General features: G+C 68.0%; 60 protein-coding genes and 1 tRNA gene. 26 read left to right on the top strand and 35 right to left on the bottom strand.

The annotated features are described in order from the left end of the window. Positions 1-54: 54 nt before the first annotated feature. A complete protein-coding gene (locus DT074_RS28125; protein ID WP_162914975.1) occupies positions 55-522 on the bottom strand; it encodes a hypothetical protein in 468 nt (155 codons plus the stop codon). Between DT074_RS28125 and DT074_RS17545 the strand changes: the two genes are divergently transcribed. After that, a complete protein-coding gene (locus DT074_RS17545; protein ID WP_162914974.1) occupies positions 475-1,311 on the top strand; it encodes a DUF2336 domain-containing protein in 837 nt (278 codons plus the stop codon). The genes DT074_RS28125 and DT074_RS17545 overlap by 48 nt on opposite strands. 141 nt (positions 1,312-1,452) lie before the next feature. Then, positions 1,453-2,934: a sensor histidine kinase gene (locus DT074_RS17540; RefSeq protein ID WP_162914973.1), complete on the top strand. Its 1,482-nt coding sequence runs from the start codon at positions 1,453-1,455 to the stop codon at positions 2,932-2,934. 5 nt (positions 2,935-2,939) lie between these two features. Here the strand turns inward: DT074_RS17540 and DT074_RS17535 are convergent, their stop codons facing one another. Genes DT074_RS17535 through DT074_RS17525 form a run of 3 tightly spaced genes read right to left on the bottom strand, consistent with a single transcriptional unit; the run spans position 2,940 to position 5,806 of the window. Next, the gene (locus DT074_RS17535) at positions 2,940-3,899 is read right to left on the bottom strand and encodes a D-2-hydroxyacid dehydrogenase family protein (RefSeq protein WP_119421158.1); all 960 of its coding nucleotides are present in this window, start codon (positions 3,897-3,899) and stop codon (positions 2,940-2,942) included. Beyond that, positions 3,899-5,080 (bottom strand): CaiB/BaiF CoA transferase family protein, encoded by a 1,182-nt coding sequence (locus DT074_RS17530; protein WP_119421157.1) that lies wholly within the window; start codon positions 5,078-5,080, stop codon positions 3,899-3,901. Before DT074_RS17530 ends, DT074_RS17535 begins: the two co-directional genes overlap by 1 nt. Positions 5,081-5,095: 15 nt before the next feature. After that, entirely contained in the window at positions 5,096-5,806 is a 711-nt protein-coding gene (locus DT074_RS17525; protein WP_162914972.1) for an alpha/beta fold hydrolase, read from the bottom strand. Between the two features lie 126 nt (positions 5,807-5,932). Between DT074_RS17525 and dprA the strand changes: the two genes are divergently transcribed. The 10 genes from dprA to DT074_RS17475 all read left to right on the top strand — a co-directional run bounded on the left by dprA (position 5,933) and on the right by DT074_RS17475 (position 18,303). Beyond that, a complete protein-coding gene (dprA, locus tag DT074_RS17520) occupies positions 5,933-7,054 on the top strand; it encodes a DNA-processing protein DprA (RefSeq protein WP_119421155.1) in 1,122 nt (373 codons plus the stop codon). Between the two features lie 87 nt (positions 7,055-7,141). Continuing rightward, complete coding sequence (gene topA, locus DT074_RS17515; RefSeq protein ID WP_119421154.1) at positions 7,142-9,892, top strand: type I DNA topoisomerase; 2,751 nt, start codon at positions 7,142-7,144, stop codon at positions 9,890-9,892. Then, on the top strand, positions 9,889-12,072 hold the full coding sequence (gene rnr, locus DT074_RS17510) for a ribonuclease R (RefSeq protein ID WP_119421153.1): 2,184 nt from the start codon (positions 9,889-9,891) through the stop codon (positions 12,070-12,072). Before topA ends, rnr begins: the two co-directional genes overlap by 4 nt. An 83-nt stretch (positions 12,073-12,155) precedes the next feature. Continuing rightward, the gene (locus DT074_RS17505) at positions 12,156-13,136 is read left to right on the top strand and encodes a magnesium transporter CorA family protein (RefSeq protein WP_119421152.1); all 981 of its coding nucleotides are present in this window, start codon (positions 12,156-12,158) and stop codon (positions 13,134-13,136) included. Then, on the top strand, positions 13,136-13,504 hold the full coding sequence (locus tag DT074_RS17500) for a DUF983 domain-containing protein (protein ID WP_119421151.1): 369 nt from the start codon (positions 13,136-13,138) through the stop codon (positions 13,502-13,504). The genes DT074_RS17505 and DT074_RS17500 overlap by 1 nt, the downstream gene beginning before the upstream one ends. Positions 13,505-13,569: 65 nt before the next feature. Then, the gene (locus tag DT074_RS17495) at positions 13,570-14,418 is read left to right on the top strand and encodes an AAA family ATPase (RefSeq protein WP_119421150.1); all 849 of its coding nucleotides are present in this window, start codon (positions 13,570-13,572) and stop codon (positions 14,416-14,418) included. Between the two features lie 34 nt (positions 14,419-14,452). Next, the gene (locus DT074_RS17490) at positions 14,453-15,631 is read left to right on the top strand and encodes a vWA domain-containing protein (RefSeq protein WP_119421149.1); all 1,179 of its coding nucleotides are present in this window, start codon (positions 14,453-14,455) and stop codon (positions 15,629-15,631) included. 103 nt (positions 15,632-15,734) lie between these two features. Then, positions 15,735-16,451, top strand: coding sequence for an HAD family hydrolase (locus DT074_RS17485; protein ID WP_119421148.1), 717 nt, complete (start codon positions 15,735-15,737; stop codon positions 16,449-16,451). Beyond that, complete coding sequence (locus tag DT074_RS17480; protein ID WP_119421147.1) at positions 16,445-17,764, top strand: ActS/PrrB/RegB family redox-sensitive histidine kinase; 1,320 nt, start codon at positions 16,445-16,447, stop codon at positions 17,762-17,764. Before DT074_RS17485 ends, DT074_RS17480 begins: the two co-directional genes overlap by 7 nt. Next, positions 17,761-18,303: an ActR/PrrA/RegA family redox response regulator transcription factor gene (locus DT074_RS17475; protein WP_119421146.1), complete on the top strand. Its 543-nt coding sequence runs from the start codon at positions 17,761-17,763 to the stop codon at positions 18,301-18,303. The genes DT074_RS17480 and DT074_RS17475 overlap by 4 nt, the downstream gene beginning before the upstream one ends. 1 nt (position 18,304) lies before the next feature. Here DT074_RS17475 and DT074_RS17470 read toward each other — a convergent pair whose 3' ends face one another. Then, positions 18,305-19,555: a hypothetical protein gene (locus tag DT074_RS17470; RefSeq protein ID WP_119421145.1), complete on the bottom strand. Its 1,251-nt coding sequence runs from the start codon at positions 19,553-19,555 to the stop codon at positions 18,305-18,307. Between the two features lie 141 nt (positions 19,556-19,696). Next, a complete protein-coding gene (locus DT074_RS17465; RefSeq protein WP_162914971.1) occupies positions 19,697-20,440 on the bottom strand; it encodes a retropepsin-like aspartic protease family protein in 744 nt (247 codons plus the stop codon). Positions 20,441-20,544: 104 nt separating this feature from the next. Here DT074_RS17465 and DT074_RS17460 point away from each other — a divergent pair, with 104 nt between their 5' ends. The 3 genes from DT074_RS17460 (at position 20,545) to rpmG (ending at position 22,159) form a co-directional block, all read left to right on the top strand. After that, a complete protein-coding gene (locus tag DT074_RS17460) occupies positions 20,545-21,249 on the top strand; it encodes an NUDIX hydrolase (protein WP_119421143.1) in 705 nt (234 codons plus the stop codon). A gap of 16 nt (positions 21,250-21,265) precedes the next feature. After that, positions 21,266-21,895, top strand: a complete 630-nt coding sequence (locus DT074_RS17455; RefSeq protein ID WP_162914970.1) for an NUDIX hydrolase — start codon at positions 21,266-21,268, stop codon at positions 21,893-21,895. Positions 21,896-21,991: 96 nt separating this feature from the next. Then, positions 21,992-22,159 (top strand): 50S ribosomal protein L33, encoded by a 168-nt coding sequence (gene rpmG / locus DT074_RS17450; protein ID WP_119421141.1) that lies wholly within the window; start codon positions 21,992-21,994, stop codon positions 22,157-22,159. A gap of 83 nt (positions 22,160-22,242) precedes the next feature. Here rpmG and DT074_RS17445 read toward each other — a convergent pair whose 3' ends face one another. The 3 genes from DT074_RS17445 to DT074_RS17435 all read right to left on the bottom strand — a co-directional run bounded on the left by DT074_RS17445 (position 22,243) and on the right by DT074_RS17435 (position 24,930). Next, the gene (locus DT074_RS17445) at positions 22,243-22,968 is read right to left on the bottom strand and encodes a PEP-CTERM sorting domain-containing protein (protein WP_119421140.1); all 726 of its coding nucleotides are present in this window, start codon (positions 22,966-22,968) and stop codon (positions 22,243-22,245) included. A gap of 118 nt (positions 22,969-23,086) precedes the next feature. Continuing rightward, positions 23,087-24,460, bottom strand: coding sequence for a PleD family two-component system response regulator (locus DT074_RS17440; protein ID WP_119421139.1), 1,374 nt, complete (start codon positions 24,458-24,460; stop codon positions 23,087-23,089). Between the two features lie 104 nt (positions 24,461-24,564). Further along, entirely contained in the window at positions 24,565-24,930 is a 366-nt protein-coding gene (locus tag DT074_RS17435) for a response regulator (protein WP_119421138.1), read from the bottom strand. Positions 24,931-25,026: 96 nt separating this feature from the next. Between DT074_RS17435 and DT074_RS17430 the strand changes: the two genes are divergently transcribed. Both DT074_RS17430 and DT074_RS17425 read left to right on the top strand, forming a co-directional pair. Next, a complete protein-coding gene (locus tag DT074_RS17430) occupies positions 25,027-25,329 on the top strand; it encodes a DUF3572 domain-containing protein (protein ID WP_119421137.1) in 303 nt (100 codons plus the stop codon). Positions 25,330-25,339: 10 nt separating this feature from the next. Continuing rightward, complete coding sequence (locus DT074_RS17425) at positions 25,340-26,011, top strand: hypothetical protein (protein WP_119421136.1); 672 nt, start codon at positions 25,340-25,342, stop codon at positions 26,009-26,011. On the opposite strand, the gene DT074_RS17420 is transcribed toward DT074_RS17425, so the two are convergent. After that, positions 26,005-27,114, bottom strand: a complete 1,110-nt coding sequence (locus DT074_RS17420; RefSeq protein WP_119421135.1) for an NAD(P)/FAD-dependent oxidoreductase — start codon at positions 27,112-27,114, stop codon at positions 26,005-26,007. The two genes, DT074_RS17425 and DT074_RS17420, sit on opposite strands and share 7 nt — an antisense overlap. A 67-nt stretch (positions 27,115-27,181) precedes the next feature. Here DT074_RS17420 and DT074_RS17415 point away from each other — a divergent pair, with 67 nt between their 5' ends. Then, positions 27,182-28,000 (top strand): aspartate dehydrogenase, encoded by an 819-nt coding sequence (locus DT074_RS17415; protein WP_119421134.1) that lies wholly within the window; start codon positions 27,182-27,184, stop codon positions 27,998-28,000. 6 nt (positions 28,001-28,006) lie between these two features. Here DT074_RS17415 and DT074_RS17410 read toward each other — a convergent pair whose 3' ends face one another. Genes DT074_RS17410 through DT074_RS17385 form a run of 6 tightly spaced genes read right to left on the bottom strand, consistent with a single transcriptional unit; the run spans position 28,007 to position 32,401 of the window. Further along, positions 28,007-28,798 carry an enoyl-CoA hydratase gene (locus tag DT074_RS17410; protein ID WP_119421133.1) on the bottom strand — a complete coding sequence of 264 codons (792 nt, stop codon included), beginning with the start codon at positions 28,796-28,798 and terminating at the stop codon, positions 28,007-28,009. 21 nt (positions 28,799-28,819) lie between these two features. Next, a complete protein-coding gene (locus DT074_RS17405; RefSeq protein WP_119421132.1) occupies positions 28,820-30,007 on the bottom strand; it encodes a CaiB/BaiF CoA transferase family protein in 1,188 nt (395 codons plus the stop codon). Continuing rightward, positions 30,004-30,894, bottom strand: coding sequence for an alpha/beta fold hydrolase (locus DT074_RS17400; RefSeq protein ID WP_119421131.1), 891 nt, complete (start codon positions 30,892-30,894; stop codon positions 30,004-30,006). Before DT074_RS17400 ends, DT074_RS17405 begins: the two co-directional genes overlap by 4 nt. A gap of 19 nt (positions 30,895-30,913) precedes the next feature. After that, the gene (locus tag DT074_RS17395) at positions 30,914-31,675 is read right to left on the bottom strand and encodes a glucose 1-dehydrogenase (RefSeq protein WP_119421130.1); all 762 of its coding nucleotides are present in this window, start codon (positions 31,673-31,675) and stop codon (positions 30,914-30,916) included. A gap of 2 nt (positions 31,676-31,677) precedes the next feature. Beyond that, entirely contained in the window at positions 31,678-31,962 is a 285-nt protein-coding gene (locus tag DT074_RS17390; RefSeq protein ID WP_119421129.1) for a putative quinol monooxygenase, read from the bottom strand. Between the two features lie 46 nt (positions 31,963-32,008). Then, on the bottom strand, positions 32,009-32,401 hold the full coding sequence (locus DT074_RS17385) for a hypothetical protein (protein ID WP_119421128.1): 393 nt from the start codon (positions 32,399-32,401) through the stop codon (positions 32,009-32,011). 120 nt (positions 32,402-32,521) lie between these two features. Here DT074_RS17385 and DT074_RS17380 point away from each other — a divergent pair, with 120 nt between their 5' ends. After that, positions 32,522-33,205, top strand: coding sequence for a DUF2848 domain-containing protein (locus tag DT074_RS17380; RefSeq protein WP_119421127.1), 684 nt, complete (start codon positions 32,522-32,524; stop codon positions 33,203-33,205). Here DT074_RS17380 and era read toward each other — a convergent pair whose 3' ends face one another. The 8 genes from era to folK all read right to left on the bottom strand — a co-directional run bounded on the left by era (position 33,206) and on the right by folK (position 40,091). After that, positions 33,206-34,111 carry a GTPase Era gene (era, locus tag DT074_RS17375; protein ID WP_119421126.1) on the bottom strand — a complete coding sequence of 302 codons (906 nt, stop codon included), beginning with the start codon at positions 34,109-34,111 and terminating at the stop codon, positions 33,206-33,208. It abuts the gene before it with no gap. Beyond that, entirely contained in the window at positions 34,108-34,797 is a 690-nt protein-coding gene (gene rnc, locus DT074_RS17370; protein WP_119421125.1) for a ribonuclease III, read from the bottom strand. Before rnc ends, era begins: the two co-directional genes overlap by 4 nt. Further along, a complete protein-coding gene (gene lepB, locus DT074_RS17365) occupies positions 34,794-35,549 on the bottom strand; it encodes a signal peptidase I (protein WP_119421124.1) in 756 nt (251 codons plus the stop codon). Before lepB ends, rnc begins: the two co-directional genes overlap by 4 nt. 95 nt (positions 35,550-35,644) lie before the next feature. Further along, positions 35,645-36,058: a holo-ACP synthase gene (gene acpS / locus DT074_RS17360; RefSeq protein ID WP_119421123.1), complete on the bottom strand. Its 414-nt coding sequence runs from the start codon at positions 36,056-36,058 to the stop codon at positions 35,645-35,647. After that, positions 36,055-36,810: a pyridoxine 5'-phosphate synthase gene (locus tag DT074_RS17355; RefSeq protein WP_119421122.1), complete on the bottom strand. Its 756-nt coding sequence runs from the start codon at positions 36,808-36,810 to the stop codon at positions 36,055-36,057. The genes acpS and DT074_RS17355 overlap by 4 nt, the downstream gene beginning before the upstream one ends. A 2-nt stretch (positions 36,811-36,812) precedes the next feature. After that, positions 36,813-38,966 carry a RelA/SpoT family protein gene (locus DT074_RS17350; RefSeq protein WP_119421121.1) on the bottom strand — a complete coding sequence of 718 codons (2,154 nt, stop codon included), beginning with the start codon at positions 38,964-38,966 and terminating at the stop codon, positions 36,813-36,815. A gap of 117 nt (positions 38,967-39,083) precedes the next feature. After that, complete coding sequence (rpoZ, locus tag DT074_RS17345; protein WP_119421120.1) at positions 39,084-39,458, bottom strand: DNA-directed RNA polymerase subunit omega; 375 nt, start codon at positions 39,456-39,458, stop codon at positions 39,084-39,086. 132 nt (positions 39,459-39,590) lie between these two features. Further along, positions 39,591-40,091, bottom strand: coding sequence for a 2-amino-4-hydroxy-6-hydroxymethyldihydropteridine diphosphokinase (gene folK / locus DT074_RS17340; protein WP_119421119.1), 501 nt, complete (start codon positions 40,089-40,091; stop codon positions 39,591-39,593). A 123-nt stretch (positions 40,092-40,214) separates the two neighbouring features. Here folK and DT074_RS17335 point away from each other — a divergent pair, with 123 nt between their 5' ends. Next, on the top strand, positions 40,215-40,937 hold the full coding sequence (locus tag DT074_RS17335; RefSeq protein WP_119421168.1) for a LabA-like NYN domain-containing protein: 723 nt from the start codon (positions 40,215-40,217) through the stop codon (positions 40,935-40,937). Further along, positions 40,934-41,569 carry a uracil-DNA glycosylase gene (locus tag DT074_RS17330; protein ID WP_368744742.1) on the top strand — a complete coding sequence of 212 codons (636 nt, stop codon included), beginning with the start codon at positions 40,934-40,936 and terminating at the stop codon, positions 41,567-41,569. The genes DT074_RS17335 and DT074_RS17330 overlap by 4 nt, the downstream gene beginning before the upstream one ends. 106 nt (positions 41,570-41,675) lie before the next feature. On the opposite strand, the gene DT074_RS17325 is transcribed toward DT074_RS17330, so the two are convergent. From DT074_RS17325 to dapA, 3 genes are read right to left on the bottom strand one after another with little or no spacing between them, the layout of a single operon-like run. After that, complete coding sequence (locus DT074_RS17325) at positions 41,676-42,338, bottom strand: sulfite oxidase-like oxidoreductase (protein WP_119421117.1); 663 nt, start codon at positions 42,336-42,338, stop codon at positions 41,676-41,678. 16 nt (positions 42,339-42,354) lie between these two features. Continuing rightward, positions 42,355-42,819 carry an SsrA-binding protein SmpB gene (gene smpB / locus DT074_RS17320; RefSeq protein WP_119421116.1) on the bottom strand — a complete coding sequence of 155 codons (465 nt, stop codon included), beginning with the start codon at positions 42,817-42,819 and terminating at the stop codon, positions 42,355-42,357. A gap of 7 nt (positions 42,820-42,826) precedes the next feature. Further along, complete coding sequence (dapA, locus tag DT074_RS17315) at positions 42,827-43,702, bottom strand: 4-hydroxy-tetrahydrodipicolinate synthase (protein WP_119421115.1); 876 nt, start codon at positions 43,700-43,702, stop codon at positions 42,827-42,829. A 145-nt stretch (positions 43,703-43,847) separates the two neighbouring features. Here dapA and DT074_RS17310 point away from each other — a divergent pair, with 145 nt between their 5' ends. Beyond that, positions 43,848-44,882, top strand: coding sequence for a MerR family transcriptional regulator (locus DT074_RS17310; RefSeq protein ID WP_119421114.1), 1,035 nt, complete (start codon positions 43,848-43,850; stop codon positions 44,880-44,882). 11 nt (positions 44,883-44,893) lie between these two features. Here DT074_RS17310 and DT074_RS17305 read toward each other — a convergent pair whose 3' ends face one another. The 6 genes from DT074_RS17305 to DT074_RS17280 are packed head-to-tail and all read right to left on the bottom strand — an operon-like array spanning position 44,894 to position 50,012. Next, on the bottom strand, positions 44,894-45,643 hold the full coding sequence (locus DT074_RS17305; RefSeq protein WP_119421113.1) for an ABC transporter permease: 750 nt from the start codon (positions 45,641-45,643) through the stop codon (positions 44,894-44,896). Further along, the gene (locus DT074_RS17300; protein ID WP_119421112.1) at positions 45,640-46,392 is read right to left on the bottom strand and encodes an ABC transporter permease; all 753 of its coding nucleotides are present in this window, start codon (positions 46,390-46,392) and stop codon (positions 45,640-45,642) included. The genes DT074_RS17305 and DT074_RS17300 overlap by 4 nt, the downstream gene beginning before the upstream one ends. Next, a complete protein-coding gene (locus DT074_RS17295) occupies positions 46,389-47,180 on the bottom strand; it encodes an ABC transporter ATP-binding protein (protein ID WP_119421111.1) in 792 nt (263 codons plus the stop codon). The genes DT074_RS17300 and DT074_RS17295 overlap by 4 nt, the downstream gene beginning before the upstream one ends. A 13-nt stretch (positions 47,181-47,193) precedes the next feature. Continuing rightward, positions 47,194-48,171, bottom strand: a complete 978-nt coding sequence (locus DT074_RS17290; RefSeq protein ID WP_119421110.1) for an ABC transporter substrate-binding protein — start codon at positions 48,169-48,171, stop codon at positions 47,194-47,196. A 33-nt stretch (positions 48,172-48,204) separates the two neighbouring features. Beyond that, a complete protein-coding gene (locus DT074_RS17285) occupies positions 48,205-49,221 on the bottom strand; it encodes a glycosyltransferase family 4 protein (RefSeq protein WP_119421109.1) in 1,017 nt (338 codons plus the stop codon). Continuing rightward, a complete protein-coding gene (locus DT074_RS17280) occupies positions 49,218-50,012 on the bottom strand; it encodes a UDP-2,3-diacylglucosamine diphosphatase (RefSeq protein WP_119421108.1) in 795 nt (264 codons plus the stop codon). The genes DT074_RS17285 and DT074_RS17280 overlap by 4 nt, the downstream gene beginning before the upstream one ends. 156 nt (positions 50,013-50,168) lie before the next feature. On the opposite strand from DT074_RS17280, the gene DT074_RS17275 reads away from it, so the two are divergent. Beyond that, positions 50,169-51,053, top strand: coding sequence for a diacylglycerol/lipid kinase family protein (locus tag DT074_RS17275; protein ID WP_119421107.1), 885 nt, complete (start codon positions 50,169-50,171; stop codon positions 51,051-51,053). Here the strand turns inward: DT074_RS17275 and DT074_RS17270 are convergent. After that, positions 51,043-52,212: an MFS transporter gene (locus DT074_RS17270; RefSeq protein ID WP_162914969.1), complete on the bottom strand. Its 1,170-nt coding sequence runs from the start codon at positions 52,210-52,212 to the stop codon at positions 51,043-51,045. The genes DT074_RS17275 and DT074_RS17270 overlap by 11 nt on opposite strands. Before the next feature lie 705 nt (positions 52,213-52,917). Here DT074_RS17270 and DT074_RS17265 point away from each other — a divergent pair. The 3 genes from DT074_RS17265 (at position 52,918) to DT074_RS17255 (ending at position 53,678) form a co-directional block, all read left to right on the top strand. Continuing rightward, a tRNA-Arg gene (locus DT074_RS17265) sits at positions 52,918-52,994 on the top strand. 37 nt (positions 52,995-53,031) lie between these two features. Next, the gene (locus DT074_RS17260) at positions 53,032-53,268 is read left to right on the top strand and encodes a hypothetical protein (protein ID WP_119421105.1); all 237 of its coding nucleotides are present in this window, start codon (positions 53,032-53,034) and stop codon (positions 53,266-53,268) included. Beyond that, positions 53,265-53,678: a PIN domain-containing protein gene (locus DT074_RS17255; RefSeq protein ID WP_119421104.1), complete on the top strand. Its 414-nt coding sequence runs from the start codon at positions 53,265-53,267 to the stop codon at positions 53,676-53,678. The genes DT074_RS17260 and DT074_RS17255 overlap by 4 nt, the downstream gene beginning before the upstream one ends. Positions 53,679-54,149: 471 nt before the next feature. On the opposite strand, the gene DT074_RS17250 is transcribed toward DT074_RS17255, so the two are convergent. Beyond that, the coding region (locus DT074_RS17250) for a type ISP restriction/modification enzyme (RefSeq protein WP_368744741.1) at positions 54,150-54,905 on the bottom strand (756 nt) is incomplete at its 5' end.

The following is a 54,905-nucleotide window of genomic DNA, read 5'->3' as shown; positions in this document are numbered from 1 at the left end:
CTTGATGAAGATTGAGAAATTGCTTTTAACTTACTGAATCATTTAATGTTTTCTTCAGCACGCCAGGGGGACAATGGCGTGCTTGCGGTCGATGCGTGAGGTGACGGCCGCCCATTCCGTTTCGCCCTGGGAGTGCGCAATGCGGATTCCGCGCGCCATGCGCCGGTGACCGATTCGGTCAGAGACCAGGCGCTCGCCCTGCTGGAACAGGCGAGACGCAGCGCCCAGGCCCAGCACGACCGTCTGCTTGACACCACGACCGATCTCTTCCTCGACGCCGAAGCGCGGCTGAGCGACGAGGAGCGGCGGCTGATGCTCGGCATCATCGACCGCCTCGTCCACGACGTGGAGCGCGAAGTGCGCGCCGGCCTCGCCGAGCGACTGAGCGCGCTGCCCAACGCGCCGCGCGAGCTGGTGTTGAAGCTCGCCGAGGACGAGGCCGATATCGCCCGCCCGTTGATCCTGAACAGCCCGGTGCTGCGCGACGACGACCTGATCGAGTTGGTGCGCCAGCGCACCCACGAGCATCGGCTCTGCGTCGCCATGCGCGCCGGCATCAGCGCCACGGTGTCGCAGGCCCTGATCGAAGCCGGCGAAGAGGACGTGATCGAGGCGCTGATCCGCAACGACGATGCGGAGCTGGCGCTGCAGGCGGTCAACTATCTGGTCGAGGAGAGCCGCCGTGTCGATCGCTTCCGCGAGCCGTTGCTGCGCCGCCGCGACCTGCCGCCGGCACTGGCCTTCCGGATGTTCTGGTGGGTCTCGGCCGCGCTGCGCCGGCACATCCTGGCACATTTCAGCATCGACGAGGGCAACCTGGACGCGATGATACAGCTGACCGTCCAGGACAGCGCGGCCAGGATCGATCGCGGCCCGACGGCGGCGGCCTCGCTCGCGCGCGGGTTGAGGGAACGCGGCGAACTCACCGACGCCAATCTCCTGCGGCTGCTGCGTTCGGGGCACATCGCCGCCTTCAGCAGCGCTTTGGCCGAGATGGCCGGCATCGACCCGGAAACCGCGGGCCGCATCGTGCATTGTCAGGGCTACGAGGCGCTGGCGGCGGCAAGCCGCGGCGCCGGGCTGGACCGGCAGACCTTCGCCGCGATCTTCATGCTGCGCGAGGAGGCCCGCACCGCCGGCCGCGCACAGTCTCCATCGCGGTTGGAGGCCGCGTTGCAGTTCCATGACGGGCTGGATCGAAAGCAAGCCCGAAATGTGTTGAGGTATTGGTCGCTGGATGCGGAATATCTGCGGGCAATTGCCAAGCTGGATAGTTCGCGGAATAATGCGGCCGGGACAGTAAAAGATTAACGGTTACGGCACCGGTCGGGGGACTGGAGAGGAGCCGGGGATCGCATGAGGGTGGAGGCCGTCACTACCGACGCGCCCCTTTGGCCGGGGGATTCCGCAACGCGTCCAAACCCGCCTGCCACGGCGGAAGCCACGGGCAGCATGGACCTTCTATCGGCCATGCTGGCCGACCCGCGTCTTTCCGCGCTGTTCGAACGGCTGCCTCCGTTCGCGCTGGTCGATGCCGCCGGCCGCGTCACCACGGCGAACAGCGCCTACCGCCTGCTCGCCGGCGACAACGTATTGCCGAACGCGCTTCCCCTGGTGGTCGAGGCGATCGGCAGCGGCCGCCGCGCGGCCCGGCGCGATGCACTCGGCATCGGATCGGATCGGCGCTTCGCCCGCATCGACGTGTTCCCGGTCAACGGCCTCGCCGCCATCGTGGTGCACGACGTCACGGCCGAGACCCTGGCTCTGGCCAAGGCGCAGCGCGAGCATCAGCGCGCCGACGACATCATCCGCGCCTCGTCCGATTGGGTGTGGGAAACCGACCGCGACGGCCGGCTGACCTATGTCTCCGACCGCATCGTCCATTCGCTCGCTTTGCCGGCCATGCTGCTGCAGGGCCGGCGGCTGGACGAGGTGGTCGATGGCCCGAACGGCTCGGTGCTGGCGACCGGGCCGCTCGCCACCTTGCAGCCGTTCCGCGATCTCGCCGTGCACGCGCGCGACGCGCGCGGCCTCGTCAGGCAGTTCGCGCTCTCGGGCGTGCCGACCTTCGACGAGACCGGCACCTTCCGCGGCTTCCGCGGCACCGGCACCGACGTGACGGAACGGGTTGCGGCCGACAGCCAGGCGCGCCGCTACCGCGGCGAGCTCGAAAAGGCGCTCGGCCAGCTGCGCCAGCGCAACGAGGAGCTCGACCACGCGCTGCAGGACGCCCAGGCGGCGACGCGGGCCAAGAGCGAATTCCTGGCGGTGATGAGCCACGAGCTGCGCACGCCGCTCAACGCGATCATCGGCTTCTCCGAGATCATGAGCCACGCGTTGTTCGGGCCGCTCAACGCCCGTTATCTGGACTACGTCAACGACATTCTGCGGTCGGGGCGGCACCTGCTGAACCTGATCAACGACATCCTCGACTTCGCCCGCATCGAGAATCGGACGCTGCGCCTGCAGACCGAGCCGGTGCCGGTGCGCGAGTTCATCGGCGATGCGCTGACCCTGGTCGAGATCAAGGCGGCCGAGAAGGGCCTGACCCTGGTGCGGCCGAGCCTGCACCTCGATGCGCGGGTCAAGGTCGACCGTACCCGCGCGTTGCAGATCATCGAGAACCTGCTCTCCAACGCGCTGAAGTTCACCCCGGCCGGCGGCACCATCGGCATCGAGATCGCCCAGCCCGAGGACGGGCGCGTCCGCATCTCGATCTGGGACACCGGCAAGGGCGTGCCGCTGGAAAAGCAGGTGGCGATCTTCGAGATGTTCGAGCAGGCGCATTCCGGGGCGCTGGCTCGCGGCCAGGAAGGTCTCGGCCTCGGCCTCACCATCGCCCGGGCGCTGGCGCGCCAGATGGGCGGCGACATCGTGCTCGAAAGCTCGACCGAGCGCGGCTCGCGCTTCTCCGTCGTATTTCCGATCGCCTGAGCCGATCAGGCCGGCGGCGGGATGGTCCGGATCGGCTGGCCGCCGATCCAGGCGAGGATGTCCTCCAACCCCTGCCCGTAATAGTTCCGGTAGTTCTCTTCCGAGACATAGCCGAGATGCGGCGTGAGAACGGTGTTCTCCAGCTTCAGCAGCGGATGGTCCTTCGGCAGTGGCTCCAGATCGAACACGTCGAGCCCGGCGCCGGCGATGCGCCCTGCGCGCAGTGCGTCGATCATCGCCGCCTCGTCGACGATCGGCCCGCGCGAGGTGTTGACCAGATAGGCATCCTTCCGCATCAGCCCGATCTCGCGGGCGCCAATCAGGCCGCGGGTGCGCGGGCTGAGCAGCAGATGCACCGACACGATGTCGGAATCGCGGAACAGCGCGTCCTTCTCCACGCGCTCGGCGCCCGCTTCGGCGGCGCGTTCGGCGGTCAGGTTCTCGCTCCAGGCGATCACCCGCATGCCGAGCGCCTTGGCCACCGGCACCATGGCGCCGCCGAGCTTGCCGAGACCGGCGAGACCGAGAATGCGCCCCTTCAGGCAGCGGCCGACGCTGAGTTGCCAGCGGCCCTCGCGCATGGCGCGGTCCTCGCGCGGCACCTGGCGCATCAGCGCGAAGATCAGCGCCCAGGCGATCTCCATCGGCGGATGCGCCATCGAATCGGTGCCGCAGACGGTGACGCCCTTGGCCGCCGCCGCCTTCAGGTCGATCGATGCATTGCGCGGGCCGGAGGTGACGAGCAGCCGGAGCTTCGGCAGCCGGTTGATGAGGCTGGCCGGGAACGGCGTCCGCTCGCGCATGATGACCACCGCGTCGTGATCCGCCAGCGCCTCCGCCACCGCCGCCTCGCCGACGATCTGACGGTTGAACACGTCGAGGCTCCAGCCGGCCGGCAGCCGGCCCCAGTCGGCGAAGCCGCGGGCGACGTTCTGATAGTCGTCGAGGATGGCGATGCGGGGCATCAGACCACTCCGTTCTGGCGCAGCCGGTCGATATCGGGCTTGCCATAGCCGAGATCGCCCAGGATCGCGTCGGTATCGGCGCCGAGCCGGGGCGGCGGCGGCGGCACCCGGGCCGGGGTGCGGCCGAGCCTGACCGGCGGCTTGGCTACCGGCGCCGGCCTGGGCAGGCCGGGGAACTCCACCGGGTGCAGATAGCCCATCGCCTTCACATGCGGATCGTCCAGCGTCTCCTGCGGCTTCAGCACCGGCGCCGCCGGGATGCGCGCCTTCTCCAGCGCCGCCAGCGCCTCGGCGCGGGTCAGGTTCCGGCACCATTCCTGGGTGCGCGCGCTGATCAGGTGGCCATGGTCGCCGCGCGCGAGATCGTCCTTGAACCGCGGATCGGTCAGCCAACTGGGCTCACCCATCAATTTCGCCCAGCGCTCGTAGAGCGGCTGGCCGACGATCTGCACCAGCATCCAGCCGTCCTTGGCCTGGAACAGGTCGTTCGGCGCCGAGGTCTGGCCGCGATTGCCGGTCGGCACGCGGTCGCGGGTCAGCACCGCCTGTTCCATCAGCAGCGCGTTGTTCAAGGTGAGCGCGGAGCCGAGCAGCTGGCCTTCGACGATCTGCCCGCCGCCGCCCTTGGCGCGGTGCATCAGCGCGGCCATCGTGCCGAAGGCGCAATGCACCGCCGTGGTGAAGTCGATGAACGGCACCGCGGCGCGATAGGGCTGGTCCTCGGTGCCGGTCATGTAGGTGCCGCCGGCCATCACCTGGCCGATGCCGTCGAAGCCGACGCGCGAGCTGTACGGCCCGCCATCGCCGAAGGCGGAAGCCGTGGTCAGGATGATGTCTGCCTTGGAGGCGGCGAGGCTGTCGTAGTCGAGGCCCATCTGCTTCAGGGTCGGCGGCGGCAGGTTCGCGACCACGACATCGGCGGTCTGCACCAGCTTGCGAACGATCTCGCGACCCTCGTCGCGCATCGGGTCGAGCGTCATCGAGCGCTTGCCGCGATTCATCTGGAAGAACATCGCGCCTTCGCCGGTCTCGGAAAGCGGCGCGACGAAACGGTCCTCGCTGCCCTCGCGTTTCTCGACCCGGATCACCTCGGCGCCGAGATCGCCGAGCAGCGCGGCGCAGTAAGGCCCCGCGATATAGCGGCCGAAATCCAGCACGCGCACACCGTCAAGCACACCCATATTCGTTCTCCTCCCTCACTCGGCCGCTTCGTCGAGCCGCGCCGCCAGCCAGTCCGGCAGATCGACCATCACCTCATGCCCGCAATCGGCTTCCAGGAACGCCCAGGCGGGATCCTCCGCCAGCGCCCGATAGCGCTGGAACGAGCTCGGAGTGTAGCGCGCCGCGATGATGTAGGTCTTCTTCGGCACCGTGCGCCACCGGCCGCTCAACTCGATGCGCTCCTCGAAGGCGAGCATCGGGTGGTTGCGGCAGGTGCGGTCGACCCAATCGGCCCGCGCGGCATCCAGCACGCCGAAGAAGCTGGCGGAAGTCGGCTTCAGCGTGCGCACGCCGTTCTGCTCCACCGCGCCGGCGCGGATGGTCGGCACCCGGGCCGGGTCCATGAGGTCGAACACCGCCTTGCCGTTCTCCGGCACGAAGGCGTCGAGATAGACCAGCGAGCTCACCCGCTCCGCCATGCGGTCGGCGACGCCGGTGATCACCATGCCGCCATAGCTGTGCCCGCAGAGGACGATGTCCTTCAGGTTCTCGAAGGTCAGGACGGCGCAGATATCCTCGATATGGGTGTTGAGGCCGATTTCGGGGCTGAGCAGGTGGGTCCGCTCGCCGATCCCGGTCAAGGTGGGCGTGAAGACCTCGTGGCCGCGCCGGCTGAGGTCGCGCGCTACGTCGCGCCAGCACCAGCCGCCGTGCCAAGCCCCGTGCACCAGTACGATCTGCGCCATGGCCGCCCCCCTCCCCGGGTCGAACACCCGGGCCGGCGAGCAAAGCTTTGCCCATATGCCGCCGTCAAGCGGCGTCGCTGCCGATCCGCAGTTGATCTTCCTGGCATTCTTTCGCATTTTTCGCGCATGCATGGAATTTCCCGCCGCCCGCTCAGCGATGCCGAACGGCTCGACTGGCTCCGGCTGATCCGGACCGAGAATGTCGGCCCGGTCACTTTCCGCCAGTTGCTGCGCCGCTTCGGCACCGCCGCGCGGGCGATCGGCGCCCTGCCCGACCTGGCCCGTCGCGGCGGTCTCGGTCGCAGCATCGCGATTCCGCCGCGGGCAGAGGCCGAGCGCGAGCTGGCGGCCACCGCCGCGGCCGGCGCACGCCTGATCGCGCTGGCGGAACCCGACTATCCGCCCGCCCTTGCCGCGCTGGACGACAGCCCGCCGCTATTGGTCACGCGCGGCGACGCGGCACTGTTCGCCCGCCGCATGGTCGGCATGGTCGGCGCCCGCAACGCCTCCGCCGCCGGCATCCGCATCGCCCGCGACCTCGCCGGCGCGCTCGGCAATGCCGGCATCGTCGTGGTCTCGGGGCTGGCACGCGGCATCGACGCGGCAGCGCATCAGGGCGCGCTGGCGACCGGCACCGTCGCCGTGGTCGCCGGCGGCGTCGACGTGGTGTTCCCGCCCGAGCACGAAGCGCTGCAGGCGCAGATCGCGGAAATCGGCGCGGTTGTAGGCGAAATGCCGATCGGGACCCGGCCGCTCGCCCGCCATTTCCCGCGCCGCAACCGGCTGATCTCCGGGCTTTCGCTCGGCGTCGTCGTCGTCGAGGCGGCGCTGAAATCGGGCTCGTTGATCACCGCCCGCTTCGCGCTCGACCAGGGCCGCGAGGTGATGGCGGTGCCGGGCTCGCCGCTCGATCCGCGCGCCCGCGGCAGCAACGACCTGATCCGCCAGGGCGCCACCCTGGTGGAAGGCATCGACGACGTGCTGCAGGCCCTCGGACCGGCGCAGAGCATGCTGGCCGCCGAAGCGGTCCCCTTCGGCTCGCCCGTCACCGACGAGGCGCCAGCCGATGCCGACCTCGCTCGGTTGCGCGCCACGATTACGGAGCGTCTCTCCCCGACGCCGGTGGAGGTCGACGAGCTGATCCGCCAGTCCGGCGGCACCCCCGGCGAGGTGCTGATGGTGCTGCTGGAGCTGGAACTGGCCGGCCGGCTGCAGCGCTATCCCGGCGGGAGGGTAGCAATTTCTTAACGCCGACCCGATTTGACAGGGGGTGGGGTTTTCCCCATGTTCCGCCGCCCGAGCGCCGTCCCTTGCCCAAGGAGGCCAATTCCGCCGATGGACGTCGTCGTCGTCGAATCCCCGGCCAAGGCCAAGACGATCAACAAGTATCTGGGCTCGAACGTCGTCGTCCTGCCCTCCTACGGGCATGTCCGCGACCTGCCGCCCAAGGACGGCTCCGTGCGTCCTGAGCAAGACTTCGAGATGACCTATGTCACCGATCCGAAGTCGAGCAAGAACCTGGCGGCGATCGCTAGTGCCTTGAAAGGCGCGAAGAATCTCTATCTGGCCACCGACCCGGACCGCGAAGGCGAGGCGATTTCCTGGCATGTCCTGCAAGCTTTGCAGGAGAAGAAGGCGATCAAGGGCATCAATGTCCAGCGCGTGGTGTTCAACGAGATCACCAAGCGGGCGGTGACCGAGGCGATGCGCAATCCGCGCGACCTCGACATGGACCTGATCAACGCCCAGCAGGCCCGCCGCGCGCTCGATTACCTGGTCGGCTTCACCCTCTCGCCGCTGCTCTGGCGCAAGCTCCCCGGCGCCAAATCGGCCGGCCGCGTGCAATCCGTCGCCCTGAGGCTGATCTGCGAGCGGGAGATCGAGATCGAGGCGTTCAAGCCGCGCGAATACTGGACCATCGAGGGCGATTTCCAGGCGCCTTCCGGCCGCTTCCCGGCCCGGCTGACCATGTTGGACGGCCGCAAGCTCGAGAAGTTCGACCTGCCCGGCGAGGCGGCGGCCCAGGCGGCGGTCGGCAAGATCCGCGCCGGCAGCTACCGGATCAGCGACGTCACCGTGCGCCCGCACCGGCGCCAGCCTTCGGCGCCGTTCATGACCTCGACCCTGCAGCAGGAGGCTGCGCGCAAGCTCGGCTTCAGCGCGACCCGCACCATGCAGCTGGCCCAGCGCCTTTATGAAGGCGTCGATATCGGCGGCGAGACCGTCGGCCTCATTACTTATATGCGGACCGACGGCGTGCAGATGGCGGCCGAGGCGATCGAGGCCGCCCGCGACCAGATCGGCAAGCAGTTCGGCCGCGACTACGTGCCGCCGCAGCCCCGCGTGTACGAAACCAAGGCAAAGAACGCGCAGGAAGCCCACGAGGCGATCCGGCCGACCGATTTCAGCCGCCGGCCGGAAGACGTCACGCAACATCTCGATGCCGCCCAGCTCCGGCTCTACGAGCTGGTCTGGAAGCGCGCCATCGCGAGCCAGATGGAAGCAGCCCAACTCGAGCGCACGACGGTCGAGATCCGCTCGTCCGACGAGCAGATCGGCTTCCGCGCCAGCGGCTCGGTCCTGCTCTTCCCCGGCTTCCTCAAGGTCTACGAGGAAGGCCGCGACGACAAGCCGGCCAATGGCAGCGCGGCCGGCGAGGACGACGAGGACGGCGCCCGGCTCCCCAAGCTCGCCGCCAAGGAGGCATTGCAGCTTCTCGACGTGAAGCCGGAGCAGCATTTCACCGAGCCGCCGCCGCGCTACACCGAGGCGACCCTGGTGAAGAAGCTGGAAGAGCTCGGCATCGGCCGCCCCTCGACCTATGCCTCCATCATCGACGTGCTGCAGGAGCGCGACTACGTCCGGCTCGACAGCAAGCGCTTCGTGCCGGAGGACAAGGGCCGCATCGTCACCGCCTTCCTCGTGAATTTCTTCGAGCGTTTCTTCGCCTACGACTTCACCGCCAATCTGGAAGAGCGGCTGGACGAGATCACGGCTCACCAGGTCGACTGGAAGGAAGTGCTGCGCGAGTTCTGGCTGCAGTTCAGCCGCGCGCCTGAAGAGGATGCCGGCCTGCTCGCCCTACAGGCGGCGGTGAAGAACCTGGACGAGCTCATCGGCCAGCGCGGCGTGGTGATCGAGGCGATCGATGCCTCGCTCGGGCCGCATTTCTTCCCCGACGACGGATCGGGCCGCGATCCGCGTGCCTGCCCGGCTTGCGGCGAAGGCCGTCTCGGCATCCGGCTCGGCAAGAACGGCGCCTTCATCGGCTGTTCGCGCTATCCGGAATGCCGCCACACCCGCCCGCTCTCGGTCGCCAACGACAACCAGACCGAGGGCGCCCTGGTCGGCGGCCCGCGCGAACTGGGCCTGGATCCCGAAAGCGGCTTGATGGTCACGGTGCGCGACGGGCGGTTCGGGCCCTATGTGCAGCTCGGCGAGGATGGCGGCGAGGAGAAGCCGAAGCGCGCCTCGATTCCGCGCGAGTGGAAGCCGGCCGAGCTGACCTTCGAAACGGCGATCAAGCTGCTCGCCCTGCCGCGCCTCGTCGGCACCCATCCGGAGACGGGCGCGGAGATCATCGCCGGCCTCGGCCCCTACGGCGCCTATCTCAAGCACGCCAAGGCCTATACCCGGGTGCAGCCGCCGGAGGAGATCCTCGATATCGGCCTCAACCGCGCCGTCGCGCTGATCGCCGAGGGCAGCGCCAAGAAGGGCCCGCGTCGCGCCGAACCGAAGGTGCTGCGCGAGCTGGGCGCCCATCCCGATGACGGCGCGCCGGTGCGCATCCTGGACGGCCGTTTCGGCGCCTATGTCGCCCATGGCGGCATCAACGCGACGATCCCGCGCGGCTCGACGGTCGAGGATATCGACATGACCTCGGCGATGGCGCTGCTGCGGGCCCGCGCCGAACGCGGCCCATCCAAGCCCAAGGGCCGGCGCGGCGCGAAGAAGACGGCCGCCAAGACCGCCACCGTCAAGTCCGCGGCCGTCAAATCCGGCAAGAAGGCCACGACCAAGCCGGCGGCCGACAATGACGACGCCGAGCCGCCGCCGCGCAAGCGCGCCGCCGGCGGCAAGGCGTGAAGCCGCCGGCGCCCCGCCCGACCCGACAAGAGCTGCTGGACTTCATCGCGAGCCGGCCCGGCAAGGTCGGCAAGCGCGAGATCGCCCGCGCCTTCAATCTGAAGGGCGCCGAGCGCGACTGGCTGAAGGAGGCGCTGCGCGGCCTGAAGGACCAGGGCGCGGTCGAGCGTGGCCGCGGCAAGGCGCTGCTGCCGCCGGGGCGCCTGCCCGAGGTCAGCGTCCTGAGGATCGTGTCCGTGCGGCGCGACGGCGAGGCCAGCGCCGTGCCGGTCAAATGGTCGGATGACAGCCCGGCGCCGAAGGTGACGCTTGTATCGGGCGGCCGCGGACGCTCGCCGGGCGACGGCGACCGCGTGCTGGCGCGGGTCGAGCCGATCGGCCCCGGCCTCTATCGCGGCCGCGTCATCCGCGTGCTGGAAAGCGGCCCCGGCGAGGTGGTCGGCACGCTCAAGCTCGAAGCCAATCACGGCCGCATCGTCCCGGCCGACCGTCGCGCCCGGCACGAGGTGCTGGTCGACAAGGCCGATCTCGGCGGCGCCGAGCATGGCGAGGTGGTGGTCGCCGAGCTGGTCGCCGGGCGCATGTTCGGCTTGGCCCAGGGCCGCGTCGTGCGCCGGCTCGGCAGCGCCGGCGATCCCCGCACCTTCAGCCGCATCGCCATCGCGCAGAACGATATTCCGGTCGCCTTCCCGCCCGACGCGCTGGCCGAGGCGAAACATGCCAGGCAAGCGCCGCTCGGCGACCGGACCGACCTGACCGAAGTGCCGCTCGTCACCATCGATCCCGAGGATGCGCGCGACCACGACGATGCGGTCTTTGCCGAGCCGGACGGCGACCCGCGCAATCCCGGCGGCTTCAAGGTGATCGTCGCGATCGCCGACGTCTCCTGGTACGTCCGGCCGGGCAGCGCGCTCGACCGCGCCGCGCGCGAGCGCGGCAACTCGGCCTATTTTCCCGACATGGTGGTGCCGATGCTGCCGGAGCGGCTCTCGGCCGATCTCTGCTCGCTGGTCGAGGGCAAGCCGCGGCCCTGCCTCGCCGCCACGCTCTGGCTCGATGCCGAAGGCAACGTCGTGCGGCACAGCTTCGTGCGGGCGATGATGCGCTCCGCCGCCAGCCTCACCTATGGCCAGGTGCAGCGCGCCCGCGACGGGGACGCCAAGGCCGTATCGCCGGAGCTCACTACCAAGGTCGTCACGCCGCTCTATGCGGCTTATGCCCTGGCGGCCGCCGCCCGCGACCGGCGCGCACCGCTCGCCATCGACATGCCGGAGCGCAAGGTGACGCTCGACGCCGGCGGCCACATCCAATCGATCGGTCTGCGCGAGCGTTTCGACAGCCACCGGCTGATCGAGGAGTTCATGATCCTCGCCAACGTCGCCGCGGCGGAGACCCTGGAGCGCGCGCGGCGGCCCTGCATGTACCGCGTGCACGACCAGCCGACGAAGGAGAAGCTCGACGCGCTGCGCGACTTCCTCGACACGCTCGACATCCGCCTGGCCAAGGGACAGGTGATCCGTCCCGCGATCTTCAACCGCGTGCTGGAGCGCGTCGCCGGCACGCCGCACGAGCGGCTGGTCAACGAAGTCGTGCTCCGGTCCCAGGCGCAGGCGATCTATGCGGCCGAGAATATCGGCCATTTCGGCCTGAACCTCGCGCGCTACGCGCATTTCACCTCGCCGATCCGCCGCTATGCCGACCTGCAGGTGCACCGCGCGCTGGTCGACGCGGGCCGTCTGGGCGAAGGCGGGTTGAGCGCGGAGGATGTCGACGGCTTCGAGGCCACCGCCGAGCACATCACCCGCACCGAGCGGCGCGCCATGCAGGCCGAGCGCGACGCGCTGGACCGCTATGTGGCGGCCTTCATGGAGGCGCGGGTCGGCGAGACCCTGGCCATGCGGATCACCGGCGTGACGCGGGCCGGCTTGTTTCTGACCGATGACACGACCGGTGCCACCGGCCTTGCCCCGATGTCCAGCCTGGGCGACGACTATTTCGTGTTCGACGAGCGCTCCCAGCGCATCCAGGGCCGTGCCAGCAAGCGCTCGTTCCGTCTCGGCGACGCGGTGGAGGCGGAGCTTGCCGAGGCCAATCCGGTGGCCGGCGGCCTGCTCTTCTCGCTGGCCGGGGCCGGCGCCCGCGGGCGGGCCCCGCGGCGGCCGGATCGCCGGCGTCGTTGAAGCAGGGAGAGCCCTCTTGCGCCTTCCTTTCGCAGGATTGCCGGGCTAGAACCCGCCCCATCCGCGGCGGCCGGAGGTGACCGGTGATCAATGTCTATGTGCATGAGAACGGCGGCCTGCAGCGGGTCGATCTGCCGCAAGGCGGCCTGCCGCGCGATACCGTGTGGATCGACGTGCGCGAGCCGCAGGGCGACGACCTGCAGCGGGTCCAGTCGGCCTTGCAAATCGAAATGCCGACCCGCGAGGAGATGCAGGAGATCGAGCTGTCGAGCCGGATCTACCAGGAGGGCAATGCGACCTTCCTGACCGCGCTGATCCCGGTCAACGCGGATACTTCGACGCCCGGCTCCACGGCGATCACTTTCATCCGCACGCCAGGGCCCGTGGTGACGCTGCGCTATGCCGACCCGCAGCCGTTCAAGAATTTCATCAGCCGCTCGGTCCGGTCCAACAGCGGCGTCACGACGCCGGACCTCGCGCTGATCGGCGTGTTCGATGCGATCATCGATCGCGAGGCCGACCTGCTGGAGCGCATGGGTGCCGAGCTGGACGGCATCTCCAAGGCGATCTTCGCCACCAAGGCCTCCAAGGCCGACGTCGCCTCGGCCGACCTCGAGGAGGCGGTGCGCCGGCTCGGCCAGGTCGAGGACCTGAATTCCCGCGTGCGCGAGAGCGCGCACACGCTGCTCCGCATGATGACCTATCTCGGCACCGGGGGCCTGAGCGAGACCAAGCCCAGCAAGGACTTCCGCAACCGCGTGAAGATCCTGCAGCGCGACCTGCAATCGATCACCGAGCAATCCGCCTTCCTCGCCCACAAGGGCAGCTTCCTGCTCGACGCGACGCTCGGTCTCATCAACATCCAGCAGACCGCCATCATCAAGATCTTCTCGGTCGCCGCCGTGGTGTTCCTGCCGCCGACCCTGGTCGCATCTATCTACGGCATGAATTTCGACATCATGCCGGAGCTGAAATGGGATCTCGGCTACCCTTTCGCCATCGGATTGATGGTGCTGTCGGCCGCCTTGCCCTACCTCTACTTCAAGCGCAAGGGGTGGCTGTGATGCGGCCGGGCCTTTACGGCGCGATGCTGCGGGGGTTCTTCCGCCGCTGTCCGCGCTGCGGCACCGGGGCCATGTTCACCCGCTTCGTCACGGTCAATTCCGCATGCCCGAGCTGCGGCCTGGAACTGCATCACCAGCGGGCCGACGATGCGCCGCCCTATTTCACCATCCTGATCGTCGGCCATATCGTGGTGCCGCTGCTGCTTATGCTGGAGCAGCGCGCGGCGCCGCCGACCTGGGTGCATATGGTGGTCTGGCTGCCGGTGATCCTGCTGCTCTCGCTCTGGTTGCTGCCCAGGATCAAGGGGGCGCTGATCGGCCTGCAATGGCATGCCGGCATGCACGGATTCGGCGGCCATCCGGATTGACCGTGCGGGTTGCCCCCCCTACGCTCGGCGGGTTTATCGCTCAATAAATCAAGGCAAGGCGCCCGATGCGGTTCGAAGGGACGGAAAACTACGTTGCGACCCAGGATCTGAAGGTCGCGGTCAATGCGGCGATCACGCTCGAGCGGCCACTGCTCGTAAAGGGCGAGCCCGGCACCGGCAAGACCATCCTGGCGCATGAGATCGCCAACGCGATCAAGGCGCCGCTGATCACCTGGCACATCAAGTCGACCACAAAGGCGCAGATGGGCCTCTACGAATACGATGCGGTGTCGCGCCTGCGCGACAGCCAACTCGGCGAGCAGAAGGTCCACGACATCAAGAACTACATCATCAAGGGCAAGCTGTGGGAGGCGTTCACCGCCGACCAGCGCCCGGTGCTGCTGATCGACGAGGTCGACAAGGCCGATATCGAGTTCCCCAACGACCTGCTGCTCGAGCTCGACCGCATGGAGTTCTACGTCTACGAGACGCGCGAGACGGTGAAGGCGGTGCAGCGGCCGATCGTCGTCATCACATCGAACAACGAGAAGGAGCTGCCGGACGCCTTCCTGCGCCGCTGCTTCTTCCACTACATCCGCTTCCCCGAGCGCGAGACGATGCTGGAGATCGTCGACGTGCACTATCCCGGCGTTCAGAAGGACCTGGTGCGCGAAGCGCTCAACATCTTCTACGACATTCGCGAGACGCCCGGCCTGAAGAAGAAGCCTTCGACCTCGGAGCTGCTCGACTGGCTGAAGCTCTTGATGGCCGAGGACCTGCCGGCGGAGACCTTGCGTTCGAAGGATCCGAGCAAGCTGATCCCGCCGCTGCACGGCGCGCTGCTCAAGAACGAGCAGGACGTGCACCTGTTCGAGCGCCTCGCCTTCCTCGCCCGCCGCGAGGGCCGCGGCTGACGACGACACTCAAGCTGAGCCGAGAGGTCCGGCCATGTTCGTCAACTTCTTCCTGGATCTGCGCAAGGCCAAGGTGCCGGCGAGCCTGCGCGAGTACCTGACCCTGATCGAGGCGGTGCAGGCCGGCACCGCGAATTTCAGCGTCGAGGATTTCTACTATCTCTCCCGCTCCTGCCTGGTGAAGGACGAGAAGAATCTCGACAAGTTCGACCGCGTCTTCGCGCAGACGTTCAACGGGCTCGAATTCGCCTCCGAGGAGGTGAAGGCCGAGATCCCCGAGGAGTGGCTGCGCAAGATCGCCGAGAAGGTGCTGACGCCCGAGGAGATGAAGCAGATCGAGGCGCTGGGCGGCTGGGAGAAGCTGATGGAGACGCTGAAGAAGCGTCTCGAGGAGCAGAAGGGCCGCCACCAGGGCGGCTCGAAATGGATCGGCACCGGCGGCACCTCGCCCTTCGGCGCGCATGGCTACAATCCCGAAGGCGTGCGCATCGGCCAGGAGAAGTCACGCCACCGCCGCGCCGTGAAGGTGTGGGACAAGCGCGAGTACAAGAACCTCGACGACACCGTCGAGATCGGCACCCGCAACATCAAGATGGCGCTGCGGCGCCTGCGCCAATGGGCGCGCGACGGGGCCAACCTCGAGCTCGACCTGCCGGACACCATCAAGTCGACCGCCAACAATGCGGGCTATCTCGACCTCAAGCTGGTGCCGGAGCGGCGCAACAAGGTGAAGGTCCTGGCGCTGTTCGATATCGGCGGCTCGATGGACGACCACATCCGGGTCTGCGAGGAGCTGTTCTCGGCGGCACGCACCGAGTTCAAGCACATGGAGTTCTTCTACTTCCACAACTGCGTCTACGAGAAGCTGTGGCGCGACAACAAGCGCCGCCACCACGATTTCCGACCGACGCAGGAAGTGCTGAACACCTACGGCCACGACTACAAGCTGATCCTGGTCGGCGATGCCACCATGAGCCCCTACGAGATCGTCTATCCCGGCGGCAGCGTCGAGCACTGGAACGAGGAATCGGGCGAGGTCTGGCTCCACCGCCTGATGGCGACCTATCCGAAGACGGTCTGGCTCAACCCGGTGGCGGAAAAGTACTGGGACTACACCCCCTCGGTGCAGCACATCCGCACCCTGATGCAGAACCGCATGTTCCCGCTGACCCTGGACGGGCTGGAGCGGGCAATGCGGGAGCTCTCGCGTTAACCTGTCGCGCAAGCAGCCCGGCCATGCGGCCGGGAGGCTTGAGCCGGGCGACCCTGGGGGCTACATCAAGGCGAAGCAACAAGGCGCGCTCGCGCCCCTCATCATGCGCCCGCCGAAAGCCATCTTCTTCGACCTCGACGACACTCTGATCCGCGCCTACGGCCGCCCGGTCGAGGCATGGACCCGATTCCTCACGCCGCTCACCGAGATCCTGTCCGGCCACCCGGTGGAGACCGCGCGCGACGCGATCCTCACCTATTCCCGTGCCTTCTGGTCCGACGGAGGACGGCACAAGGAATGGCGGCAGAAGCTCTCCGAGGCGCGGCGGCACTGCGTGCGCGAGGGGCTGGCCAGCCTCGGCATCACCGAGGAGGCAGTCATCCACCGCATCGCCGACGGATTCACCGCCGAACGCGAAGCGGCGATCGAGCTGTTTCCCGGTGCGGTCGACACCTTGGAAGCGCTCAGGGCGCGCGGCATCCGCCTGGCGCTGGTCACCAACGGCGCCGCCGCGCCGCAGCGCGCCAAGGTGCGCCGCTTCGCCCTGGAGCGGCATTTCGACCATATCCAGATCGAGGGCGAGGTCGGCTACGGCAAGCCGGAGGACGCCGCCTATCACGCCCTGCTCAAGGCGCTCGACGTGGCACCCGGCGAGGCCTGGATCGTCGGCGACAACCTCGAATGGGAAGTCGCCGCGCCGCAGCGCCACGGCATCTTCGCTGTCTGGCACGACAGCGAGGGCGACGGCCTGCCCGCCGGCACGACGGTGCGCCCGGACCGCGTCATCCGCGCGGTGCCCGAGGTGCTGCAGGGATGGTGAGCGCGGCGCTCGCCCGCCGTTTCGGCCTGCGCCGGGCGCGGCTCGTGGCCACCCGGCCGCCGGGCGCGCGGCTGCATACGCTGATCGTGCTGCGCTGGCTCGCCATCATCGGGCAGACGCTGGCGATCCTGTTCGTGCATTTCGGCCTCGATTTCCGCCTGCCGCTCGGCCTCTGCCTCGCCACCGTCGGCGTGCTGGTCGCCGTCAACCTGGTCAGCTTCACGCTGTTCCCGACCTCGCACCGGCTGACCGATCGCGGCGCGGCGGCCTTCCTGGCGCTGGATATCGTGCAGCTCGCCGTGCTGCTCTACCTCACGGGCGGGCTCGGCAATCCTTTCTCCCTCCTGATGCTGGTGCCGGTGACGATCTCCGCCACCATCCTGTCGCTGGCCAGCACGGTCGTGCTCGGCGCCCTCGCCGTGCTCGCCACCTTGCTCCTGGCCGAGTTCCATCTGCCGCTGCCGTGGGGCGAAGGTGGGCTCGCGCTGCCCGGGCTCTATCTGGCGGGCGTCGCCGCGGCGCTGCTGCTCGGCCTCGGCTTCATCTCGGTCTATACGTGGCGGGTCGCCGCCGAGGCGCGCCGCATGTCGGACGCGCTCGCCAGCACCCAGATCGCGCTGGCGCGCGAGCAGCGTCTCTCGGCCCTCGGCGGCCTCGCCGCCGCCGCGGCGCATGAACTCGGCACGCCGCTCGGCACCATCACACTGGTCGCCAACGAACTGGCGCGGGAGGTTCCGGCCGGCGATCCGATCAGCGACGACGTGCGGCTCCTGGTCAGCGAGGCGCAGCGCTGCCGCGACATCCTCGCCAACCTGGCGCGCCGGCCGGATCCCGAGGACCCGTTCCCGGAACTGCCGATCGGGGCGCTGGTCGAGGAGGCCTTTGGGCCGCACCATCGCGGCAGTATCGAGCTCGCCATCCGCATCCACGGCAGCGGGCCGCAGCCGCTGGCGCCGCGCCTGCCGGAGATCCTGCACGGCATCGGCAACCTGGCCGAGAATGCCTTCGACTTCGCCCGCGCCCGGATCGACGTCGCGATCGACTGGGACGACGAGCGGGTCGCCGTTACCATCGCCGACGATGGCCCGGGCCTCAGCAGCGACATGCTGGGCGCGCTCGGCGAGCCCTATGTGACGTCCCGCCCCGAGGACGGCGGCATGGGGCTCGGCGTGTTCATCGCCAAGACGCTGCTCGGCCATACCGGCGCGCAGGTGGCGTTCGGCAACCGGCCGGGCGGCGGCTGCGAGGCCACCGTCAGCTGGGCCCGCGGCATGCTGGAAAAGGGGGAGAAAAAGGAGACCGAAACCGCATGAACATCCCCCAGACCGAGGAGCGGACGCTGTTCATCGCCGATGACGACGAGCCGTTCCGCACCCGCCTCGGCCGCGCCATGGAGAAGCGCGGCTTCACCGTCACCATGGCGGCGTCGATCGGCGAGGCGAAGTCGAAGATCCGCGAGAGCGCGCCGGCCTACGCGGTGGTCGACCTCAGGCTCGGCGACGGCAACGGCCTCGACGTGGTGCCGGTGCTGCGCCAGGCAAGGCCCGGCTGCCGCGTCGTCATGCTGACCGGCTACGGCAACATCGCCTCGGCGGTCGCGGCAGTGAAGGCGGGCGCGGTCGACTACCTCGCGAAGCCGGCCGATGCCGACATGATCGAGGCGGCCTTGATGGCCTCGGAAAGCCAGATGCCCAAGCCGCCGGAGCGGCCGATGTCGGCCGACCGCGTGCGCTGGGAGCACATCCAGCGGGTCTACGAGCTGTGCGAGCGCAACGTCTCGGAGACCGCCCGCCGGCTCAACATGCACCGCCGCACCCTGCAGCGCATTCTCGCCAAGCGCTCGCCGCAATAGCTCAGACCGCCTTGGGCGCCACCTGCAGCATGGCGTCGAGCAGGCGGCCCTGGAACAGGCGGATGCCCATGGACTGACCGAACTCGATGGCGCGCTGGGTGTCGCAGCGGCACAGCACCACCTTGTCGGCGCCGACCGCCTCGACGGTCTGCTGGAACTTGCGCCGGCGCTGCTCCTGCACCTCGCCGTCGAGCTCGGGCGACCAGATCACCTTGTGCAGGTCGAAGCCGAGCTCGCTCTTCGCCAACAGCGGGAAGGTCAGGTAGTTCAGCCCGTCGAGGCAAAGCCGCCAGCCGCGGTCGCGCAGGAAGTCGCGGGCGAAGATGAAGGTGCCGACATCGCCGAACACGTCGACCACCTGGAACTCGGCCACCATGGTCTTCTGGGTGGCGAAGCGCAGCTTCTTCTCGAAGGCCTGGAACTGCTGCGACAGCGTGGTCGCGACGTTGAGATTGATCGAGCTGGAGAGCCGCTCCTTCGCCTCGAGATCCGGCAGCACGCTCAGCACGCGGTAGTCGAGCGACTGGGTCAGGCGCTGGAACAGCCAGCGGTCCGAGGCGAGGTCGACATCCGGCATCAGCCGCTTGGTCAGCTCGGCGATGGCGACGAAGATCTCCTGGAAGACCGGCGTCGGCGGCGCGTTCGGCAGCACCAGGCAGACCGGCTGGCGGCGCACCATGGTGGTCAGGTCCATGGAGCCGAGACCCTGCTCCAGCCGGGCGAGCCGGGTCGGGTCGATCGGCTGCCTGGGCGCCTCGTAGGCCGGTCCCTTGTCGAGCTGGGCGGCGGCTTCGCGCGCGATGTCCTGAACATAGCCGGCCTGCTTCCGCTTCAGCATGTCCTGGGCCATGGCCACGAAACGGGGATATTCCCGGGCCAGCTCGTACCAGGTGCAGAAGGTACGGTCGGCGCTCTCGCCCGAGCCTTCGGCCAGCGGGTCCTCGCTGAACAGGAAACGCAGCTTCAGCACGATCTGGTCGATCTCCGCGACCGAGGCGCCCTTGGTCACCACCACGATGTCGTTGTTGCCGAGCTGGAACAGCTGGCCGTCGAATTTCTTCAGCAGCAATTCCCAGGCGGTGGCAGCAATGCGCAGGTGATGCTCGCGCCGGTTGACGGCGGAAAGCCGGGAGAGATGCAGATGGACGGCGCGACGGCCCGGCAGGTGGTGCTGCAGACGGCGCGCGTAGTCGGCCAGAAGCTCTTCATGGCTGACCGGTTGCGGGCGCGCCGCAGGCGTGGCCGACGTCATCACAATCGAGTCCCTGCAAACATTTGTAGTCGTGGAGGTTTCCGGCCCTCGATTAAAATCGAGGCAGGTGTAATTTGGATTAACAATGAACAGTTTGGATTTTCGCCGTCCTTGCCCGATCGTCGCGGCGGCCGCCTTTGGTCACCGCCGCAGCACAAGAAAGCCCTCCTCCACCGCGAAGCCGGTGAGGCGCGCAAGGAAGCTCATGCCGAGCAGCGAGACCCCCTCGTTGGCCGGATTGACCGCGGCGGCGACGTCGGCGAGCTCGATCTGGCCGACCGCGACACGGTCGAGCCGCACCGGCGCCACCCGCACGGTGCCCGCCGCCGTCTCGACCCGCCGGGTGAATTGCAGGCCGTCCGGCGCGAGCCCGATGCGCCGTGCGTCGCGCAGGCCGAGCGAGACGGTGGTAGCGCCGGTATCGACCAGGAAGCGGACCGTCACGCCGTTCACCCGGGCATCGACGAAATAGTGGCCGGAACGGTCCGCCGGCACCCGGACGATTCCGGGGCTCCAGTCCACAGCACCGGGCCACAGCTCCATGGCCAGCCGGTCGCGCGCATCGCGCAGGGCGCCGCGATAGGCATAACCCAGCGCCAGGGCCAGCGCGATGCCGAGCCAGAGCGCGGTGAAGAACAGCCCCTGGGTGAGCCGCCCGCGCAGCCGGTGGGCAACGAACAGGGCCGCCGAACCGCCGACCACGACGACCAGCAGGACGCGGTACACCACGTCCGGATCGAATATCCGGTCCAGGCCGGTCAGCAGCGCGAGGCCGCCCGCGACGGCCAGGGCGACGAGCAGCCAGATCCACCCCCGGGACCCTCGGGGCCCTGGCCCACCGCCCTGCTCTGGCTCCCGCCTTCCCCACGGCCCGTCCGCTGTCATGGGGAGCATCCCACCCGGCACAACTGATCCATGCAAGCACCGTTCTTTACCGCACCCTCGCGCTTTGGCAGGCTCCCCGCGACGCTCGAATCTAATCCCCGGACATGGCCAAAGACCCCGATATCCCAGACCGCAAGGACTGGCCGAAGCCGGCGCTTCGCCCGCGCGACGCCGCCACGCTGATCCTGTACCGCCACAACGGCCGCGCCATCGAGGTGCTGATGGGCGAGCGCCATGGCGGCCATGCCTTCATGCCGAACCGCTACGTCTTCCCCGGCGGCCGGGTCGATCCGGACGACTGGAAGGTGCGCGATGCCGGTGCCTTGAAGCCGCATGTCGCCGCCCGGCTCGCCAAGGCCTGCCCGCTCAGCCGCGCCCGCGCGCTGGCGGCGGCGGCGATCCGCGAGACTTTCGAGGAGACCGGCCTGATCATCGGCAAGCCCGACCCGATGCCCGACCGGCCGGTGCCGGAGGGCTGGAAGCATTTCTTCGCCACCGGCCACGCGCCGGCGCTCGATGTGCTGGACTATGTGCTGCGCGCGATCACCCCGCCCTACCGGCCGCGCCGGTTCAACGCGCGGTTCTTCATTGCCGATGCGAGCCATGCCCAGGGCCAGATCAAGGGCTCGGGCGAGCTGCTCGACCTGCGCTGGCTGCCGGTCGAGGACGCGATGAAGCTGGACCTGCCGCGCATCACCGAGATCGTGCTGGAGCGGCTGGCCGAGATCGTCGAGCGCTATCCGGGGCAGGACCATCCGGTCGCCCTGTTTCGCTATCTCCGGGGGCAGCATCTTGTCGAACAGGAGTGAACCCGGAAGTGCGGCTGTGGCCGAGGCGCCCAAGCGCCCGGTAACGCCACGTTCCGCCGGCAGCCTGGTGGTGGTGCGCGAGGCCGCCGGGGGACCGGAAATTCTGCTCGGCCGCCGCGCCGGCCGGCACCGCTTCATGCCGGACGTGTTCGTTTTCCCGGGCGGCCGGCTGGATGCCAACGACCGCGCCATCGACCCGGTGCGCCCGCTGCCCGCCGCGACCCTGGCGCAGGTGACCCGCCACACCGACGCGGTCACCGCGCGGGCGCTGGCCGTGGCCGCGGTGCGCGAGACCTTCGAGGAAACCGGGCTCGCGCTCGGCCAGGCGGAGGCCGGCGCCTTCCGCCCCGATCTCGGCGCCATCGAGTATCTCGGCCGCGCCATCACGCCATCACGCAACCCGATCCGCTTCCATGCCCGGTTCTTCCTCACGCGCGTCGGCAACGGCGCCGCCAGGCTCGGCGGCAGCGGCGAGCTGCTCGACCTCGACTGGTATCCGATGGCGGCAGCGCTGAAGCTGCCGATCGTCGACGTGACCGAGTTCATGCTGAGCGAAGTGGCCGCCCATCTCGGCCCCGACAGTGCCCGGCGACAGTTACCGATCTTCGGCTATTTCGCCGGCAAGATGCGGATTCGCCGGGAATAGCAAGGGATTAGGCTCACCAAGCCCGCGGCTTGACTTGACCGGATCGCAGGCTATGGTGCGCCGCTCAATCGACCCGCGAACTCGCCAGAGGGCCCCATGGCCAAGCCCGCCACGCTCAAGATCAAGCTCGTGTCCAGCGCCGACACCGGATACTTCTACGTCACCAAGAAGAACCCGCGCACCAAGACCGAGAAGATGAGCCTGACCAAGTACGACCCGATCGCGCGCAAGCACGTCGAGTTCAAGGAATCCAAGATCAAGTAGCGGACCGCCACCGTCCACTCAGACGCAAAGGGCCGCCCGATTGGGCGGCCCTTGTCGCTTAAGAGACGATATCGGCGCGGCCGTCAGCTTGCCCGTCGCCGGCGGCGCGACCAGCCGAGGCCGGCGAGCGCTGCGGCCAGTATCGCGCCAACTGCGTTCGGCTCCGGAACGTCCGCTACCCCGAAGGGTTTCGGTAGGCCAGCTGCTAGGAGCGCCTCCGGAGCCCCGAGGATTTCGAAGAAGGCCACGATCGGTTCGACCGACGACGAGAAGGCAAGGCCCCAGCTGGATTGGCCGCCGGGAATTCCGGCGGCAAACAGCCACTGCGCGTCCAATCCGACGAACGCGCTGCTGGTCGGCGGGACGTCCCCGATGTCGAAACTACCGATCGTGTTGGCGTCACTTAGAGCCAGCAATTCGAAACCGGTGACGGCCACGCTGCCTTGGCTGAAGACCTGAAACGTATAGACCAAAGAATCGCCGGGAACGTATCCAAGCCCGGCAAAGTTCGAGTTGAAAGCGGCAGAGGTGAACACGGCATAATCGACCGTCCCCGACAGCCCGGTGCCGTTGTTGAACGGGACAGTGCCGGCAATCGCGTTGAATGCATCGCCATGGCCGTTCAATACACCCGCCAACGAAGTGGAGGCCGTGCCCAGTGCCAACGTGCTGGCGACGAGCGTCGCAATAGCTGCACTTCTGATTCCCCTCATGTTGTCCCCTTTGGCGGCCGCGTGACGCCGCCGATCGGCGTCCCCCTGAGACGGCCCCAGGCAGCTTGCAATACCCGCGCCAAGCGGATAACGCATTGAAATCCCGCTCTGCGGGGGGAGCGGGTTAAGCCACTTTGTCAATATGGTTGACGCTCAAAACCGGCAGCCCGAAGGCCGCGGCGGCCCTTCCCGAGTTCGGGGGGTTCTCGCGCCGTCAGGCTGCCGCCGCCACCACGCGGTTGCGGCCGTCGCGCTTGGCGGCGTAGAGCGCTTCGTCGGCGCGTTTGAGGATCTGGTCCGGGGTCTCGCGGCCCTCGGCCACGGCGACACCGATGGAGCAGGTGACCGGGATCGGCCGGTCGATGCCCTGCACGGCGAAGGGCGCGTCGGAGAAGGCCTGGCGCAGGCGCTCCGCCACCACATGCGCATTCGGCATGTCGGTCTCGGGCATCACCACGACGAATTCCTCGCCGCCGAAGCGGGCGGCGAGATCGACGCCGCGCACGTTGCGGGCGATGCGCTGGGCGAATTCCTTCAGCACCTGGTCGCCGGCATCGTGGCCAAACGTGTCGTTGATCGACTTGAAGTGGTCGATATCGAGCAGCAGCACGGCGAAGGAACGGAGCGCGCCACCCGCCTCGTTGCCGAGCTGGGTCTCGATATGGCTCATCAGGTAGCGGCGGTTGTGCAGGCCGGTCAGGTCGTCGGTCACCGCCTGCGCCATGCTGCGGTAGAAGCTGGCGCGCAGCTTGTCCTGGAAGCGCTTGCGGCGGATCTGGGTGCGGCTGCGGGCGAGCAGCTCGTTCCTGTCGATCGGGCGCAGCAGATAGTCGTTGACGCCGATCTCCAGCCCCTTGACCAGGCGTTTCTTGTCGCCGTCGTCGACCAGGGTGAGGATCGGGACCTGGCGGGTCTCCTCCATGCTGCGGAGCTGCGAGCAGAGGCGGAGCCCGTCGTGCTGTTCCAGGCCCAGGCTGACCACCACAAGGTCGAAATCGCCGCCGCGGGCCAGGATGAGCGCTTCCTTGGGGTCGGCCTGCACGGTCACCTGATGCGCCTGGCCGAGCGTCTTGGCGATCAGCTCAGCCTCGTAGGGCGCGTCCTCGACCGCCAGGATGCGGGCATCCGTGGGCTCGCTGTTGAAGTCGATCTCGATCGGCGCCGAGACGCCGAAGGTGTTGGAGGTCTCCTGCCGCAGCCTGAGCTCGTCCATCAGCAGCTTGAGGCGAATCAGCGAGCGGACGCGGGCGAACAGTGCGACATCGTCGACCGGCTTGGTCAGGAAGTCGTCGGCACCCGCCTCGATGCCGGTGACGCGGTCGCGCACATCGCTGAGCGCGGTCACCATCACAACCGGAATATGCGCTGTCGCAGTGTCCGATTTGAGCCGCCGGCACACCTCGAAGCCGTCCAGCCCCGGCATCATCACGTCGAGCAGGATCAGGTCGGGCTTATCGGTGCGCGCCTTCTCGATGGCGTCGAGGCCGTTGAAGGCGGTGAGCACGTCGTAGTACTCGCTCGAGAGCTTGGCCTCGAGCACCTTCACGTTCGGCAGCATGTCGTCGACGACGAGTATGCGGGCAGTCATGACACAATAGGCCGGCAGTCGCGCCGCCCCCTACGCCCGGAACCAGACGCCTGCCGATAGAGCGATCTCGAGGTAACGCTCGCCATCTGCTCCAGAAAACCCTGCTAGCCGAGGAATCGTCGCACGGTTTCGATGAATTTGCCAACCGAAATGGGCTTGGCGATATAGGCCTCGCAGCCGCCCTCGCGCATCTTCTCCTCGTCGCCCTTCATGGCGAAGGCGGTGACCGCGACCACCGGAATGGCCCGGAGGTCGTCGTCCTCCTTCAGCCACTTGGTGACTTCCAGGCCGGACACTTCCGGCAGCTGGATGTCCATCAGGATCAGGTCAGGGCGGTGCTTGCGCGCGAGCGCTAGCGCCTCCATGCCGTCCTTGGTCTGCAAGGTGGAGTATCCATGCGCGTCCAGCAGGTCGTGGAAGAGCTTCATGTTGAGCTCGTTATCCTCGACGATGAGCACCGTCTTGTTCATGGATATCCTCGTTCGCCCCGGCCGGCGCCGTTATGCGTTGCATTTGAGACGAGCCGGATTAACAAACTATTTATGATGCTTTCGACAGGCACCCGGATGCGACCGAAACCCGAACATCGCGCGCTGCGGCTCGGCCTTGCCGAGGCCGAGACGATAGCATTGAAGGCCTTGTTTTTCCTGCTGGAAGACCCCGATCGCACGAGCCGCTTCGTGGCCTTGACTGGGTTCACGCCGGACGAGATCCGCACCCACGTGCAGGACCCGGTATTGCTTGGCGGCGTGCTCGACCATCTGCTCGCCGATGAGGCAACCCTGATCGCCTTCGCCGAGTCGCAAGCGATCGACCCGGCCCTCCCGGCGCGCGCCCGCGCCCTGCTGCCGGGAGCGGCGCCGGCATGAGCGAGACGCCATGAGCGACATGGGAGAGGACCTGCTCGAAGCGCAGCTCGCCGGCCTGGCGCTCACGCCCGGACGGCCGATTGTGGTCTCCGATGCCGACGAGGTGCTGTTCGCCTTCATGGCCGGGTTCGAGAGCTATCTGCAGTCCCAGAGTTTCCGCTTCCACTGGGACAGCTATGCCCTGCTCGGCAATATCCGCCGCGCCGCCGACGGAGTCGCCGTGGACCGCCCCGAGGTGCAGCGCCTGCTGGCCGAGTTCTTCGTGGCGCGGACCGAGCACCTGGCGCCGATCCCGGGCGCTGCCGAGGGCCTAGCCGCGCTCGCCCGCCGCGCCCAGGTGGTGATCCTGTCCAACGTGCCACACGGCCAGCGCGAGGCGCGGGTGAAGGCGCTCACCAGCAACGGCATGGCCTATCCGCTGATCGCCAACCAGGGGAGCAAGGGCCGCGCGGTGCGGGCGCTGGCCGAACGGGTCAACGCGCCGGTGCTGTTCATCGACGACATCCCGAACCAGCACACCTCGGTGCGCGAGGCGGTGGCCGATGCCTTCTGCCTGCATTTCGTCGGCGAGCCGCGCCTCGCCCGGCTGCTGCCGCCAGCCGACGCGAGCGACCACCGCGCCGATACCTGGGCAGAAGCGCTGCCGGTGCTGGAAGCAAGGCTCGACGCGCTCGGCTACTGATTCACGCCGAGCTCTCGTGCCACCCGGTCGGCGATCGGCAGCGAGCAGGTGAGGCCCGGGCTTTCGATACCGTAGAGGTTGACCAGGCCGGGGACGCCGTGTGCGGCCGGGCCCTGGATGACGAAATCCGGCGCCGGCTGGCCGGGGCCGTGCAGCTTCGGCCGGATGCCGGCATAGCCCGGCTGGATCGCGCCGTCCGGCAGACCGGGCCAGTAGCGCCTGACCGCCGCATAGAAAGAATCCGCCCGCTTCGGGTCCACGGTGTAGTCGCGCACCGTCACCCATTCCACGTCGGGGCCGAAACGGGCCTGACCGCCCAGGTCGAGCGTGACATGTACGCCGAGCCCGCCCGGCTCCGGCATCGGGTAGATCAGGCGGCGGAACGGCACCCGGCCCTGCAGTACGTAGTAATTGCCCTTGGCCAGCCATTCCTGCGGCACGGTGGCGGGCGACAGGCCCTGGATGCGGCGCGCCACGGCCGGTGCGTCGAGCCCGGCCGAATTGACGACGAGGCGCGCCATCAGCTGCATCGGCGCCGCGCCGCCCACGTCGAGCGCGATGCCTTCGCCGGTGACCTCCGCGGCGGCGACCGGCGCCTGCACCGCCAGCATGGCGCCCTGCGCCTCGGCATCGCCCTGATAGGCGAGCATCAGCTGGTGGCTGTCGATGATGCCGGTGGAGGGCGACAGCAGCGCGGCGACGCAGAAGATCTCAGGCTCGAGCGGCTTCACCTCTTCCGGGGTCAGCCAGACGAGGTCGTGCACGCCGTTCGCCTCGGCCTTGGCGGCGAGGCCCTTGAGGCCGGCGATCTCCGCCTCCGACGTGGCGACGATCAGCTTGCCGATGCGCGCATGCGGCACGCCGTGGCTCGCGCAATAGGCGTAGAGCGCCTGCTTGCCGGCGACGCAGAGCTCGGCCCGGAGGCTGCCGGTCGGGTAGTAGATGCCGGCATGGATGACTTCCGAGTTCCGCGAGCTGGTCTCCGAGCCGATGATCGGCTGGCTTTCCAGGATAATGGTCTCGAGGCCCGCCATGGCGAGCCGCCGCGCCACCGCGAGGCCGACCACCCCCGCCCCGATCACCACGGCCTCGACCCGATCCATCGCGCTTCCCCACCACCGGTACTCAGAGGGTCATTAGCGGCTAGGATCGCGGCACGCAATTTCGGGGATGACGCTCATGCACGCGCTCAAGGTGGCGATCGGCGGCTTCGGCGCGATCGGCTTTCAGGTGGCGAGCCGCCTCGACCAGGGGATCGACGGCCTGAAGCTCGCGGCCGTTTCCGCCAACGACCTGGGCCGCGCCCGCGAGACGCTTGCCACCTTCCGCAAGCCGGTGCCGGTGATGCCGCTGGATGGCCTCGCCGAGGTCGCCGATATCGTGGTCGAATGCGCGCCCGCCGCGGTGTTCGACATGGTGGCGGTGCCGGCAGTCAATCACGGCCGCATCTTCATGCCGCTCAGCGCCGGCGCGCTGCTCGACCGCATGGATCTGGTCGACAAGGCGCGGGCGACCGGCGCCCGTATCATCGTGCCGACCGGCGCGCTGGTCGGCTTCGACGCGGTGCGGGCGGCGGCCGAGGGCACCATCCACAGCGTCACCATGGAGACGCGGAAGCCCCCGGCCGGCCTCGCCGGCGCGCCCCACCTGGTGGAGAACGGCATCTCTCTCGACCGCCTGAACGCGCCGAAGCTGGTGTTCAGCGGCAGCGCACGCGAGGGCGCCAAGGGCTTTCCGGCGAACGTGAACGTCGCCGCGGCACTCTCGCTCGCCGGCATCGGGCCGGACCGCACCCGGCTCGACATCTGGGCCGACCCAACCGTCACCCGGAACACGCACAAGATCGTGGTGGATGCCGACAGCACCCGCTTCACAATACTGATCGAGGGCATTCCCAGCCAGGAGAACCCGCGCACCGGCAGGCTCACGCCACTCAGCGTGATCGCCTGCCTGAAGGGCCTGGTCGCGCCACTGAAGGTCGGGAGCTGAAGCCGCTCAGCGCCCCTTGAACTGGGGTTTGCGCTTTTCCATGAACGCCGTGCGGCCCTCGGTGTAGTCGGCGGAGGCGAAGCACGCGTTCACCATCTTGTCGGCGGTGGCGATGTCGCGCTCCGACCCGTCCTTCATCGCCTCGTTGGCGCAGAACTTGGCCGCGGCAATGGTCATCGGCGCGTTCTCGCCGATCCGCTTGGCGTAGTCGCGCACCAACTCGTCGAGCTTGTCGAGCTCGACCAGGCGGTTGATCAGGCCCATGGTCAGCGCTTCCTCGGCGTCGAACTGCCGCGCGGTGAAGAAGATCTCCTTGGCGAATGACGGACCGACCACGTCGGTCAGCACCTTGATTCCCTCGTAGCGGTAGCCGAGGCCGAGCTTGGCCGCCGGCACCGCGAAGCGCGAGCCCTTGGCGGCGATGCGGAGGTCGGTCGCGATGGCGATGCCGAGGCCGCCGCCGATGCAATAGCCCTTGATTTTGGTGATGGTGGGCTTGGCGAACTGCTTGATGGCGCGCGTCGCCTTGTCGGTCGCCTCGTTGTAGAGGCGGGCGCCGTCGCCGCTCCGCTTGTCTCCGAACTCTGAGATGTCGGCGCCGGAGACGAAGGCCTTGTCGCCGGCGCCTTCCAGCACCACGCAGCGCACTTCCGGATCGGCCGCATAGGCGTCCAGGATCTTCGGCACGGCAAGCCACATGTCGTAGCTGACCGCGTTGTGGCGCTCGGGGTTGTTGAAGATCATCCAGCCGACCGCGCCTTCCTTGCGCGCGATCATCCGTGTCGTTCCGGTGTCCATCTCTTAGCTCCAGTCAGAAATTCAGATGACGCCGCGCTGCTTCAGCCCGGCGATCGCGTCGGCCGAATAGCCGAGCGTGGCCAGGATCTCCGCGTTATGCGCGCCGGCATCGGCGGTGGGGGTGCGGATCTCGCTCGGCGTGCGGCTCATGACCACCGGCTGGTTGATCACATGCGTCGGCCCGATCTTGGGATGGGTGACGGGCGCCGCCATGCCGAGATGCTTGACCTGCGGGTCCTCGAACACCTGGTCGACCGAGTAGATCGGGCCGCAGGGCACGCCTGCCTCGTTCAGCGCGTCGATCCATTGGGCGCTCGGCCGCGTCTTGATCTTGGCCTCGATCTCGGCGTTCAGCTTGTCGCGGTTCTTCGAGCGCGCAGCGCTGGTCGCGTAATCCGGATTGCTGCGCCAGGCCTCGCCGCCGACCGCCTGGCAGAACCGCTCCCAGATCGCCGGGCCCGAGGCCGCAATATTGATATAGCCGTCCTGGGTCCTGAACACGCCGGTCGGGATCGAGGTCGGGTGATTGTTGCCGGCCTGCGGCGGCACCTGGCGATCCTGCACCCAGCGCGCCGCCTGGAAGTCCATCATCGCGATCTGCGCCTGCAGCAGCGAGGTCTGGATCCACTGGCCTTCACCCGAGGTCTCGCGCTCCAGCAGCGCGGCGAGGATGCCGAAGGCGCAGTAGATGCCGGCCGAGGAATCGGCGACGGCAATGCCGGCCCGCATCGGGCCCTGGCCCGGCACGCCGGTGACCGACATCAGCCCGCCCATGCCCTGCGCGATCTGGTCGAAGCCCGGGCGCAGGCGATAGGGCCCGTCCTGGCCGTAGCCCGAGATCGAGCCGTAGACGAGGCGCGGGTTGATCTTCTTGAGGCTCTCGTAATCGATGCCGAGGCGGTGCTTCACGTCGGGGCGGTAGTTCTCGACCACCACGTCGGTCCACTCGACCAGCTGCTTGAAGATCTTGAGCCCCTCGGGCTCTTTCAGGTTCAAGGTCAGCGAGCGCTTGTTCCTGTGCAGGTTCTGGAAGTCGGAGCCGAGCCTGGGGCCGCCCATCCCCTCGCCGCCCTTTTCCGCCGCCGGGTCCTCGATCTTGATCACGTCGGCGCCCCAATCGGCGAGCTGGCGCACCGCCGTAGGCCCGGCGCGCACGCGGGTGAGATCCAGCACCTTGAAGCGCGCGAGCGGCCCTTTTCTTTCGGTCATGACGACTTGCCCATCCCCAGGATCTGACCGCCGATATTCGCCCGCGGGTCCCGCAGCATCCAGCGGCCGCGCTCGACCGTGGCGAAGAAGTCCTCGACCAGAGCGTTGAAGTGATCCGGCTCCTCGAGATTCACGGCGTGGCCGGTGCGCGGCAGCACGACCAGGCCCGAGCTGGCAATGGTGCGCTTGAGGAACACATTGGCATCAAGGCCCGGCTCGTCCTCGTCACCGAGCACCAGCAGGGTCGGCACCGTGATCTGCTTCAGCTCTGCCTCCAGCGCATAGAGCGACGGCCGCCGCGCCTGGTAGCCGCGCAAGGTCAGCGCCGAGCCTTTGGCCGAGTGCTCCGAGAAGAAGCGGTAGCTTTCCTCGAAGCCGCGCGGGTCCTTGTTCTGGAACTGCACGCGCGAGCCGCTCACCATGTAGCTCTTGGCCACCTCCGCCATGCCTTCCTTGTCCAGCCGGTCGGCGGTCGCCTGGCTCTCGCGGGCGAACTGCTCGCGCACATCGGGCTTGGCGCCGTAGCCGACGCCGACCACCACCAGTGATGCCGCCATCGCCGCGTGGCGAATGCCGAAATGCAGGGTGGCGAAGGCGCCCATGCTGCAGCCGACGATATGCGCCTTGTCGATCCCGAGATGCCGCATCACCCCGGCGATATCGTCCGCCGCGTGGCTCTGGCCGTAATCCTCGACATTGGACGGCACGTCCGACGGCGGATAGCCGCGCGCGTTGTAGGCGACGCAGCGATAGCGCCGCGAGAAGCGGCGCAGCTGCGGCTCCCAGCTTCGCAGGTCGCCGGCGAATTCGTGCACGAAGACGACCGGGAAGCCCGATCCGGCTTCCTCGTAGTAGAGCTTCACGCCCCCGACATCCGCGTGCGGCATGCTCTCCCCTTCTCCGCCTTCACATGGCGCTGATGCCGCCGTCGATGGCGAGTTCGGCGCCAGTGATGAAGCTGGACTCGTCAGACGCCAGGAACAGGATCGGATAGGCCACCTCGATCGGCTTGCCGACGCGCCCTATCGGCACCTGGCGGCCGAGCTTCTCGAGCGTCTCCTCGGCACCGAAGCGGTGCTTGTACTTGTCGAGGATCGGCGTGTCGATGAAGGTCGGGTGCACCGTGTTGCAACGGATCCCGTTCTTCACCTTGGCGCAGTAGAGCGCCACCGATTTCGACAAGTGCCGCACGCCGGCCTTGGCGGAATTGTAGGCCGCCATGTTGTGGCCGGCGATGATGCCGGCGATCGAGGAGATGTTGACGATCGAACCGCCGCCCGATTTCGCCATCGCCGGGATCGCGTGTTTGCAGCCGAGGAACACGCCGTCGAGATCGATCGCGTGCACCTTGCGCCATTCCTCCAACTCGATCTCCACCACCGTCTTGGAAAGGCCGATGCCGGCCGACTGCACCAGGATGTGCAGCCCGCCGAACCGGTCGACCGTCTGCTTGACCACCGATTGCCACTCGGCCTCGCTGGTCACGTCGTGACGGAAGAAGGCGCAGTTCGGCCCGATCTCCTGGGCGACCGCGCGGCCCGCTTCTTCGTTGATGTCGGTGATGGCGACCTTGGCGCCCTCGGCGACGAACAGCTTCGCCGTCGCGCGGCCCAGGCCCGAGGCGCCGCCGGTGATCAGCGCGACCTTGGCCTGGATGCGTCCGGCCACGCTCAGACCTCCTTCAGGCGCAGAACCTGGGCCTTACCGTCCATGTAATCGCCCATCTTGCGGCCGAGCTCCTTGAAATACGGCGTGGCGCGATGCGCCTCGACCGCCGCCTGATCGGCATAGCGCTCCATGAACACATAGGTCTGCGGATCGTCCGACTTGTGCAGCTTGTAGAGCAGGCAGCCCTTCTCGTTGGCGTTGACCTTCTCCACCAGCTCCTTGGCCACGGCTTCGAAGGCCGCTTCCTGGCCCGCTTTGATCTTCAACGTCGCAACCACGCCGATCATGGCGTCTCTCCCTCTTCAGTGATTCTTGGGGTGATTATTGTGATGCTCAGCGATCCTCGGCGAACAGCAGGTCCTTGGCCATCAGATCGTTGATCTGCTCCTCGAGATCGGCGACCGCGCGCTCCAGCGCCGCCACCGCCTCGCGGGAAAGCTTGAGTTCCTCCTCCAGGGTGGCGGTGGCAAGCCGTGGCGCCGTGGCGGCGAGATCCTCGACCGCCTCCGCCTTGGCGGCGAAGCGGCGCACGGCCGAGACGGTCGGCAATTCCGCGAGCCGATGGCCGGTCGCGTGCTCGACCACGATCCAGCCCTGGCCGGCCGGCGCAGCCCGAAGCCGCCCGGCGATAAATCCGCCGCCCTCGATCGCCGTCCAGCCGAAGGCCGCGAGTTCGGCCGGCGCGGCGCCGGGCACCTCATCGTGATTGTCGACTTCGGCTGGCATTAGTGATTTCCGAACTTTGGGCCGGCAGAACTCTGCCTGCTGACCGCGCGCTTGCCAACCGGCACACGAAGCCGCAGATTCTCATTTCGCACTGCCTGCAACTCATTCATTCAGGAATCCATGCTCCGCTTCACGCGCCACGGCCCGAACGGGGTCGATTCCGTCATCGTCGAGATCGAGAACGTCATCATCGCCGGCTGGACCGGGCGCGACGAGGCGGCGCTCAAGCACCATATCGACGAGCTCGCGGCGCTCGGGGTGAAGGCGCCGAGCAGCGTGCCCCTGTTCTACCGGGTGAGTGCCCGCCTGCTGGACCAGGGCCACCACATCCAGGTGGTCGGGGAGGAGACCTCGGGCGAGGTCGAGCCGGTGATCGTCTCGCTCGCCGACGGGCTCTGGATCGGCGTCGGCTCCGACCATACCGATCGCAAGGCGGAATCCTGGTCGGTGGCACTGTCGAAGCAGCTCTGTCCAAAGGCCGTCGCCGGCGATCTGTGGCGGCTCGACGACGTGCGGCCGCATTGGGACCGGCTCCAGCTCGCCTCCTACATCATCGTCGACGGCGAGCGGCATCCCTATCAGGCCGGCCCGCTGGCAGGGCTGCGCCCGCCGCAGGACCTGTTCGACCGCGGCTTCGGCACCAGCCTGCTGCCGCCGCCCGGGACCGCCATGTTCCTCGGCACCGTGCCGGCGATCGGCGGCATCCGCCCGGCCGAGCGGTTCGAGATCGAGCTGCACGACCCGGTGCTGAACCGGACCATCCAGCACGCCTACGACATCGAGACCCTGCCGCTGGTGGAGTAGCTATTTCTCGAAATCCAACCCGATGGCGCGGTAGCGCTCGGGCTCGTCCTGCCAGCCTTCGCGCACCTTCACGTGCAGGAAGAGATGCACCCGGCGGTCGAGCACGCGCTCCAGTTCGGCGCGGGCGGCGGCGCCGATCGCCTTGATGGTGCGGCCGCCCTTGCCGAGCACGATCGGCTTGTGGCTCTCGCGCGTCACGTAGATGGTCTGGTCGATGCGGACGTCGTTCTGCTTGCCGGCCTTCCACGCATCGGTCTCGACCGTCGAGGCATAGGGCAGTTCCTGGTGCAGCTTGAGGAAGACCTGCTCGCGGGTGATCTCGGCGGCGAGCAGCCGCTCGGAAATGTCCGTCAGCTGGTCCTCCGGATAGAGCCAGGGCCCCTCCGGCACCGCCTCGGCGAGCTTCGCCTTCACGTCGTCGACGCCGTAGCCGGAGAGCGCTGCGATCATGAAGGTCTGCTCGAACGGCGCCGCCTGGTTGAAGGCGGCGGCGAGCGCAAGCAGCTTCGTCTTGTCGATCGTGTCGACCTTGTTGAGGGCGAGCCAGAGCCGGCGTCCGCCGCGCTTCAGGCCCTGGATCACCTTCTGGACCTCGGCATCGAGGCCGGTGCGGCTGTCGACCACCAGCAGGACGAGATCGGCCTCGTCCGCGCCGGTCCAGGCGGCGCGCACCATGGCGCGGTCGAGCCGCCGCTTCGGGGCGAAGATGCCCGGCGTGTCGACCAGGATGACCTGGGCCTCGCCCTCGATGGCGATCCCGAGGATGCGCGTGCGCGTGGTCTGCGCCTTGGGCGTGACGATGGCCACCTTGGAGCCGACCAGGGCGTTGAGCAAAGTCGACTTGCCGGCATTGGGCACGCCGACGATGGCGACATAGCCGCAGCGGCGGGTCACTGGCTGGGTCACCGGCTGCCTGCCTCGCGGGCCAGCAGGGCGCTGGCCGCGGCCTGCTCCGCCTCGCGCTTGGAGCGGCCCTCGCCGATCGCCGGCTCGAGCCCGGTCAGCTCGACAGCGACGCGGAACAGCGGCTGGTGATCCGGCCCTTCGCGGCCTTCGATGCGGTAGCGCGGCACGCCGCGACCCGCGACATGGGCCCATTCCTGCAGGCTGGTCTTGGCGTCCTTGGCGGCGGCACGGTCGCGCTCGAACAGAGCCTGCCACTCGGCCAGGACGAAACGTTCCGCCACGGCGAGGCCGCCATCCAGATAGAGCGCCGCCACCACCGCCTCGCAGGCATTCTCCAGATTGGCGCGGCGGGCGCCGCCGCCGGCCTGGCGCTCGCCCTTGGAAAGCCTGAGCAGGTCGCCGAGCCCGAGCCGGCCGGCGACCTCGGCCAGGGTCTCGCTCCGCACCAGCGCGTTGAAGCGGGTGGAGAGCTCGCCCGCCGGCGCGTTCGGAAAGCGCCGGTTGAGCTCGGTCGCGATGACGAGTCCGAGCACGCGGTCGCCGAGGAATTCCAGCCGGTCGTAATCGCGGCCCGGCCGGCCCTCCAGGGCGCTGGGATGGGTCAGCGCCTCGGCGAGGAGGTCGGGATCGGCGAATCGGTGGCCGAGGCGCTCGGCGAGACGGTCGAGGTCGGTCTGGTCGGTCACTTCACGGTACTGAACATCCGCTCGTAGCGGATGGCGAACGGCCAGTTCCAAATCTCCCAGAAGCGGGCCTCGCCGTTATGGGAGAAGAACAGGAAGTCGGCCCGGCCGACGAGATTGACCGAAGGCACGTAGCCGACGCCGCCATGGTCGGGCCGGACGCGGCTGTCGGTCGAGTTGTCGCGGTTATCGCCCATCATGAAGTAATGGCCGGCGGGCACCAGATACTCGATGGTGTTGTCGGTATCGGCCTCGTCGGTGCGCTCCAGGATGCGGTAGCTCTTGCCGTTCGGCAGCGTCTCGACGTACTGGCGATCACGCCGCTTCTGGCCGTAATCGTCCTTGTGCTCGTAATCGCCGATCTGGCGGCGCGGCACCGCCTGGCCGTTCAGATACAGAATGCCGCCCTTCACTTGCACGCGGTCGCCGGGCAGGCCGATCACGCGCTTGATGTAGTCGGTCGAATTGTCGCGCGGCAGCTTGAAGACGATGACGTCACCGCGTTCGGGCGTGCCTTCGAGCACCCGGCCGGGAATCAGTGGCAGGCCGAAAGGCAGCGAATAGCGGCTATAGCCATAGGTGAACTTGGAAACGAACAGATAGTCGCCGACCAGCAGGGTCGGCAGCATCGATTCGGAGGGGATGTTGAACGGCTCGTAGGCGAAGCTGCGGATGCCGACCGCAATCAGAACCGCGTAGACGACCGTGCGGATCGTTTCGGCGATACCGCCGGATTTCGTCTTTCTGGCAGCCATCTGGGACATTAAGAGATTCGGATTGCCGGCCGGGCCGGCCTGGGGGTGGCGGGCATGAAGCCAACCATGTCCATCGCTGTCAAGCCGCGCCCTCCCTATACGGCCGGCGGCGGCAGCGGCACCGCCGAAATGATGACGATGGCCTGGGCCTGCGGGTCGTCATCGGTGATCGAGACGTCGATCTGCGCCGCCATGCCGGGCGGGGTAATCTGCTGCAGCCGGCGCAGCGCGCCGCCGGTCAGCTGCATGGTGGGCTTGCCGCCGGGCAGGTTCACGACCCCGAGATCGCGCCAGAACACGCCGCGGCGGAACCCGGTGCCGAGCGCCTTGGAACAGGCCTCCTTGGCGGCGAAGCGCTTGGCATAGGAGGCGGCGCGGTTGGCCCTGCGGTCGGATTTCTGCCGCTCGACGGCGGTGAAAACGCGGTCGAGGAAGCGGTCGCCGAACCGCTCGATGGTGCGCTCGATGCGGCGGATGTCGATGATGTCGTTGCCGATGCCGAGGATCATGTCGCCGTCACGGTCGCCGAGGCCCGGGCCTGGTCCATCAGGTCGCGCATGCGGCGGATCGCCTGTTCCAGGCCGATGAAGATCGCCTCGCCGATCAGGAAGTGGCCGATATTGAGCTCGACCAGCTCCGGGATCGCGGCGATGTCGCCGACGCTGTCATAGGCGAGACCGTGGCCGGCATGGCATTCCAGGCCGAGCTTGGCCGCCTCCCGCGCCGCCGCCTGGATGCGCGCGAGCTGGCGGAGGCGCTCCGCCCCCTCCGCCTCGCAATAGGCGCCGGTATGCAGCTCGACCACCGGGGCGCCCAGCGCCTTGGCGACGGCGAGCTGCACCTTGGACGGCTCGATGAACAGGGAGACACGGATGCCGGCGTCGTTCAGCTTGGCGATGAACGGCGCGAGATGGGCATGGTGCGCCGCCACGTCGAGCCCGCCCTCGGTGGTGCGCTCCTCGCGCTTCTCCGGCACCAGGCAGCAGGCATGCGGCTTGTGGCGCAGCGCGATGGCCAGCATCTCCTCCGTCGCCGCCATTTCGAGATTGAGCGGCAGCTCGATCTCCTGCGACAGCCGCTCGATATCGCGGTCGGAGATGTGGCGGCGATCCTCGCGTAAGTGCGCGGTGATGCCGTCGGCGCCGCTCGCCGCGGCGAGCTTGGCCGCCCGCACCGGGTCAGGCAGATGGCCGCCGCGGGCGTTGCGGATGGTGGCGACGTGATCGATGTTGACGCCGAGGCGCAAGCGGTTCGCGCGCATTGTCAGCCCCGCGCCCGTTCGACCGAGGAGATTACCGGGCTCGCCCGCAGCGCGGCGATGATGTTGGTCAGGTGTTTCACGTCCTTGACCTCCAGGTCGAGCGCCATCTCGAAGAAATCGCCGGACCGGTTGGTGATTCGGAGATTGTTGATATTGGCACCATAGCGCGCGATCACCGTGGTGAGCGCCGACAGCGCGCCCGGCTCGTTGTTGACCACGGTGTTGATGCGGCCGGTGAAGCGGTCGGTGCCGTCGCTCTCGCGGTCCCAGGAGACGTCGAGCCAGCGGTCCGGGTTGTCGGCGAACTGCTCCAGGGTGTCGCAGTCGATGGTGTGGATGGTGACGCCCCGCCCGGTCGCCACGATGCCGACGATGCGGTCGCCCGGCAGCGGATGGCAGCAGCCGGCGAAATGCACCGCCATGCCGGGGATCAGGCCGCGGATCGAGACCGGCGAGCCGCTGCCCTTGGCCTGCCGCGCCCGGGCGCGGGCGAGCGGCACCACCTTCTCGGCGCCCGGCTGCTGCTCGATGTTGCGGCCGGGGAAGATCGCGGCGAGCATCGCCCGGTCGGTCAGGTTGCCGTCGCCGAGCGCGACATAGACGTCTTCCACCGCCTTCATTTTCAGCGCCTTCAGCGCCGCCTCGATCGCCTTCTCGGTGAAGCTCTCGCCCGCCTCCTTGAACGCCTTCTGGGCGATCTGGCGGCCGAGCGCGGCATATTCGCCGCGCTGCTGGTTGCGGATGAAGCGGCGGATGCGCGAGCGCGCCTTGCCGGTGACGACGAAGCCTTCCCAGGTCGGCGACGGCGTCTGCGTCTTGGAGCGAAGGATCTCGACCTGGTCGCCGTTCTTCAGCTCGCTGCGGAGTGGCACCAGCCGGCCGTTCACCTTGGCGCCGACGCAGGTATCGCCGACATCGGAATGCACCGCGTAGGCGAAGTCGACCGGCGTCGCGCCGCGCGGCAGCGAGAACAGGTCGCCCTTTGGCGTGAAGCAGAACACCTGGTCCTGGAACATGGTGAGCTTGGTGTGCTCGAGGAACTCCTCCGGGTCCTCGGCCTGCTCCAGGATCTCCAGCAGCTCGCGCAGCCATCGGTATTGCTGGCCCTCGGCGCCGATCTCGCCCTGCTTGTAGCTCCAATGCGCGGCAACGCCGACCTCGGCCACCTCGTGCATCTCGGTGGTGCGGATCTGCACCTCGATGCGATGCCCCTCGGGGCCCAGCACCGCGGTGTGGATCGAGCGGTAGCCGTTCGGCTTCGGCGTCGAGATATAGTCCTTGAAGCGGCCCGGCACGGTCGGATAGCTCGCATGCACCACGCCCAGCGTGCGGTAGCAGGTCTCCACGTCCTTCACCACGATGCGGAAGGCGACGATGTCGGACAGCTGCTCGAAGGCGACGTTCTTGGTCTGCATCTTGCGCCAGATCGAGACCGGGCGCTTCTCCCGGCCGGAGACCCAGGCCTCGATGCCGGCATTGGCGAGGGTGCGCTTCAGGTGGTCGACGATGCGCTCGACGAAGCGGCTGTCGGTGCCGCGCAGGTATTCCAGGCGCCCCATGATGGAATCCCGCGCCTCCGGGTGCAGCACGCCGAAGGACAGGTCTTCCAGCTCGTCCTTGATCTCCTGCATGCCGATCCGCTCGGCGAGCGGGGCGTAGATCTCCATCGTCTCGAGCGCGATGCGGCGGCGCTTCTCCACCTCCTTGATGTGGTGGAGCGTGCGCATATTGTGCAGCCGGTCGGCCAGCTTGACCAGCAGCACGCGGATGTCGTTCGACATCGCCAGCAAGAGCTTGCGGAAGTTCTCCGCCTGCTTGTTGCGCTCCGACTGCACTTCCAGGCGCGACAGCTTGGTCACGCCGTCGACCAGCTTGGCGATGTCGGGGCCGAAGGCGCGCTCGATCTGCTCGTAGGTGGCGACCGTGTCCTCGATCGTGTCGTGCAGCAGCGCGGTCGCGATCGTCGCGGTGTCGAGCTTGAAGCCGGTCAGGATGGCGGCGACTTCCAGCGGATGGGAGAAATAGGGATCGCCGGAGGCACGCTTCTGCGCGCCATGCGCCTTCATCGAGAAGACATAGGCGCGGTTGAGCAGATCCTCGTCGGCATCGGGATCGTAGGCCAGGACGCGTTCGACGAGCTCGACCTGGCGGATCATGCGGCCTGCCCCCTCAGCCGCAAAGCATGCGATCGCGCCCGGTCCGCAACAAGGCCCAGGCGCCGCGATGTCTCACAATTTTCCTGGCAACGCGCACCCCGGTACGCGGCCGCGCGATCAGACGGCGTCGGCGCCTTCGCTGTCGTCGTAATCGGCGTCCTCGGCCTCGACGCGGTCCTTGTTGCTGCCCTCGGCCGCAGTGCCGATCCATTCCTCGGCCACGGTGAGGCGCTGCGCCATATCGTCTTCCTCGGGCTCGTCGACCTCGACCCGCTTCTGCAGGCCGCTGACGACGCCGAGGCGGAGGCTGTCGAGATCCACCGTGCAATCGGCGATCTCGCGCAGTGCCACGACCGGGTTCTTGTCGTTGTCGCGCTCGACCGTGAGCGAGGCACCGGCCGAGATGGCGCGGCCGCGCTGAGCCGCGAGCAGGACGAGCTCGAAGCGGTTCGGAACCTGGAGAATGCAATCCTCGACGGTGACGCGAGCCATGGGGCGGCGAAGTCCTTGCTAGGAGAGGCGAGATTGATCCTGTTCATAGTGCGGGGCGCCGACGAACGCAACGTAAACCCAAGCCATGCCAACAATATTTGCACGCTCGGCCAATAGCTCAAGGGGCGCCAGTCAGACTTCGAGCGAATGTGTGCCCGCAAGGTCAAGTCCGGCCAGCAGTTCCGCCACGGTGCGGCCGGTGACCGGATGCCGCCAGTCCGGCGCCACGTCCCGCAGCGGCAGCAGGACGAAGGGGCGCGCGGCGGCGCGCGGATGCGGCAACTGCAACGACCTGTCGGGCGTATTCACCACGAGGTGGTCATAGGCGATAAGATCGAGGTCCAGGGTGCGGGCGGCGTTCGGCACCGATCGTTGGCGGCCGAATTCCCGTTCGATGCGAAGCAGCGCGGCCAACAGCGCCGCGGGCGGCAGATCGGTCGTCACCGCGACGACGGCGTTCACATAGTCTGGCTGATCCGATGGCGGCCAGGCGGGAGAGGTGTAGAATCGCGACTGGCGCTCGACCGCTACGCCATGAGCCGGTAGCCGGGCGATGGCCGCGCGGAGGGTGTCCAGCGGCGAAGCGTGCGCGGCGGCTGGCAGGTTACTACCCAAGGCAACGAGAATCGTCATTTCCGTGACGGTGGCCTCTTGTGCGGGCAATGCAATATGGTATCGAAGAACACACAGAGCTTAACATTTACGATTCGCGGCCCGTAGCTGGGGCGGCTGATGGCGGCGATCAAAGGGGCGGGCATGTTCTATTCGCAAGAGCGCATAGGTCTCTTCATCGACGGGGCCAATTTGTACTCGGCGGCCCGGGGTCTGGGCTTCGACATCGACTACAAGAAACTCCTGCAGGAATTTGCCAATAGAGGGCGCTTGATTCGGGCTTTCTATTACACCGCCATCATCGAGGATCAGGAATATTCCCCGCTCCGTCCCCTGGTGGATTGGCTAGACTACAATGGTTACACCCTGGTCACGAAGCGGACCAAGGAATATTATGACGAGAGCGGCCGCCGCCGGATCAAAGGCAATATGGATATCGAGCTGGCGATCGACATGCTGGAGATGACGCCGCATCTCGATCATGTCGTGCTGTTCTCCGGCGACGGGGATTTCCGCCGCCTGGTCGAGGCGGTGCAGCGCAAGGGCGTGCGCGCCAGCGTGGTGTCGACCATCCGCAGCCAGCCGCCCATGGTGGCGGACGAGCTGCGCCGCCAGGCCGACCAGTTCATCGAGCTGCAGGAGCTGGCGCCGAAGATCATGCGGGACCCGGCCTTGCGCGAAGCCGCGATGCAGCAGCGCATGGCGCGCCAGGCCGAGGCGCCGCAAAGCGGCGACGACGAGGTCGATACGACGCCGGTGCTGCCGTCGCGCTACACCTCGGCGCCGCGGCCGAGCCAGCCCCCCGCCGGCGGGGACGGATCGCAGCGCCCGGCCGTACCACCGAATTTCCGCCGCGGCGGAGCGTGATCGACGCACCCGGGCACGACTGCCCCGACTGCCCCCGCCTGGTCGAGTTCCGCCACCGCAACCGCGCCGCCTTCCCCGATTTCCACAATGCGCCGGTGCCGTCCTTCGGCAGCGAGGATGCGCGGCTTCTGATCGTCGGGCTGGCGCCGGGGCTGAAGGGCGCCAACCGCACCGGGCGGCCGTTCACCGGCGACTACGCCGGCGACCTGCTCTATGCGACGCTCGGCGCGTTCGGCTTCGCCCGCGGCACCTACACGCAGCGGCCGGATGACGGTTTGCAGCTGGTCGGCTGCCGCATCGTCAACGCCGTGCGCTGCGTGCCGCCGGAGAACAAGCCGACGCCGGCGGAGATCAGGACCTGCAACCGCTTCCTCGCCGCGGAGCTCGCCGGCCTGCCGAAGCTCGCCGCCATCCTGGCACTCGGCCGCATCGCGCATGACGCGAGCCTGCGCGCGCTCGGTCTGAAGCTCTCGCGCTTCGCCTTCGGGCACGGCGCCGAGCACGATCTCGGCGACGGCCGCATGCTCTTCGACAGCTATCACTGCTCGCGCTACAACACCAACACGGGCGTGCTGACGCCGGAGATGTTCCGCGCCGTGTTCGCGCGGATCAGAGCAAGGCTCCGATCGTAGCTTCAGTTCGTCGTGCCCGCGCTTGTCCCGGGCATCCACGGCTCGCCGCAGCACTGCCCATCGGCGTGGGTGGCCGGGTCAAGCCCGGCCACGACGTCAGAGACGATCAGCTGTAGCGCTGTTCCTGCCAGGGATCGCCTTCGTTGTGGTAGCCGCGGACTTCCCAGAAGCCCGGCTTGTCGGCGGCGCGGAACTCGATCCGCCGCACCCATTTCGCCGATTTCCAGAAATAGAATTGCGGCATGACGATGCGCACCGGGCCGCCATGCTCGCGGCTGAGCGGCTCGCCTTCCCAGGAGTGGGCCACGATCACGTCGGCAGCCGCGAACATCTCGAGCGTGACGTTGGTGGTGTAGCCGTCATGCGCGTGGAACACGATATGCGTCGCCTCCGGCTTCGGCTGCACCAGCTCGAGAATCTGCGTCGCGGCGACGCCGGCCCAGCGGTTGTCGTAGCGCGACCATTGGGTGACGCAGTGAATGTCGCTCACCATCTCGACCTGCGGCAGCTCCGCGAAGGCGTTCCAGTCCCACACCGCCGGGCTCTCGACGGCGCCGTCGACGGTCAGCTTCCAGAGATCGAGCGGCACATGCGGCTGCACGCCGAGATCGAGCACCGGCCAGTCGCGAACCAGCCGCTGCCCCGGCGGCAGGCGCTCGCTGTTCGGACGGCCGGTGAGCAAGCGCCCCTGCTTCGCCCATTGCTGCTTGGAAGCGATCAGCTTGTCCTTGATCCGGCCGAACATCGTCACGCCGTCATCGTCCGCCATCGGCAAAACTCCTCGCTCAACCCCGATCGCGCATCACCCGGCCCTGCTCGCGCTTCCAGTCGCGCTCCTTCTCGGAAGCGCGCTTGTCGTGCATCTTCTTGCCGCGCGCCAGCGCCACCTCGACCTTGGCCATGCCGCGCTGGTTGAAATAGATCGAGAGCGGGATCAGCGTGTAGCCGCCGCGCTTGATGCTGCCGATCAGCTTGGAGATCTCGCGCTTGTGCAGCAACAGCTTGCGCGGCCGGCGCGGCTCGTGGTTGAAGCGGTTGCCGCCGGCATATTCCGGGATATAGGCGTTGTAGAGCCAGATCTCGCCTTCGCGCTCGCCGGCATGCGCATCCGCGAGGTTGGCGCGGCCGGAGCGCAGCGACTTGACCTCGGTACCCTGCAGCTGGATACCGGCTTCGTACTTCTCGTCGAGAAAGTAGTCGTGGCGGGCGCGCCGGTTGTCGGCCGCTATGCGTCGCTCGGGCTCCGCCATCGCCCTCTCAGTTGATCAGGCCGACGCCGCGCATGGCGCTCTTCACGCGCTCGCGGGTCTGCTCGCCGATCGGGGCGAGCGGCAGGCGCACCGTCTCCTCGCACTTGCCGATCAGGCTCATGGCGAACTTGATGGGGGCCGGGCTGGTCTCGACGAACAGGCTCTCGTGCAGCGGCGCCAGGCGGTCGTTCAGCTCGAGCGCCTTGTCACGGTTGCCGGCCGCCCAGGCATTCTGGAAATCCGAGAGCAGGCGCGGCGCCACGTTGGCCGTCACCGAGATGCAGCCGACCGCGCCATGCGACATCTGGCCGAGCGCCAGCGCGTCGTCGCCGGAGAGCTGGATGAAGTCCTTGCCGCATTCGCGGCGCTGCTTGGTGATGCGGGCGATGTCGCCGGTGGCGTCCTTGACGCCGACGATGTTCGGCAGCTTGGCGAGCTTCGCCATGGTCTCGACCTGGATGTCGACGATGCAGCGCGGCGGGATGTTGTAGACCACGATCGGGATGTCGACCGCCTTGGCGATCGCCTCGAAATGCGCGTAGAGCCCCGCCTGGGTCGGCTTGTTGTAATAGGGCGAGACGATCAGCGCGCCGGTGGCGCCCGCCTTCTTGGCGTGCCTGGTCAGCCGGATCGCCTCGTCGGTCGAGTTCGAGCCCGTGCCGGCGATCACCGGCACCCGCCCCGCCGCCGCCTCGATGCAGAGCGCCACCACGCGGTCGTGCTCCTCATGGGTCAGGGTCGGCGATTCGCCGGTCGTGCCGCAGGGGACCAGCCCATGCGTGCCTTCCTTGATCTGCCAGTCCACCAGGGCCTGGAAGGCCTTGTCATCGACCTTGCCGTTCTTGAACGGCGTCACGAGCGCAGTAATGGACCCTTTGAACATGCCATCCTCCCTCGCCGGCCGACGGAATGCCGGAACTTAGTGCCCACGGGGTGGGCAAACAAGCATTGTCGATAGTTTTACAGGTTGACTCGGCCCTTGGGGCCACCCCGACAAAGCTGGCGTCCGATGACCGACGAGGTGATTCGTGAGCACGTCCGCACAATTCCTGAGCCCATCCGAGGCCGCCGCGCGGCTTGGCGTCTCCGCCAAGGCACTGCGCCTCTACGAGCGGCGCGGCCTGATAAAGCCGATCCGCACGGCGGCGGGCTGGCGAGCGTACGGCCCTGCGGAGATGGCCCGCGCCGCCGAGATCGCGGCGCTGCGCGCGCTGGGCTTCAGCCTGGCTCAGGTGGAACGCGTGCTGCGGGGCGATCCGCAAGGTCTGGAGCCGGCCCTGGCGGCGCATCAGGCGGCGCTCGAAGGTCGCATCCGCCAGCTGGCCGACACCGTCCTGATGGTGGGCGCGCTGCGGACCAAGATCGCGCGGGGGAGCGTGCCGACCGTCGACGAGATCGCGCAGCTGGCGCGACCCCAGAGTGACGCCGGGACGGCCTTCGACCTGCCCTGGCCGTGGGGCGGCGAAAGGTTCGAGCTCAACGAGATTCGGCCCGTGAACTACATCGTCGGCCCGCTGGGCAGCGGCAAGACGCGCCTGGCGCGGGCCATCGCCGAGAACCTGCCGGGCGCCGAGTTCATCGGCCTGGATCGGTCGGCCGACGGCGGTGCGAAAGCGCAGGCGCGGATGGCGGCGGACCCTGCCTTGAGGTCACGCGTGGATCAGACCCTTACCTGGCTGATCGACGATGGCGCCGAGACCTCACCCGCTCTCGTCGCCCTGGTTGTCGCTTTGGCGTCCGAAGCCCCGGCGACCCTGGTCGTCGATATGGTCGAGCAAGGGCTCGACCAGGCCACGCAGGAGGCGCTGATCGCCCATCTGCGCCAGCGCGGGCCGGAGGCGCCGTCGCTGTTCCTGCTCACGCGCTCCAGCGCCATTCTCGATCTGGCCGCTGTCGGGCACGACGAGGCAATCATCCTCTGCCCGGCCAACCACAGCCCGCCGACCCGCGTCGCGCCAAATGCGGGAGCGCCCGGCTATGAGGCCGTCGCCACCTGCCTCGCCTCGCCCGAGGTGCGGGCGCGGACGGCGGGCCTCGTGGCGATGCGGCCGCAAGTGGCATAGGCCGAAGGCAATCAGCCCGCCCGCCGGTGCAGACGGTGGTCGAGGGCAAGCAGCAGAACGTTGGCGATGCCGGCCAGCACGATCATCAGCACGGTCACCGCCATCATGGTCTCGGTGTCGTTGAGGCCGATGGCGTTGATCACCATGAAGCCCAAGCCGGCTTGCGAGGCGAACATCTCGCCGATCAGCACGCCGAGCAAGGTGAGCGAGAAGCCGATGCGGAGCCCGGTGACGATCTCCGGCAGCGCCGCCGGCATCAGCACCCGCCACGCGGTCTTCGCCGGGCTGAGCCGCATCACCTTGGCCGTCTTGATCAGCACCGGGCGGATGGTGCGGACCGCGCTCATGGTGAACAGGATGACCGGGATGATGCCGTGGATGGCGCCGAACGCCACCTTGGCCGAGAGGCCGAGGCCGAAGATTAGCAGGATCACCGGATAGAGCGTGACCTTGGGCAGCGAATAGAGGGCGACCAGGATCGGCTCCGCCACCTGCCCCGCCACCTTGCCGATGCCGAGCCAGAGGCCGATCACGATGCCGCCGACCGCGGCGATCAGGAGCGAGCGCAGGAAGGCATCGAGCGTCGCCCAGGCATGGGTCCAGAACATCTGCCGTTCGGCCAGCGCACCGAGATGGCGGATGGTCTGCAGCGGCGAGGAGATCCCGGTCTCGCCGATCCACAGGAACAGGCCCTGCCAGATCGCCAGCAGGCCGATTCCGACCAGCAGGAAATCGAGGTGGCGGGCGATGGCCGGGTTCATCGGTTGAAACGGCGGCGGAGCAGCCGCTGCTCCCACATGAACAGCGCCGTGTTGATCGCGGTGACCAGCACGATGATCAGCAGCATCAGCGCGTACATCTTCCGCGTCTCGAAATTGTTGTAGGCATGCGCGATGGCGAAGCCGAGGCCGGAGGTCGAGAGGATGAACTCAGATGCGATCACGCCGATGAAGGAATAGGCGGTGGCGAGCTTGAAGCCGGTGAGCAGGTGCGGCGCGATCGCCGGCAGCAGGATGCGCCGCACGGTATCCGGCGCGTTGAGCCGATGCACCCGCGCCACCTTGCGCAGCACCGGCGTCACCCGGTCGAGCCCGTTCAGGGTGTTGACGATCATCGCGACGATGGCGAACAGCACGGCGACGACGATGATCGGCGCATCCGACAGGCCGAAAATGCCGACCAGCAGCGGGTAGAAGATGAAGAACGGCACCGCGTACCAGCTGGCCAGCATCGGCTCCACCGCGCGGCGGAACCGCGGCAGCGCGTGCAGGCCGATGCCGAGCAGGATGCCGCCGGCCACCGCGATGGCGCCGGCGATGGCGACCGACGACAAGGTGCGGCCGATATCGTCGAGCAGCTCACCCTTGGCGAGCAGCTGGCCGAGCGCCAGCACCATGTCGCTCGGCGGCACCATGGTGACCTTCTTGATCGCGCCGGCGCGGCACAGGATCTCGAGCAGGCCGATGGCGCCGCCGATGATGCCGAGCCTGAGCCAGCCGACCCGCGTCATGTATGGCCCAGCGCCTTGATGGATTCGACGCGGAGCGAGGACCAGAGCCGGGCCACCAGCGCGCCGAAATCCGGCCGCTCGGCGAGGCGCGAATCCCGTTCGCGCGGCCATCCGGTCTCCACCACGTCGATGAAGCGGCCGGGCCGGGCCGACATCACCCCCACCCGGTCGGCCAGCATGGCCGCCTCGTCCAGTGCATGGGTGATGAGCAGGACGGTGGCGCCGGTCTCGCGCCAGAGCCGCAGCACCTCGTCGCCCATCAGCAGCCGCGTCTGCGCGTCGAGCGCGCCGAACGGCTCGTCGAGCAGAATCAGGCGCGGCTTCAGCACCAGCGTGCGGGCGATGCAGACGCGCTGCCGCATGCCGCCGGAGAGCTGCGCCGGATAGGCCGAGGCGAAGTCCCGGAGCCCCATGAAGGCGAGCGCCGACCTGACGCGGGCATCGATCTCAGACCGGTCGAGCCCGCTGCCCTGCAGGCCGAAGGCGACGTTGTCGTAGACATTGGCCCAGGGGAAGCTGGCATCCTCCTGGAACACGACGCCGACGCCTTCCGGCACGGCGCCGGCGACCGGGCTGCCCTCGAAAGTGACCGTCCCTTCGGAAGCCGGCGCGAGGCCGGCCAGCACTTCGAGCAGGGTCGACTTGCCGCAGCCGGACGGCCCGACCACGGCAAAGAACTCGCCCGGCCGGAGCGCCAAGTCGATGGGGCCGAGCGCGTGCAGCGGCGCCCGGCCATCGCCGCCCGGATAGACCCGGCTTACCCCCGCCAGCGCGGCATGCGCCGACATGGCGGCCCGCTGCCTAGCCGGCCAGATCCTGCGGCAGGAACGAGCGGTCGATCAGCTTGTCCCAGTTGACCGGGCCGTCGAGTTCGCCGATCACGCGCAGGCCCTCCGCCATGTTGGACATGCCGTCGATCTCGAACTTGCCGAGCGACCAGTAGTCGACCGCGACCATGTTCTTGATCGCCGTCTCCAGCAGCTCCGGCGAGAGGTTGTAGTACTTGGCGGCGATGGTGGCGGCTTCCTTCGGGTTGGCCTTGACGAACTCCACGCCCTTGCGCCGGCCGGCGACGATCGCCTTGAGCTTGGGGCCGTTCGACTTGGCGAATTCCGAGGTCGTCACGCCGACAGTCTGGGCGATCGGCGGCAGCACGTCCTTGGCGGGGATATAGGCCCGGTACTTGTCCTTGGTCCGGCTGTAGATCGGCTCGACGATCGGCGCCGCATCGACCGCGCCCTGCTCCAGCGCCTTCAGCCCGGCGCCGATGCCGCCGAGCGAGACGCGCGTCACCTTGGCGAGATCGATCTTCTGCCCGTTCAGCATCAGGATGGTCAGCATCTCGGTGACCGATTTCGGGCTGGTATAGGCGATCTTCTTGCCGATCAGGTCCTGCGGGGTCCTGAGCTTGCTGTCGGGCATGGTGACCCAGATCGCGTCCGCGATCGTCCGCACGCCGAGGTTCACGATCTTGACGTCGATCCCCTCCTTCTGCGCCGCCACCACCGCAGCGATGGCGACCTCGCCATAGGGCAGGCCGCTCGCCAGCACGTTGCGCATCGTCGTGCCGCCGCCCTTGGAGGTGAGGATGCCGGTGATGTCGACGCCCGCCTCCTTGAAGAAGCCCTTGTCCATCGCCACCGCGTAGGGGATGCCGTACATCAGCGCGCCCCAATGGGTGACCGAGATCTCCTCGGCAACGGCCGGCGCGCTCGCCACCAGGCTCGCGCCCAAGACGGCCGCTTTCAATGTCGACAGAACGGACCTGATCGGCTGCATCGCAGCACCCTCCCCTGGCTTGTTGGGGAGACGTTAGGCGGGCGCACCGTGCTTGCGCAAGGGCGCGAGATTGCCGAGGAACTGCTTCGCCGCCGCGGCCCAGGTATAGCGCAGCGCATGCGCCCGCGCCGCCGCGGGATCGAGCTCCAGCGCCTTCAGGCAGGCGGCGCGGAGATCGGTGTCGAGCACGCCGGCCTTCGGATCGTCCAGCACGTCGCGCGGGCCCATCACCGGGAAGGCGGCGACCGGGATGCCGGAGGCGAGCGCCTCCAGCATGACCAGGCCGAAGGTGTCGGTCAGGCTCGGGAAAACGAAGACATCGGCCGCGGCGTAGAGCGCCGGCAGCTCGCTGTCCGGCCGGCTGCCGAGGAAGCGCGCGGCGGGGAACCGGCGCTCCAGATCGGCCCGCGCCGGGCCGTCGCCCACCACGACCTTGCTGCCCGGCAGGTCGAGCCGCAGGAAGGCCTCGACGTTCTTCTCGATGGCGACCCGGCCGACATAGAGGAAGACCGGGCGCGGCGCCTCGATCGCCTGTTTCGGGCCGGGGCGGAACTGGTCGATATCGACGCCGCGGCTCCAATAGGCGAGATGGCCGAAGCCGCGCGCGGTGAGGTCCTCGTAGAGCGTGCGGGTCGCCACCATGGTGCGCTCGGCGCGGGCATGGAAGCGGCGGAGCTGGGCATAGGACCAGCTGAGCGGCCAGCGGAAGCGGGCATGCACGTATTCGGGAAACCGCGTGTGATAGGCCGTGGTGAACGGCACGCCCTCGCGCCCGGCCCAGGCCCGCGCGGCATAGCCGAGCGGGCCTTCGGTCGAGATGTGCAGCGAATCCGGCGACAGCGCCGCGATGCGCCGGCCGACCTGGCGCGGCGTGACCAGGGAGAGGCGGATCTCCGGATAGGTCGGACAGGGCAGCGAGACGAAATCCGGCGGCGTCACGAACTCGACCCGGTGGCCGAGCCTGGCGAGCTCGTCGCGCGTGCGACCCAAGGTGCGCACCACGCCGTTCTGCTGCGGCAGCCAGGCATCGGTGACGACGGCGACCTTCACCAGGCGGGCTCCAGCACCTTTTGGCCGAGATGACGGTCGTGCTCCCGGGCCCAGTGCACGATCTCGAGCCTGCCCTCCAAGGTCTCGACCAGGGCGGTGCAGCTCTCCACCCAGTCGCCGTCGTTGCAATAGGCGATGCCGCCGATATCGCGGATCTCCGCCTTGTGGATATGGCCGCAGACCACGCCGTCGACGCCGCGCCGCCGCGCCTCGTCCGCCACCGCGTTCTCGAAGCTGGAGATGTACTCGACCGCGTTCTTCACCTTCTCCTTCAGATAGGCGGAGAGCGACCAGTAGGGATAGCCGAGCCGGCGGCGGGCCACGTTGAACCAGTGATTGAGGCTGAGCGCGAAGGTGTAGGCGTGGTCGCCGAGGAAGGCGAGCCAGCGGGCATAGCGCACCACGCCGTCGAACTCGTCGCCGTGCAACACCAGGAAGCGGCGGCCATCGGCGAGCGGGTGCACCCAGTTGGTCACCACCTCGACACCGCCGAAATGGTTGTCGACGTAATCCCGCAAGGCTTCGTCGTGATTGCCCGGCACGTAGATCACGCGGGTGCCCTTGCGCGCCTTGCGTAAGAGCTTCTGCACCACGTCGTTATGCGCCTGCGGCCAGTACCAGGAGCGCCGGAGCCGCCAGCCGTCGACGATGTCGCCGACCAGGAACAGATGGTCGCTCTCGGTGGCGCGCAGGAAGGAGAGCAGGAACTCCGCCTTGCAGCCGCGCGTGCCGAGATGGATGTCCGAGATCCAGATGGTCCGGTACCGGACCGGGCCGCTATGGATATTCATGCCGCTCAAGCCCACCACCCGACTCGGGCGGCGGGAGTTATCCACCGCCCGGGCGTCGTGTAGGCGGGGATCGGCGACAGGCGCGCGGCAACGGCGTTACGGCTGCGTGACACTCGGCTGTCATCGCGCCGTCACACGCCGCCCGCATCAGGGCGCATGCGCCGGCGAATCCTGATCGTCTTCAACCCCGTCGCCGGCGGCGGGGCGAAGCGCTTCCGCATGCAGCGGACGCTCGCCAAGCTCACCCTGATGGGCTGCGACCTCACGCTCCGCGCCACCGCGCGGCGCGGCGATGCCGAGCGCATCGCGGCCGAGACCCAGGCCCAGGATTTCGACGCCCTGGTCGCCGCCGGCGGCGACGGCACCATCCACGAAGTGGCGAACGGGCTGCACGCGAACTCGCCGCCGCTCGCGCTGCTGCCGCTCGGCACCGCCAATGTGCTGGCGCACGAGATCGGGGTGAAGGCGCGCTCGACGCCGATCGCAGCCACCATCGCCCGCGGCCGCGAGATATCCCTGCATTGCGGCCGGATCGACGGGCGGCGCTTCGTGCTGATGGCCGGCGCCGGCTTCGACGCCGCCGTGGTCAAGGCGCTCGACCCCAAGCTCAAGCGCGCGCTGGGCAAGCTCGCCTACGCGATCGAGAGCCTGCGCCAGATGGCGGCCTATCCGTTTCCGCCGCTCGGCCTCGAGATCGACGGCGCGCCCGCGACCGCCGCCTCGATCCTGATCCTGAACGGACGGTGCTATGCCGGGCCCTATATCTGCGCACCGGATGGCGACCTCGCGACGGCCGGCTTCCAGGTCGTGCTGTTCGAGGCGGCGGGCCGGCTCGCCGTGCTGCGCTATGGCGCGGCGCTGCTGTTCGACCGCCTGCCGCGCGCCCGCGGCATCTGCATCCTCGCCGCCTCGACCATCCGTCTCGCCGCCCCGGCCGGCGCGCCGGTGCAGGCGGATGGCGACTGGGTCGCCGAACTGCCGCTCGACATCACCGTCGATCCGCTGCCGATCCGCCTGCTGGTGCCGGCGCTCAACGCGTGATGCGGAGCACGAGGAGGCCGAGCACGCCGCCCAGCCCCATCGCGGCGAAGGCGAAAAACCAGGCCGCGGGATCGGCGCGGCCGCCGGCGGCGTCGAGGGAGAGGCCGACCATCAGGGGCCCGAGGAAGGAGCAGCCGAAGCCGGTCATCGAATGCAGCGCCATGGTGGCGCCCTGCTGCTCCGGCTTCGCCGCCGCCACCGTGCCGGCGGTGAGCGAGCCGGAATCGGCCGCCATCATCACCGCGTGCAGGATCATCAGCGCCAGGATCAGCAGATAGGGCCCGCCCGCCGCGGCGCCGACCGAGAGCGCCACTATGCTGGAGAGCGCCATCACGCTGCCGATCAGCCGGCGCCGGCCGAGGCGGATCGCCAGCTCGTTGCCGAGGATGCTGGCCGGCAGGCCGAACAGGGTGACCAGGAAGGCGACCACGGTCGGCTCCAGCACGAAGGCGCCCGGCCCGGCATTGGCCGCGGCGAAGACCATGAAGGCGACCGACCAGGCGCGGTAGCCCATCAGCTCGTAGGAATGGCAGCCGTAACCCAGGATGTAGCCGAGCGCGGCGCGGTTCTTCGCCACCTGGCCGAACTGCGTCAGCACATTGGCCGGATTGGCCGGCGGCGGCGGCCATTTCGGGCGCAGCACAGCCGCGACGATCAGGCCGGCCACCGCCGGGCCGATGCCGGAGACGATGAAGGCCGCGGGCCAGCCCCAGCGGGCCGCGATCCAGCCGGCGATGACGAAGGAGGCGGCGACGCCGACCGAATAGCTCGCCGTGTAGGAGACGACGACGCGGGATTTCTCCGCGGCGTCGACCCGGTCGGTCAGCGCGCGCAGCCCTGGCATGTACATGCCGGCATGGCCGATGCCGGCCAGCATGCGCCAAGCGACCGCCGACCAGAACCCCTCCGCCGCGAAGGCGAAGCCGAGCCCGGCGGCGAGGCTCAACACGGCGGAGCCGAGATAGACGAGACGCGCGTCCACGCGGTCGGTCGCCGAGCCCAGGAACGGCACCGCCAGCATGTAGCCGAAGGCGCCCATGCCGCCGATCCACCCGGCCTCGGCATTGGAGAGGCCCCATTCGGCGATGAAGAGCGGGATCAGCGCGGCATAGACCGAATGCGGCAGCAGCTCGAACAGCTGCCCCCCGCAGAGCGCCACCACGACTCGCTTCCCCCGCATGGGAGGAGTGTAGCGGGCGGCGGCGGCCAAGCGAGTGGCGGCGCATCTGTTCCGCTCCACTTAAGCCCTCTCCGCCAACTTGTTGGGGGAGAGGGTTTGGGTGAGGTGGGAGGATGCGCTTACAGGACACCGCATTCCGCCTGGAACTGTCGGCGAATCCTGCGGAGGGCCCACCTCCCCCAACCCCCTCCGCCCTGAGGGCAGAGGGGGCTTTCGCCCCAACGCCGCGGCACTTCTGTTCCGCGGCGCTCCTGTTCCGCGGCGCTCCTGTTCCGTGGGCCGCCCTGTTCCGTGGGCCGCCCTGTTCCGTGGGCCGCCCTGTTCCGCGGCGCTCCTGTTCCGCGGCGCTCCTGTTCCGCGGCGCTCCTGTTCCGCGGCGCTCCTGTTCCGCGGCGCTCCTGTTCCGCGGCGCTCCTGTTCCGCGGCGCTCCTGTTCCCTCAAAGGGAGAAACGCCGGCGGCCGGGCCAGTCAAGCCTATTCCGTGCCAGCCCGCAGAATCCTAGGACCTAGCCGGACCAACGGGCCGCTATTCACCTGTCAAAGACCGGGTCCCGCCGGAACGGGATTGACGCGAATATTACATCAAGGGGGAATTATGTTCAAGCGTAATCGAGGGGAAGAGTCGCCCGCTAACCACCGGTGGGCAGGCCGCCGGCCCGCCGCTATAGTCCGCCGCCGCATGCGTCCCCGTAGCTCAGCCGGATAGAGCGTACGCCTCCTAAGCGTAAGGTCGTGGGTTCGAATCCCGCCGGGGACGCCACTCTTCAAAATTGCCCATCGCCGTGTTACCGTGAGGCATGAAAAATATCACAGTTTCTGTGGACGATGAGACCTATCGCCGGGCGCGCATCGCCGCCGCGCAGCGGGACACGTCCGTTTCAGCCCTGGTGAAACATTTCCTCACGGAGATCGCCGCCGGCGAAACCGAGAGCGAACGGCTCAAGCGGGAGGAGCGCGCGCTGCGCGAGCGCATCACCGACTTCACCGCCGGCGACCGGCTCAGCCGCGAGGACGTGCATCGGCGCGGCGAGTGACCGGATTGCACTTTCTCGACACCAACATCCTGCTCTACTCGATCAGCCGCAATCCGGCCGAAGCGGCCAAGCGGGAACGGGCCATCGACCTGCTCGACCGCGACGGTGGCGCTCTGTCGGTGCAGGTGCTGCAGGAGTTCTATGTGCAGGCGACACGGCCGACGCGGCCCGCCCCGCTCCCGCACGATGTCGCCACCAGACTGATCGCCACGTGGACGCGCTTCCCGGTGCAGGAAGTCACGCTCGCCATTCTCAATGCCGCGCTTGAGATCAAGGCGCGACACGGCATCTCCTATTGGGACAGCGCCATCGTCGCCGCCGCCCGCGCTCTCGGTTGTCGCGAGCTCTACTCCGAGGACCTGAGCCACGGTCGCGAGATCGGTGGCGTGCAGATCGTCAATCCGTTCTGATAAGTAGGATCGAGCGGCTGCCCGAAGGCCCATAGCCCTTGGACTTCCGTGCGCTCCCGACGCCAGGCCAAGGTGCAAGCAGCAAGACCTGAGCCCGCTAAACGCGGATTGCCCACTCAGGCGGTCTCTAAGCGCGAGAGCTCCATCTCAAACTCCAATTGTAGCTGAGTGGCTTCGTCGTTCGGGAGCAGCAGGGCCATCTGCGGAAAGATCGTCCGATATAGCGATGCGCGCGCCGTGTTCCACGGTAGCTTTTGAGCGGCACGCGCCTCAGCCAGAATCTTGTGCAATCGAGCACGCACCCTGTCCGGATCTGGACGATACGTTTCCGGGGCCGTTCCGCCAAAGAGATCCGACTGCGCTCGCGATCCGAAGAGGTCTCCTGCCTCATTACCCATCTGGAAATTACCGCTCCTCGATTCGGTCGCTGACTATGCGAGTGACGGTTCGGAGACGCGAGCCCCGCGTGTCCTAAATCTGCTGCTTCGGAAAGGCAGCCAGATATGCGCTCTCAATTCTTGTCATTTGCTCGATCGTGAACGCGACGCTCTCCGCAATCTCAGCGACTCGATTGATCTCGCCCAACGAAAGCCGGCGATCCTTGCGCGCCTTGAGGTACTGCGCAATCACCGGATAGCTGCCGACCTTGAAATCCCAAACTGCCTGCGGGATCGGCTTAAATACCTGCGACGCATTAATGGCGACGCACAGATCTTTTGGCACATAACGAATTGAGGAAACTACATGATCACCAGATCCTGAGTAGGACGCCAATCCAAGGCGCGGAAGCTCCTTCAAGAGATGGGCTTGTACCAGTGCCCAACCCAGTTCCGAAAGCGCTTCAAACTCATCTGCCTCTTCGGGAAACGGCACTCGAGGAAAGTCGATTCGCAGAAACTCGGCGTAGCGGACGCGGAACGTAGAGGCGTGCAGGACCGCGTAGATATACCCGAAAATTTCTTCGGCAGTGTAGTGGTTCTCGTACCGCTCATCGATATAGGCACGAAATGTGGTGGACAGATTCTCTCGCCTCGCGTTGTCCGCACCGAATACCCACAATGGGAAGACTTGATTTGCCTCCCGACTGCGATTCGAAATCACACAGTCGTTAGGTTCTGTACCCATAAAGGGATTCCCTTGAGGGCGTGATTGTGATTCAAGCTTCCAAACGGATGGGAGCTTGGCGATGGCCCGGTTTGATCTGAGCGATGCGGAGTGGAGCATCAT

It is taken from the genome of Desertibaculum subflavum, assembly GCA_003576705.1.
GTDB lineage: Bacteria > Pseudomonadota > Alphaproteobacteria > Ferrovibrionales > Ferrovibrionaceae > Desertibaculum > Desertibaculum subflavum.
The sequence above is the reverse complement of the archived record's forward strand: the minus strand, read 5'-3'. Positions and strand labels throughout refer to the sequence as shown.

Coding starts and splice junctions, on each gene's coding strand:
- DT074_RS17540 (WP_162914973.1), top strand. CDS start 1,453: ATGGACCTTCTATCGGCCATGCTGGCCGACCCGCGTCTTTCCGCGCTG.
- DT074_RS17535 (WP_119421158.1), bottom strand. CDS start 3,899: ATGCCCCGCATCGCCATCCTCGACGACTATCAGAACGTCGCCCGCGGC.
- DT074_RS17530 (WP_119421157.1), bottom strand. CDS start 5,080: ATGGGTGTGCTTGACGGTGTGCGCGTGCTGGATTTCGGCCGCTATATC.
- DT074_RS17525 (WP_162914972.1), bottom strand. CDS start 5,806: ATGGCGCAGATCGTACTGGTGCACGGGGCTTGGCACGGCGGCTGGTGC.
- dprA (WP_119421155.1), top strand. CDS start 5,933: ATGCATGGAATTTCCCGCCGCCCGCTCAGCGATGCCGAACGGCTCGAC.
- topA (WP_119421154.1), top strand. CDS start 7,142: ATGGACGTCGTCGTCGTCGAATCCCCGGCCAAGGCCAAGACGATCAAC.
- DT074_RS17500 (WP_119421151.1), top strand. CDS start 13,136: ATGCGGCCGGGCCTTTACGGCGCGATGCTGCGGGGGTTCTTCCGCCGC.
- DT074_RS17495 (WP_119421150.1), top strand. CDS start 13,570: ATGCGGTTCGAAGGGACGGAAAACTACGTTGCGACCCAGGATCTGAAG.
- DT074_RS17490 (WP_119421149.1), top strand. CDS start 14,453: ATGTTCGTCAACTTCTTCCTGGATCTGCGCAAGGCCAAGGTGCCGGCG.
- DT074_RS17485 (WP_119421148.1), top strand. CDS start 15,735: ATGCGCCCGCCGAAAGCCATCTTCTTCGACCTCGACGACACTCTGATC.
- DT074_RS17480 (WP_119421147.1), top strand. CDS start 16,445: ATGGTGAGCGCGGCGCTCGCCCGCCGTTTCGGCCTGCGCCGGGCGCGG.
- DT074_RS17475 (WP_119421146.1), top strand. CDS start 17,761: ATGAACATCCCCCAGACCGAGGAGCGGACGCTGTTCATCGCCGATGAC.
- DT074_RS17470 (WP_119421145.1), bottom strand. CDS start 19,555: ATGACGTCGGCCACGCCTGCGGCGCGCCCGCAACCGGTCAGCCATGAA.
- DT074_RS17465 (WP_162914971.1), bottom strand. CDS start 20,440: ATGACAGCGGACGGGCCGTGGGGAAGGCGGGAGCCAGAGCAGGGCGGT.
- DT074_RS17460 (WP_119421143.1), top strand. CDS start 20,545: ATGGCCAAAGACCCCGATATCCCAGACCGCAAGGACTGGCCGAAGCCG.
- rpmG (WP_119421141.1), top strand. CDS start 21,992: ATGGCCAAGCCCGCCACGCTCAAGATCAAGCTCGTGTCCAGCGCCGAC.
- DT074_RS17445 (WP_119421140.1), bottom strand. CDS start 22,968: ATGCGTTATCCGCTTGGCGCGGGTATTGCAAGCTGCCTGGGGCCGTCT.
- DT074_RS17440 (WP_119421139.1), bottom strand. CDS start 24,460: ATGACTGCCCGCATACTCGTCGTCGACGACATGCTGCCGAACGTGAAG.
- DT074_RS17435 (WP_119421138.1), bottom strand. CDS start 24,930: ATGAACAAGACGGTGCTCATCGTCGAGGATAACGAGCTCAACATGAAG.
- DT074_RS17430 (WP_119421137.1), top strand. CDS start 25,027: ATGCGACCGAAACCCGAACATCGCGCGCTGCGGCTCGGCCTTGCCGAG.
- DT074_RS17425 (WP_119421136.1), top strand. CDS start 25,340: ATGAGCGACATGGGAGAGGACCTGCTCGAAGCGCAGCTCGCCGGCCTG.
- DT074_RS17420 (WP_119421135.1), bottom strand. CDS start 27,114: ATGGATCGGGTCGAGGCCGTGGTGATCGGGGCGGGGGTGGTCGGCCTC.
- DT074_RS17415 (WP_119421134.1), top strand. CDS start 27,182: ATGACGCTCATGCACGCGCTCAAGGTGGCGATCGGCGGCTTCGGCGCG.
- DT074_RS17410 (WP_119421133.1), bottom strand. CDS start 28,798: ATGGACACCGGAACGACACGGATGATCGCGCGCAAGGAAGGCGCGGTC.
- DT074_RS17405 (WP_119421132.1), bottom strand. CDS start 30,007: ATGACCGAAAGAAAAGGGCCGCTCGCGCGCTTCAAGGTGCTGGATCTC.
- DT074_RS17400 (WP_119421131.1), bottom strand. CDS start 30,894: ATGCCGCACGCGGATGTCGGGGGCGTGAAGCTCTACTACGAGGAAGCC.
- DT074_RS17390 (WP_119421129.1), bottom strand. CDS start 31,962: ATGATCGGCGTGGTTGCGACGTTGAAGATCAAAGCGGGCCAGGAAGCG.
- DT074_RS17385 (WP_119421128.1), bottom strand. CDS start 32,401: ATGCCAGCCGAAGTCGACAATCACGATGAGGTGCCCGGCGCCGCGCCG.
- DT074_RS17380 (WP_119421127.1), top strand. CDS start 32,522: ATGCTCCGCTTCACGCGCCACGGCCCGAACGGGGTCGATTCCGTCATC.
- lepB (WP_119421124.1), bottom strand. CDS start 35,549: ATGGCTGCCAGAAAGACGAAATCCGGCGGTATCGCCGAAACGATCCGC.
- acpS (WP_119421123.1), bottom strand. CDS start 36,058: ATGATCCTCGGCATCGGCAACGACATCATCGACATCCGCCGCATCGAG.
- DT074_RS17355 (WP_119421122.1), bottom strand. CDS start 36,810: ATGCGCGCGAACCGCTTGCGCCTCGGCGTCAACATCGATCACGTCGCC.
- DT074_RS17350 (WP_119421121.1), bottom strand. CDS start 38,966: ATGATCCGCCAGGTCGAGCTCGTCGAACGCGTCCTGGCCTACGATCCC.
- rpoZ (WP_119421120.1), bottom strand. CDS start 39,458: ATGGCTCGCGTCACCGTCGAGGATTGCATTCTCCAGGTTCCGAACCGC.
- folK (WP_119421119.1), bottom strand. CDS start 40,091: ATGACGATTCTCGTTGCCTTGGGTAGTAACCTGCCAGCCGCCGCGCAC.
- DT074_RS17335 (WP_119421168.1), top strand. CDS start 40,215: ATGTTCTATTCGCAAGAGCGCATAGGTCTCTTCATCGACGGGGCCAAT.
- DT074_RS17325 (WP_119421117.1), bottom strand. CDS start 42,338: ATGGCGGACGATGACGGCGTGACGATGTTCGGCCGGATCAAGGACAAG.
- smpB (WP_119421116.1), bottom strand. CDS start 42,819: ATGGCGGAGCCCGAGCGACGCATAGCGGCCGACAACCGGCGCGCCCGC.
- dapA (WP_119421115.1), bottom strand. CDS start 43,702: ATGTTCAAAGGGTCCATTACTGCGCTCGTGACGCCGTTCAAGAACGGC.
- DT074_RS17305 (WP_119421113.1), bottom strand. CDS start 45,643: ATGAACCCGGCCATCGCCCGCCACCTCGATTTCCTGCTGGTCGGAATC.
- DT074_RS17300 (WP_119421112.1), bottom strand. CDS start 46,392: ATGACGCGGGTCGGCTGGCTCAGGCTCGGCATCATCGGCGGCGCCATC.
- DT074_RS17295 (WP_119421111.1), bottom strand. CDS start 47,180: ATGTCGGCGCATGCCGCGCTGGCGGGGGTAAGCCGGGTCTATCCGGGC.
- DT074_RS17290 (WP_119421110.1), bottom strand. CDS start 48,171: ATGCAGCCGATCAGGTCCGTTCTGTCGACATTGAAAGCGGCCGTCTTG.
- DT074_RS17280 (WP_119421108.1), bottom strand. CDS start 50,012: ATGAATATCCATAGCGGCCCGGTCCGGTACCGGACCATCTGGATCTCG.
- DT074_RS17275 (WP_119421107.1), top strand. CDS start 50,169: ATGCGCCGGCGAATCCTGATCGTCTTCAACCCCGTCGCCGGCGGCGGG.
- DT074_RS17260 (WP_119421105.1), top strand. CDS start 53,032: ATGAAAAATATCACAGTTTCTGTGGACGATGAGACCTATCGCCGGGCG.